This window comes from Paraplanobispora takensis (genome assembly GCF_016863195.1).
GTDB classification, from domain to species: Bacteria; Actinomycetota; Actinomycetes; order Streptosporangiales; family Streptosporangiaceae; genus Planobispora; species Planobispora takensis.
In genome coordinates this window covers 1-56,504 of sequence record NZ_BOOK01000007.1, presented here as the reverse complement: position 1 = coordinate 56,504, position 56,504 = coordinate 1, and the positions used below count along the sequence as shown (strand labels likewise).

Here is a 56,504-nt window from a genome sequence, read left to right as displayed (position 1 = left end):
CTCGGTGACCGCGGCCACGGCCCGGGCCCGGGCCGTCTCCAGCTCGGCCGCGGTGGACCTCTCCTCCCTGGTGGCCTCGAGGGCCTCCTTGAGCAGCTCGGCCTCGTCGGTCAGCCGTTCCAGCCGGGCGGCGAGCGTCGGATCCTCCCCCCGCGCCTCGTCCAGGCGCGCGGACAACCGGTCCGCGTCGGCGGTGAGGGCCTCCAGATTCGCCCGGCGCGCGGACAGCCCGACCGCGAGCGCCCGGGACCGCTCCTGCTCCCGCCCGAGCTCCGCCCTGACGCTCTCGGCCTCCGCCATGAGTGCGGCCACGGTCCCGGCCGACTCCCGCAGGATCTCCACGAGGCGCTCCGCCTCCCGGAGGTCCTGTACGGCGCGCCCGACGGTGAGCGGGCCGGGCTCCGTGTGACCGGCACCCCCCGCCTGCTCCACAGCGGCCAGGACGCCGTGGCCACCGGCCCCGCCGGACGCCATCGCATCGTCGGCGGCGAGGTGGCCACCGGCTCCGCCCTCAGCCTCATCGGGCGCCATCGCGCCCTCAGCCTCATCGGGCGCCATCGCGCCCTCGGCGGTGAGGTGGCCGCCGACCCTGCCCTCGGCGCCGTCGGGGTTGTCCGCGGCGGCGTGGCCGCCGGCCGGGCCGTCCTGCCGGATGCCGAAGGTGTCGCGGTCGATGCCGTGGCGGGTGGCGGCCTCCTGGTGCCGGGCGGCGATCTCCTCGGTGCGCAGGGCGGCGGCCAGGGCGGCCGCGAGGCCGCCGGCCTCGGCGGTGAGCCGGTCGCGGCGGGCCTGGACGGTGGCGTCGCCGTCCCGGGCCGCGTCGAGGCGGGCCGTCAGCCGGACCTGCTCGGCGTGGGCGCCGTTCCTGCGGGCGTGTCCCTCGGCCAGATCGCGGGCGATCTCTCCGGCGCGCGCCGTCACCGCCTCCAGTTCGGAGGTGAGGCGTTCCACCTCGGCGGCCAGCCCGGGCTCGGCCTCCGCGGCGGCGACCAGGGCGGCCAGGTCCCGGCCGGCTCCGGCGACCGCGTCCTCGGCCTCCGCGACGGTCAGCTCCCCCGCCACCCCCAGGGCCTCGTCGAGCTGCGAGGTGAGGGCGGCGACCTCGTTCTCCGCGGCCTGGCGGCGCTCCAGCGCCGCGTCGTAGGCGAGCTGCGCGGCGCCTTCGTCGTCGGCGGTGGGGGCCTGGGCGGCCGGTGCGGCCGGGGCGGGGTGGTCGGGCGAGCCGCAGACCGTACAGGGCTCGCCGGGGACGAGCTTGGCGGCGAGTTCGGCCGCCATCCCGTCGATGCGGGCCTGCCGCAGGCCCTGCAGCCGGTCGCGGAGCTCCTGGGCGTGGTCGACGGCCCCGGCCCGGGAGATCCGCGCCGTTTCGCAGGCGGTGCGCAGCGCGTCGCGGCGCCGGGCCGCCTCCAGCGTGGCGGCCGCGGCGTCGGCCGCCGCCCGGGCCTGCGGGATCCCGGCGGCCTCGGCCCTGGCGGCGGCCAGCCGCGCCGACGCGCCGGCGAGAACGGCGGGCAACTCGCTCCGGACCCCGGCGAGCTCCGCCTCCTGACCGGCCAGCTCCCGCAGGGCCTCGTCGAGGGCGGCGAGCTCGGCCTCCAGTTCCGCCAGCCGCGCCTCCTCGGCCCGCAGCCCCTCCAGCCCGGCGAGGGCGTCGCGGCGGTCGCGTTCCCAGGCGCCGAGCAGCTCCCGGAGGCCGGGTGTCTGCGGCGTGAGGCCCCGCGCCGGGTCGAGGCCGACGGCCCCTGCGGGCACCGGCAGGGCGGACAGCGCGGCCGCCAGCTCACGCCGGGCGGCCTCCAGGGCCGCGGCGAGCCGGTCGCGCTCCTCGACCGCCCGCAGGCGGGCGGCGGCGGCGTCCCTGGCCGCCTCGGCCGCGGGCAGCCGGGCGGCGTCCAGGCGGGCGGCGGTGAGGCGGGACTCCGCCTGCTCCCGCAGGCCCGGCAGCTCCTCCAGGCGGGCGTCGACCGCGGTCTGCTCATCGGCCAGCCGGACGATCTCCCGCTGCTCGTGCCCGCGATCGCGCAGGAGCACGGCCAGCCGCGCCTCCTCGGCCCGCAGCTCACCGAGCCGGGCGATCTCCTCCAGCCGGTCGCGCTCCAGCGACGCCAGGCGGGCGGCGTCGGCGACGTCCGCCAGGAGGATCGCGCCGTCGCCGTTCTCCCCCGGCGGGAAGGCCTCGACCAGGGAGAGCACACCGTCCCGCGGAGAGAGCCCGCCGGTCAGGGAACGGACGACGCCTCCGCCACCCTGCGACGGGAGTCCACCGGCCAGGAGACGGACGACCCCCTCGGCCTCCTCCGGGGAGAGCCCGGCGGTCAGGGAACGGACGACGCCCTCGGTGTGGGCCAGGGGGAGGGCGCGGGCGAGGGCGTCGGCGGCGAGGTTGCGGGCCTTGGCCGCCGCCTCGGCTCGCTGTTCGGCCTCCTGGACCAGGGGCAGCACCCGGTCGGCCCGGGCCGCCTCGGCGAGGATCGCCTCCAGGTCGGCCCGTTCCTCGGCCCTCTCGTCGAGGATCCGGCTCCGGGTCAGGGCCTCGGCGTACCGGCGCCGGCGGTCGGCCAGGGCGACGCCGTCCTCCAGACGCCTGCGGGCCTCCAGCGCGGCCGCCTCGCCCTCGGCCCCGCCCCGGGCCACCGCGTCGGCCTCCTCGGCGGCCAGCCGTACCAGCTCGTCCGCCCAGCCCAGCGGGTCGTCCTGCGGCGAGAGGGGGACCCCGGCCCGGCCGTCCCCGGACGGGGGAAGCACTCCCGGCCCGCCGTCTCCCGAAGAGGACGCCCCCGACGGCCCCGACGGCACAGCCGATCCGCCGTCCCCGGCCGGCGATGCCACCCCCGGGCCACCGTCCCCGGCCACGGACACCGCTCCCGGTCCGCCGTCCCCGGAGCGCGCCGCCGATCCCCCGTTCCCGGAGTCCTCGGCCGTGGGCGCCCTCCCCGGTCCGCCCGCGCCCGTTCCCGGCAGGGCGTCCTCCCACGGCGGGGTGTCCTGCTCAAGCGGGGGCGCCGGTTCGGCGGCGGGGACCAGGGCGTCCAGGAGATCGGGACCGGCGGCCTCCTCGATGCGGTTGAGGGCGGCGTCGACCTCGCGGCGCAGCGCCTGCTGGTCGCGGAAGGCCTCGGTGCGGCGCTCGGCGAGCCACGACTCGGCCGCGGCGTAGATCTTGACGGAGAACAGGCGCTCCAGGACCTTGCGGCGTTCCTCGCCGTCGGCGCGCAGGAAACGGGCGAAGTCGCCCTGGGGCAACATGGCGACCTGGCAGAACTGCGCGGCGTTCATGCCGAGCAGGCCGCTGATCAGATCGCCGGCCTCGTCGACGCGGGTGGTCAGCCCCATCCACTCGCCCGAGGACAGCAGCTCCTCGACGATGACCTTGGTCTGCTCCAGGGTGGTACCGGTGCCGCGCTGCTTGGGCCGCTGCCAGGCGGGTGAGCGGGTGATGCGGAAGCGCCGGCCCCGGATGGTCACCTCCAGGACCACGCGCGGGCCCCGTCCGGGCGGGGCGTGGTCGCAGCGCAGGTTCCTGGCGCTGTTGCGCTGGCCGGGCACCTGGCCGTACAGGGCGTAGCACAGGGCGTCCAGCACGGTCGTCTTGCCCGCGCCGGTGGGGCCGTGGATCAGGAACAGCCCCGCCTCGGACAGCGCCTCGAAGTCGACCTCCTCCTCGCCGGGGAACGAGCCGAACGCGGTGATCTGCAGCCGGTGCGGGCGCATCTACGCCATCGTCTCCTTCGTACGGCAGGCCTCCACGGCCTGCTGCAGCAGCAGGGTCTCCTCGGCGTCGGCCGCCTCTCCGCGGACCTCCCTGACGAAGTCGAGCGCCACCTCGATCTCGGGCCGCCCCGCCGTACGGGCGCGTGTCACCTGCTCCCGGACGCCGCCCTCGGGCTCGAAGGAGAGGGTGAGCGTGTGCGGGAAGCGGGTCCGCAGGCGCTCCATCGCCCCCTTGGGGCGCACCGGGTCGGTCAGCACCACCTGGAGCCAGCGGTCTTCGTGGTCGGCGTGCTCCTCGGCGGTCAGCAGGTCCTCCAGGCGGCCGGACAGCCGTCCCAGCCGCCGGGGCACGGGGGCCTCGACGAACTCGGCGCCGGCGAACCCGTCCGGCCCGAGGTCCACCAGCCAGGAGCCCTTCACCTGGCCGAGCTCGGAGAAGGAGTAGGCGATCGGGGAGCCGGAGTAGCGCACGCTCTCGGTCATCCGCTGGCGGCCGTGCAGGTGGCCCAGGGCGGCGTAGTCGGCGCCGTCGAAGACACCGACCGGGACGTGGGCGACGCCGCCGACGCTGATGTCGCGCTCGCTGTCGCTGGCCTGCCCGCCGGTGACGAACGCGTGGGCCAGCACCACCGAGCGCGTGCCGCGCGAGGCCGCGTCAGCCCGGATCAGCGACATGGCGTGCCCGATCGCGGCGGTGTGGGTGCGCTCGGGCAGCTCCCAGGGGCCGCGGACCAGCTCGGGCTCCAGGTAGGGGATGCCGTAGAAGGCCACCTGCCCGCCCCCCGCCGGGTCGTCGATCATCACGGGCTCGCCGACCCGGGCGGGGTCGGTGCGCAGGTGGACCCCGGAGGCGTCGATCAGGTCGGCCCCGAAGCCGAGCCTGCGGGCGGAGTCGTGGTTCCCGCTGATCAGGACGGTGCGCACCCCCTCGGCGACCAGCCGTCGCAGGGCCTGGTTGCACAGCTCCACCGCGTCGACCGACGGCAGCGCCCGGTCGTAGACGTCACCGGAGACGACGACCACGTCGACGCGCTCGGCCCTGACCGTCTCGATCAGGTGGTCGACGAAGGCCCCCTGCGCGGGCAGCAGGCTCTCCCGGTGGAAGGACCGGCCCAGATGCCAGTCCGATGTGTGCAGCAGGCGCATGTCGCCTGAAGCTAACAGTCCTCAGCGACATATGGCGCCACTCTCACCACACCGATCTCGCCGGACCGCCCCGGAACGCCGGAAAACCCCTGCGACGAGTAGTCTTGAAGATCTACAGCGAAATTTGGGAAAGACGGGTCGAAAAAGCGACCATCGCATGGTCGAGCGGTGATCGGAGAGCGGATCGGCATGCGGGTGGGCCGGGGCACGATGAGCGTGGCCGCTGCTTTGATCATGGTGGCTCTCGCGACGGTGGGTTACACCCTCCCCCCACCCTTCGACCCGTCGCCGATGGTGGCCGATCCGGCCTTCCAGACGCTGCCGGCCCAGCCCGCCGACGAGACCAGGTCCGTCATCAGGAACAACGGGATCAGCACGCAGAACATCACCGTCGAGGCCAGGGGCACCACCCTGGGGGCGACGATCCGCGCCCCGATCACCCCGGGCAGGCACCCCGCGCTGATATTCGTCCAGGGGGCGGGCCCCGGGGTGCGCGACGAGTTCACCACCCAGGCCGAATGGCTGGCCACGGCCGGGATCGTCACGCTCACCTACGACAAGCGGACCGTGGGCTACGACTTCCGCCACCGCGACTTCGGCCTGCTGGCCGACGACGCGCTGCGCGTGCTGGCCGCGCTCAAGAAGCGCCCGGACGTCGACCCGGAGCGCATCGGGCTGTGGGGGGTCAGCGAGGGCAGCTGGGTGGCGCCGATCGCGGCCGCCAAGAGTGAGGATGTCGGCTTCACCGTGCTGGTCTCCGCGCCGAACGTCTCCCCCATGCGGCAGGTCAGCTGGGCGCTGGGCGAGCAGCTGGACCGGCTGCACGCGCCCAGCGGGGTGCGCGAGCTGCTCATCCGGGCGATGGGCGCGGTGGACATGAACTTCCTGCGCCACGACGGCGTGCCCGCGCTGCGCGGGATGCGCCAGCCGGTCCTGGCCCTGTACGGCACGCGCGACCCGTCGATCCCGTTCGTGGAGAGCAGCCAGGTGCTCACCCGCGCTCTGGCCGAGGGCGGCAACCGGTCCTACACGATCCGCTATCTCGACGGGGCCGACCACGGCATGCGCCTGCACGGCGGGCCGTTCGCGCCCGGCTATCTGGAGACGCTGACCAACTGGGTCAAGGGCCTGCCGGACACGGCCGTGCCGTCGGTGCCCGTCGCCGGCGCCACCCCGGTCCAGCGCTTCGAGGCCAGCGACGTTCCCACCGCCCCGTGGTACGCCGGGGGCGCGATGCTGGGGCTCACACTCTGCCTGGCCGCCGTCGGCTACGTGGCCGGCCCGGTGGCCGCCATGGTGGTGCGGATACGCGGGCGCCACCTGCCCGCCGCGGCCAACGCCCGGCTGTGGCCGCCGATCCGGCGCCGCTTCCGCCGGATGGCCTGGACCGGGCTGGGGCTGCTGGTCTCGGTGCTGGCCTTCATCGTCCTGCTGGTGCTGTTCTCGGTGAACCAGGCGGGGGCCTGGCCCGCGGTGCTCGCCGGCTGGCTGGTCATCCGGATCCTGGCGGTGCTGATGCTCCTGCAGGAGGTCACGGCGACCGCGGCCGTCGTCTCCGGGCTGCGCGAGGGCTGGCGTCCCAGCCGCCCCCAGCACGTCGCGATCGCCGGGGTGCTCGGCGGCACCGGCCTGCTGCTGGTGGCGGCGGCCTACTACGGCCTGTTCGCCTTCCCCTGGTGATCCTCCGCCTCGCTCCCCGGTGAGCCGGTGAGCTCCCCGGGGATCGCCGTCCGGGCGTCACAGCCCCCCTTGTCACGGGCGGGCCGTCTCACAGATAGCAGGCCAGCCAGCGGTCCATCTCGGCGAAGACCTGCTTGCGCGCGGGCTCGGGCGACAGCACCAGGTCGTGCATGCCGCCGGGCACCCGCACGCAGGTGACGTGCCCGCCGACCTTGGTCGACCAGCGGGCGATGTGCTCGGGGTCGAGCACGGTGTCGGCGCTCTGGGCCTCGGGGGTGAAGTCGCGGATCTGCAGGCCCTTCTCCGCGCACAGCACCAGCACGGGCGCGTCCACCCGCAGTCCGCCCTGCAGGCGCCGGTGGGCCCGCCGTACGGCCGCCAGCCAGGCCGCGTGCACCGGGAAGCCGCCGATCGGCTTCCACTCCAGGTCGAAGTCCCACTCGCCGTGGTGCTCCCGGTGCAGGCTGGTGCCGTACGCCGTGGACAGCCCGAGGGGCAGTACGGCGCGCGTGGGCAGCCGGGACATCGGGCCGCGCAGGAGGTCGGCGGCGATCCTGAGCCCGGCGGGGACGTTGAGGTCGAAGAAGGGGCTGTTGAGCACCAGGCCCTGCACGAGCCCCCGGCCGCGGACCCGGTCGGCCCACAGGGCGGCGATGAGGCCGCCGGTGGAGTGGGCGTTGAGCACCACCGTGTCGTGCCCGTCGTCCTGCCGGATGATCCGGACCGCCTCGTCGATCTCCGGGAAGTACTCGGTCAGGCTGCGCACGAACCCGCGGGTCTGGTGCGGCAGCAGCGACCGGCCGTACTTGCGCAGGTCCAGGCCGTAGAAGTCGATCCCCTGGGCGGCGAAGTGCTCGGCCAGGTGGGTCTGGAAGAAGTAGTCGGTGAACCCGTGCAGGTAGAGCACGGCCCTGCCGGTGGGCGCGGAGGCGCGGCGCCGCACGAGGGAGGCGACGACCTCCCCCTCGTAGTCGTCGGACATGGGCAGGACCGTCAGCTCGTAGCCGGGACCCAGCACATCGGACACGGGAACGTCGGACATGAGATCAGCCTATTCGTACGGGTTGTCCGGCCAGAAGGGAAGGGCTTCCGGCAGGTCCTGGCTGACCTTCATCGGGAAGTTCGCCTGACGCTTCTCCAGGAAGGCCGTGACCCCCTCCGCGGCGTCCGGGGCGGAGCCGAGGGCGTGCATGAGCTTGGAGTCGGCGCCGTGGGCCTCCCAGGGGGAGGCGGCCGACAGGCCCGACCACATGAGCCTGCGGATGGCGGCGACCGAGACCGCCGAGGTGTTGCCGGCGATCTCCCCGGCCAGGGCGTAGGCGGCCGGCAGCAGTTCCCCGGCGGGCAGGACCCTGGAGACCAGCCGGCCCTCGAGCGCCTCGGCGGCGGGGAAGACCCGTCCGGTCGCGGCCCACTCCATGGCCTGGGAGATGCCGACGATGCGGGGCAGGAACCAGCTGGAGGCGGCCTCGGTCACGATGCCGCGCCGGGCGAAGACGAAGCCGAACTTCGCCGTGTCGGAGGCGAGCCTGACGTCCATCGGCAGCGTCATGGTCACCCCGACGCCGACGGCCGGGCCGTTGATCGCGCCGATGACCGGCTTGAGGGAGCGGGCGATGCGGAGCGCGACCGTGCCGCCGCCGTCGCGGGGCGAGCCGTCGACGGTCTCCTGGCCGCCGAACATCTCCTCCGACCTGCGGTGGTTGAAGGTGTCGCCGCCGCCTCCGAGATCGGCCCCGGCGCAGAAGGCGCGGCCCCGGCCGGTGACGACCACCGCGCGGACCGCGTCGTCGGCGTCCGCGAGGTCGAAGGCCTCGATCAGCTCGCTGCGCATCACGAAGGTGAAGGCGTTGAGGCGTTCCGGCCGGTTGAGAGTGATGGTGGCGACACCGTCGGCCACGCCGTACTCGATCTCGGTGAAAGACATGACCGAATCTTATTCCACTAGCGGGCGGCGGAACTGATCAGGATGCCTTTCCATGCTGTTCACGCGGGCGTCGTCTTCATTCCAAATGATCGACCTACCATCTCACTCTGCGTGCGCCCAAGTGGGTATTAAGACTCGCAAGCTGGAGGAAACGGGGAGCAGGTGGGGGACTCATCAAATCCGCCCGGGGTCGGCGCGGTCATCGGGTGGACGGTCCTGTCGGCCGTCGCGCCCGGAGCGGCCCACCTGCGCGCGGGATGGCGGCGTACCGGGCTGGCGCTGCTGTCGATCTATACCGCAGCCCTGCTGGCCCTGCTGTGGGTCGTGCTCACCTCCGACCTCGGCGACCTCGCCGGGCAGCTGGTGGCCTCCTCCTGGTTGACGATCATCACCGTCGTCTCCTTCACCCTCGGCGTCGCGTGGTTCGCGCTGGTCGTGCACTCCTTCGCGGTGCTGAAGCCCGGCATGCTCCCCGCGACCGGGCAGGCGGCGGCCGGGACCGTCGCGGGCATGCTCGCCGTGACCGTGCTGCTGCCGTTCGGGCTGGTGGGCCAGTACGCCACCGTCTCCCAGACCGCGCTGGACGACGTCTTCACCGCGCCGGTCGTCCCGCTGCCCACCGGGGAGGGCGGGCAGGAGCAGGACCCGTGGGCCGGCCGGACCCGGGTGAACATCCTGCTGCTCGGCGGCGACGCCGACGACCACCGGCCCGGCGTGCGGACCGACAGCATCAACGTGGCCAGCATCGACGTCAAGACGGGCAACACCGTCCTGTTCAGCCTCCCCCGCAACCTGGAGAACGTGCGCTTCGTCCCGGGCAGCCCGATGGCCCGGCGCTTCCCCGACGGCTTCCGGCTGCCGGTGGGCCCGGGCGGCGGGCGCGACGACCTGCTGTTCGGCGTGTGGGAGTACGCCGACGCCCACCCGGAGATCTTCGGCGGCAGGCGGAACCAGGGGGCGCGCACCCTGATCGACACCGTCGGCTACACCCTCGGACTGAAGATCGACTGGTACGCGCTGGTCAACATGTGGGGCTTCGCCCGCCTCATCGACGCCATCGGCGGCGTGACGGTGACCGTGCCCGAGGACGTGGTCTTCGGCAAGTACGACGAGGGCGTGGTCAAGGCCGGCACCCGCAGGCTCGGCGGCGCCGACGCGATGTGGTTCGCCCGCTCGCGCACCAACAGCGACGACTACACCCGGATGGGCCGCCAGCGCTGCGTGCTGGGCGCCTTGCTCTCCCAGGCCGACCCCGCGACCGTGCTCTCCCGGTTCAACCGGGTCGCCCTGGCGACCAAGGAGCTGCTCAAGACCGACATCCCGCGCCCGATGCTGGAGCACCTGGTCCCGCTGGCCCTGAAGGTCAAGAGCGCCAAGGTGACCAGCGTGCAGTTCGTGCCGCCGCTGATCAACACCGGCTACCCCGACTGGATCAAGATCCGGAGCGTCACCGCCAAGGCCATCCGCGCCTCGGTCGCCACGCCCCCGCTGGTGGCCGCGACCGTCTCCCCCTCCGCCGAGCCGAGCGCCGCCCCCTCCGCGACGGCGACGACCCGGGCCGTGGTGAAGAGCGTGCCCAAGCCGTCCAGCACCCCCGTGGTGAAGGACATCGCCGAGGGCTGCGGCTGACCGGGGCTCGGGCCGCAGGCCGCCGCGGCGCTCGGACCCGGCGGGCCCGGCGCTCGGGTCCGGCAGGTCTGACGCTCGAATCCGGCGAGCCCGGCGCTCAGACCCGGTAGGCCTCCTTGGCCAGGCGGCGGACCCGGTTCTCGTCGATGCCGTGGCCGAGTCCCGGCTGGGTCAGCGGGACGGCCACGACGCCGCCGGTGGCGCCGACCGGAGGCGCGACGATCTGGGCGCTGCGCGGCGGTTCGGCCACGTCACACGGGAGGGTGCAGCCGGGCAGGCTGGCCGCGGCCACGGTGGCCGCCCTGGCCAGGCCGGTGCCCTGGCCGCCGGCGCAGGCGATCTCCCAGCCCGCCGCCACGGCGGCGTCGTGCGCCCGCCGTACGTCACGCAGGGAGCCCAGCGCGGCGGGGCGCAGCAGCAGGGCGCGGCCCGCGCCCGCGCTGATCGCCTCCTCCAGCTCCGCCGTCGAGGCCACCTCCAGCAGGACGGGCGCGGCGACGCGCTCCTGCAGGTCGGCGTGGTCGGCCAGGTTGCCGGTGAACGGGCGCTCGATGGCCGAGGGGGCGTAGGAGTCCAGCGCCTCCAGGGCCTCGACGTCGGTGTAGGCGCCGCGGGCGTCCAGGCCGATGCCCAGCGCCGGATAGGCGTGGCGTACGGCCCGCAGCGGCTCGACGTCCCAGCCCGGGTGCACGTCCATCGTGATGTGCGCGTATCCGGCGCAGATGTGCCGGTTGACCCGCGCGATCAGACTGTCCAGGTTGCGCTCGGCGCCGATCCTGACGGTGGCCATCAGCGAGGTGCGGTTGCCGCCCAGGGCGTGGGCCAGCGGGACGCCGCGCATCCGCGCCCACAGGTCCCAGCAGGCCATGTCCGCGGCCGAGCCGCCGGGGATCTCGCCCAGCTCGTCGGGATGCTCCCAGTCGACGCCGACCAGCGCCGGGGCGAGCCGTTCCTGCAGAGCCGACCACGTCTCGGGATCCGGGTCGACGACCTCGCCCCAGCCGGTCATGCCCCCGTAGTCGGTGAGCCTGACGAGGATGCTCTCGGGGCGCCTGCCGTACGGCAGGACCAGCCGGAACACCTCGAGCGCGCAGACACGCGGCATGAACTCCCCTTGATCTCGTCCGCCCCTGGAAAACGCGAATCCCGCCTTGGGCGGGACTCCCCCTCAACGCGAAGAAGGGACGCGTTCTTCCCATGGTGCCACGGACGGTCAGGGTGCGGTTCTCCGCGCGACGAGTGTCCCGGCCAGCGCCACCAGCGCCGTCGCCGCGAAGCACGCCAGGTAGACCGGGCCGGTGGCGCCCAGCCTCGCGACGATCGCTCCCCCGGCGGCGACGGTCATCACCGTGAAGACCGACTCCCCCACGCCCATCGAGGCGCTGTTCTCCCCCTGCCTGCCGGGCTCCGACAACTCCAGCACGAGCACCGACAGCGTCGGGTACACGATCCCGATGCCGAACCCCGCGACGGCCTCGCCGGCGAAGGCCAAAGCGACCGGGACGCCGGGGAACACGGTCAGGGCCATCATCAGCAGCCCCGCGGCGATCAGCAGCGGGCCGGAGGTGAGGATCACGGTCCGGTCGTACGGCCTGCGCCCGACGATCCAGGAGGCCAGCGACCAGGCCAGCGCGCCGCCGGTGAGGACCGCCCCGGCCTGGGTGAGCGACAGGCCGCGCTCGGCGTGCAGCATCAGCGGCAGGTACACCTCCCCGCCGAAGAACGCCCCGGCCACGATCCCGCGCAGAGTGATCACCGCGGGCAGGCCGCGCCCGCCGCGCAGGATGCCGGCCGGGAGCAGCCGGGGCAGCGACAGGGCCAGCAGGACCAGGCCGGCCCCGAGCACGGCGATCCCGATGCCCGGCGCCGTCCCGCCGGGCCCGGTCTCACCCGGGTGCGTCCCGCCGGACTGCGCGCCGTACTGCGTGAGCGCGGCTCCGGCGGCCGTGAGCACCGCCCAGCCGAGCCGCCTGGCGATCGGCGTGCGAGCGGCCGGGCCGGCGTGGTCGTCGGTTGCGGTACGGCCGCCGGCCCCGGCACGGTCGTTCGCCCCGGCACGGTCGTTCGCCTCGGTACGGCCGGTCACGGCGGGGAGCTCCCCCGTCCCGGAGCGCTCATGCGCGTCGGGGTGCCCGCTCATGTCGCGGTGCTCGCTCGTCTCGGGGTGCCCGCTCGTCTCGGGGTGCCCGCTCGTCTCGGGGTGCCCGCTCGCGGGGACCGAGGCGAGCCCGCGCCACAGCAGCAGGGCGGCGGGCGCCACGAGCAGCGGCACGCCCAGGAAGACCCAGCGCCAGCCGAGGCTCTCCACCACCAGGCCCGCGATCACCGGCCCGACCATGGAGGGCACCACCCAGCCCGCGGCGAAGACCGCGAAGACCCGGGGATGCAGGTTCGCCGGGTACACCCGGGAGACCAACACGTACATCGCGACCTGGAACATCCCCGCGCCGAAGCCCTGCACGAACCGCCCCAGGACGAACACATCCATACCGGGCGCGAAACCGCTGACCGCGAGCCCGGCCACGAAGGCCGCCACACCCGCCCAGAGCGGAGCGACCGGCCCGCGCAGGTCGCCCCAGCGCCCGCCGAGCACCGTGGCGATCACACCCGCGGCCATCGCCCCGCTGAAGGCCAGGGCGTACAGCCCCAGCCCGTCCAGCTCGCGTCCCACGACCGGCATCGCGGTCGCGACCGCCAGCGCCTCGAAGGCCACCAGCACGATCAGGGCGACCACGCCCACCGTCAGCGTGCGGTGGCGTCGCCCGAATATCCCCGCGGAGGGTTGTTCAAGAACCGTCGTCGTCATGATCGGACCGTATGAGCCGGACCCCGGACCGCACATCGGTCCGGTCGATCAGTCCTTGGACGTAGGACCTGCGACCATGCGCCCCCCACCGGCACGGGGTGGGGAGAGGGCCGGACGAGCACGTCCCCGAGCAGCAGACGGGCTCACCCCGCCGAGCGCTCCAGGTACCGCTCGGCCCACCGGCCGATGTCGCGGCGCTCGATCGCGGCGGCCATCAGGTCGGGGAAGGCGTCGGGAGTGCAGGCGAAGGCGGGGACCCCCATCGCCGCGAGCGCGGCGGCGTTGTCGTGGTCGTAGTAGGGCGCGCCCTCGTCCGACAGCGCCAGCAGCACGATCACCTGCACCCCGGAGGCGGTCATCTGGGCGACCCGGCGCAGCATCTCCTCCCGGACCCCGCCCTCGTACAGGTCGCTGATCAGGATGAAGATGGAGTCGTTGGGCCGGGTGATGAGCCCCTGGCTGTAGGCGATGGCCCGGTTGATGTCGGTGCCGCCGCCGAGCTGGGTGCCGAACAGCAGCTCGACCGGGTCGTGCAACTGGTCGGTGAGGTCGACGACCGCGGTGTCGAAGACCACCAGCGACGTCTTCAGCGAGCGCATCGAGGCCAGCACCGCGCCGAAGACGCTGGAGTAGACGACCGAGGCCGCCATCGAGCCGCTCTGGTCGATGCAGAGCACCACCTCACGCTGGACCGCGCGCCGGCGTCTGCCGTACCCGACCAGCCGTGAGGGGATCACCGTGTTCTTCTCGGGGAGATAGTTCTTGAGGTTGGCGCGGATCGTCCGGTCCCAGTCGATGTCGGCGACCCGCTTGGGGCGGTGGGTCCTGGCCGCGCGGTCCAGCGCGCCGCTCACCGCGGCCTTGGTCTTCTGGACCAGCCGCCGCTCCAGCTCCGAGATGACCTTGCGGACCAGTGCGCGGGCCGACTCGCGTGCCTTGTCGGGCATGACCCGGTTGAGCGACAGGAGCGTGCCGACCATGTGGACGTCCGGCTCGACCGCCTCCAGCATCTCCGGCTCCAGCATCAGCCGGGTCAGGTTCAGCCGCTCGACGGCGTCCTTCTGCATCACCTGGACCACGGTCGAGGGGAAGTAGGACCTGATGTCGCCCAGCCAGCGCGCGACCCGCGGCGCGGACGCGCCGAGCCCGGCGCCGCGCTCGGCGGATCCGCCCGGCCCTCCGGAGCCGCCGCTGTTGTAGAGCGCGGCCAGAGCACCGTCCATCTGGGCGTCGGTGCCGCTCAGCGCGCATCCGGTGCCGTCGGCGTCCCCGCCGAGCACCAGCCGCCAGCGGCGCAGCCGCTCCTCGTCCATCACGCCCTCCCCAGGATGGCCAGCACGGTCCGCACGGCCGCCGCCGCGCGCTCCTCGTCGATCTCCTCCGCCTCGCCGGCTCCGGGTCCCTCCCCGGTGGCCAGCGAGCGGACCCGCTCGCCGATCGAGCGGCGCTCCGGCGCGGCGAAGGCTCCGAAGCTCCGCCGCAGCAGGGGCAGCACGTCCACGAAGGCCTCCGGGGACAGACCGGTCAGCCACCCGTCGACCAGCCCGAGCAGCCGGGCGTCGTGCACGAGCAGCAGCCCGCCTCCGGAGACGAACCCCTCGACCCAGGCAGCGACCCTGGCGGGCGGATGCCCCGCCGACATCGCCCGCGACATCCGCCGCCCGGCCTGTCCGGCGTCGAGGTCTCCGGCGTCCAGCAGGATCCTGACGAGCCGTCCCTCGATCAGCCCGTGCAGATCACGCCGCCCGGACACCGCGCGCAGCGCCCCCAGCCACCGCTCCCTGGGCCGATCCCGCACCGGATCGTCACCCCGCCCGGCCGGTGACCCGCCGGACGGCCCTGACGGCCCGTCACCGGCAGCGAGCCCCGCCGCACCCGGCTCAGCGGGTGACCCGCCGGAGGGTTCGGGCGGCCCGTCGCCGACGGTGGATCCCGGTCCGCCCGGCCGGGCGGCGGAACCCGGCGACCGCCGTACGTCCGCCTCGGCGCCGGCGTCGAGCAGGCCGACGGCGGTGTGCACCGCGTCGACGTGACCGAGCAGTTCGCGGGCGGCGTCGTCGTCCAGTGCGGTGACCGCCCCGCCCAGGCCGACGCAGATCCGGGTGAGCATGGCCTCGACGATCACGTCCAGGCCGGCGGCGGACGTCCCGCGCACGTCGCCGTAGCGCTGAGCGCGGACCATCGCCGGCAGCGCCGCCATCAGGTGCGTCACGTCGCCGTCCAGCGCCGCCCGTTCGGACAGGGCGTCCAGCACGTCCGGCAGCGCGTCCTGCAGGTCGGCGAGCAGGCATCTCTCCACCAGCCCGGTGAGGTCGGCGAGCGAGACCCCGCCGCCCGGAACACCCGACCGGCCCGGACCGCCGGGAGCGCCTGACCCGCCCGGAACACCCGGCCGGCCCGGGCCGCCTGACCCACCGGGAACGCCCGGACCACCGCTGCCGGAACCACCCGGGCCGCTCCCGCCGTGTCCCGTTCCCCCCTTGGCGAGGTCGCGGACGCGGGCGGTGGCCGCGGCGGGCACGGTGGTGCCCCAGGCGCTCGCCTCGATCAGGTCGAGGTCGAACTCGGGACGCCAGGCGATCATCCAGGACTCGCGGAAGGTGCCCTTGCCCCTGCTCTCCCTGGGGGTGCCCCAGCCCACGCCGAGCAGGCGCAGGCGGTGCAGCAGCCTGCTGCGGTCGAGGTCGAGGGGCTTGCGCAGGTCGAGGTCGATCTCCCGGTCGAGCGCCTCCGCCTTGAGCTTGAGCCTGCGCTGCTCCTCGCGCAGGTGGCGCTGGAGGGGGACCATCGGGGTCGTGTCGGGGACGTGGCCGAGCCGCTCGCCCACGACCATCCGCCGCTGGACCAGCTCCACCGGCAGGTCGTCGCCCTCGCACAGGACGGCCCTGACCGCCTCGGTGACCTCCGCCAGCCCGGCCAGCGGGCGTCCCCGCAGCACCGCCAGGGACCGCGCCAGCCGTACCGCCTCGATGACGTGCGCGGAGGAGACCGGCAGATCCTCCGCGCGCAGCAGCCCGGCGGCCTCGGTCAGCCACCGCTCCACCGGCCGGTCGGGGGAGGCGAACAGGTGGTGGTACCAGCCCGGGGAGGTCACGCCCGCGCCGTATCCGCTCCAGGCGGCCAGCCGCCCGTAGGTCCACGGCACCCAGGTCATCTCCACCTTGGCCTTCGGCAGGCCGCGCAGCAGCGCGTCGTCCGCCTTCGCCGTCGGCAACCCGGCGCCCCAGGCCCGCCCGCCGTCCCGGCCCGTCAGGGCGGGGACGTGCCAGGCTCCGCAGACCACGGCGACCCGCTCGAACCCGTCCTTGACCGCCTTGCGGATCGTGCGGCGCATGAAGGCCTCGCGGCGCGCCTCGTGCTCGTCGGGGACGTATCCCTCGCGGACCGCGGCCATCGCCTCGGCGATCACCTGGAACGGCGTGTCGCCGCGGTGCTCGACCGCGTCCTCCCACCACCGCTCGGGATCGTCGTATCCGGCGGCGCGGGCCAGCTCGCCGATCGGGTCGATCCGTACGGCCCGCTCCCGGTCGTCCGCCTCTCCTGCGGATTCCTCCCGCCCGCCCGCTCCCGGCTCCCCGGCCGGATCCGTCTCCGCGGCGGGATCCGGCGCCCCGGCCTCGTCAGGGGTCTGCCGCCCCCGCTCCGCAAGAGCGAGGCTGTGCACGGCGGGCAGGTCGCAGAAGCGCACCGGCACGCCCTCCCCCACCGCGTGGCGGATCGCCTGCCACTCGGGGGAGAAGACGGCGAACGGCCAGAACGCGGCCTTGGCCGGCTCGCCCGGCACGTGTGCCAGCAGCGCCACCGGCGGCTCCAGGTCGGGCTCCGCCGCCAGGCCGACGAGCCCGTCGGCCTCGGGCGGTCCCTCGATGAGCACGATGTCGGGCTTGAGGCGCTCCAGCTCCTCGCGCAGGGAACGCGCGGAGCCCGGCCCGTGGTGCCGGACGCCGAGAACGGATACGTTCACCGCCCGCCTCCTGTCATGTCTCCGTGAGCCCTCCACCGCCCGCCGCGTCGCCGATCTCCCGCGGCGGGCTCAGTCGGCGTCACGGCACGCCCGGTAGAAGTCGCGCCAGTCCCGGCGCTCGCGGACGACGGTCTCGAGGTATTCGCGCCACACGACGCGGTCGGAGACCGGGTCCTGGACCACGGCGCCGACGATCCCCGCGGCCACGTCGGAGGGGCGCAGCACGCCGTCGCCGAAGTGGGCCGCCAGGGCCACGCCGCTGGTGATGACCGAGATGGCCTCGGCGGTGCTGAGGGTGCCGCTGGGCGACTTGACCTTGGTACGGCCGTCCTCGGTGACGCCGGCCCGCAGCTCGCGGAAGACCGTCACGACCCGGCGGATCTCCTCCAGCGCGGTCGGGATCTCGGGCAGTTCCAGGGAGCGGCCGAGCTGCTCCACCCGGCGGGAGACGATGTCCATCTCCTCCTCGGCGGTGGCCGGGACCGGGAGCACGACGGTGTTGAACCTGCGGCGCAGCGCGCTGGACAGCTCGTTGACGCCCCGGTCGCGGTCGTTGGCGGTGGCGATGACGTTGAACCCGCGCGCCGCCTGGACCTCCTCGTTCAGCTCGGGGATCGGCAGCGTCTTCTCCGACAGCACGGTGATGAGGGCGTCCTGGACGTCGGAGGGCATGCGGGTCAGCTCCTCGACCCGGGCGATGCGGCCCTCGGCCATAGCGCGCATCACCGGGCTCGGGGTGAGCGCCTGCCGGGAGGGGCCTTCGGCCAGCAGCCTCGCGTAGTTCCAGCCGTAGCGCACGGCCTCCTCGGCGGTGCCGGCCGTACCCTGCACCAGCAGGGTGGAGTCGCCGCTGATGGCGGCGGCCAGGTGCTCCGAGAGCCAGGTCTTGGCGGTGCCGGGCACGCCGAGCAGCAGCAGCGCCCGGTCGGTGGCCAGGGTCGCCACGGCCACCTCGACGATGCGGCGGGGACCGATGTACTTGGGGGTGATCCGCTCTCCGTCGCCCAGGATGTAGGCGGTCACCGCCCACGGCGAGAGCTTCCAGCCCGGCGGCCTGGTCCGGTCGTCGTCCTTGGAGAGGATCTCCAGCTCTTCGGCGTACTGGTCCTCGGCGTGCGGGCGCAGCACCGTCGTCATCGAAGCTCCTTAAGCATGTCGTCACGGAAACGCAGGAGGGCGGCGACCTCCTGGACGGGCGGTTCGGGCGACAGCCGTTCCGCCAGGCCGTACAGGGCCGGGTCGACGCGTTCGCCGGCCAGCCGGCTCAGCTCGCCGAGGTTCCAGGGCTGGGTGCCGGACAGCTCGACGATCTTCTGGAGCACGGCCTTGGACAGCTCGGGCCCCCACGGGGCCGCGGCCCCGCCGAGGACCATGATGAGCTGGCCGTCCAAACCGTGGGAGCGGACGAACCGGGCGGCCACGGCGCCCTGCTCCTCGCGGGGCAGTACGGCCAGCAGGTCGGCCAGGGGGTCCCAGTCGAACAGCTCCCGCGCCCAGACGGGATCGCCCTGGAGCACGGCCGCCCGCACCCAGCCGGCCATGACCTCCCGGCCCCAGTCGACGACCTCCATGCGGACGAGCTCGCCGGGCGGGCGGCCCAGCAGGTCGCTCCAGACGCCGAGCGGCGTGCGGGCCACGAGCTGCTGCAGCCACCAGCTCCGCTCGCCGGTGCCGTGCGGCGGCTTGGCGCGCACGCCGTCGCGCTCCATCTCGGCGTCGCACTCGAAGGGCGGATCGACGTGGATCTTCCCGTCGGCGACGGCGAAGCGCCGGGAGACGCGCTCGGCCATGCGCCGGGCCAGCCGCGAGCCGGGCAGGCGGGTGAGCAGGTCGGCGGCCTGGTGCCTGACCTCGCGGCGGCGGTCGTCGAGCGCGGCCTCCAGGAACGGCTCGTCGCCGGGGGAGAGCCTCTCGGCGAGGAGCTCCAGGAACGCGGCCCGGTCACCGGGCGACTCCTGCTCCCAGGTGGCCGCGAGCAGCTCGCGGGCGGCCGCGGGGTCGGCGGCCCGCAGCGTGCTCAGGTGGACGCGGCGGTCGCCGGAGGTGCCCAGTTCCCACACCTCCGGGCTCGGACCGGCCGCGGTGGCCTCCTCCAGCAGGAAGCTCCACGCGGGGTTGAGCCCGGCCAGCCAGCGGCCCCGGTGTCCGGCCAGGACGCCCAGGTGGGGCCGGATCGAGCGGTCGCGGGCGGCGTGGTCGAGAAGCTCGGGCAGCAGGTGCGGCGCGAGCCGGTGCCCGCGACCGGCGGCGGTCTCCAGCCACTCGGCCAGCAGCCTCGGCCGTTCCCCGCCGAGGATGCGGGCCAGCCGGTCGGCGGCGGCCCGTGACACGGCCGGCCGGTCCTCCGCCGGGGCGGCCTCCAGCGCCTCGCCCGCGCGCAGCCGCTGCCCGGCCCGGGCCCGGACGGTGCGCACGGCGGCCCGCTCCAGCAGTTCGGTCGCGGGATCGGCCGCATGGCCGGCGACGTGGGAGGCCGCCGCGGGGCCGCCGGTGCGAGCGGCAGCCGTCCGGCCGGCGGTGCCGGGCGGGTCCGGCAGCGGCCTGCGGTCGGTGCCGACGAGCGCGGTGGACACCAGGTCCTCCCACGCGGTCATGGCCGCCGCGGCGGAGTTCGTCGGGGTGTTCACAGCACCACCACCCGGCCTTCCTCGTCCCAGGTCGACAGGGGCCGCAGGCCCCGGGGGGTCCATTCGGCGGCGACCGTCAGCGGGTGCCCGCCGGAGACGGCGGCCAGCCGCCAGGGGGTGCCCGCCGAGGGGTGCAGCGGGAGCCCCCCGGAGGAGTCGCCGAGCATCCACGAACCGTTCCTCATCGGGACCACCCCGTCGAGGACGATCGGCCAGGAGTCCGTCCACGGGTCTCCGGCCAGGGCGTCGGCCACCTCCCGCAGCGCCTGTTCCGGGGTGGAACCGGGCGGGACGGCCGTGTCCGGCCCGGGCGCCCGCTCCGCGGCGTCGTCGTGCCGGGCCGGATCGGAGGCGGCGTCCGGGGAGGCCGCGGACGGGACGGCGCCGTGGCGGGCCGCCACGACGGCGCGCAGCGGGGAGGAGCCGGGGCGGGCCGCCACGACGGCGCGCAGCGGGGAGGAGCCGGGGTAGAAGGCGAGGTCGGCCTCGACGACGGTGCCGGTGACGAGCGAGGCGTCGAGGGCGTGGCCGACGGGGGCGAAGGACAGCACCAGGGCGGCCCGGCCGGTCTTCCTGCCGCGCAGCCACACCCGCCGCGTGATCAGCCGGTCCTGCTCGTGGTCCCGCCGGCCCAGCACGTGCCACAGGTCGCGGACCTTCTCCCCCGCCAGCACCTCCTCCTTGGTGACCGGGAACCCGACGCGGGAGCGCACGGTCTGCCGGAGTCCCGCCCCGGCCGGGCCCTCGGTGGCGGGGGCGCCCTCGGGCAGGCGGCGGTAGGCGACGAGCAGCAGGTGCAGGAGGGAGTATTCGGCCAGCAGGCGGGCGGGCCAGTCCTCGGTGGACAGGACCGAGCCGAGCCGGGAGACGGTGCCCGCGACGCCGGGCGCCTGGGCGTCGACCAGGCGTTTGACCAGCTCGTCCCAGTGGTCGTGGCGCCGCGATCCGGCGATGCCCTGCCGTATCTGGTCGGCCAGCCAGCGCTCCAGCTCCGACAGGCCGGCCGCGACCCGCTGCTCGCGCCGCCCGGCGCGCCGGGGGTCGGAGCTCTGACCGGGACCCGCGCCCGGCGCGCCGGACGCCTGGCCGGGATCGGCGCCGGATGCGCCGGGGTCCCGGCCCGCGCCGGCGCCGCCGGCCGGCGTCGTGCCGGGCTCGGCCGTACGGGCGGAGGAGGCGGCCTTCTCGGCGCGGGCGCGGCGCTGGGCGAGCCACTCGCCCACCCAGTCGGCCGGCTCGTCGGCCGGCGGCACGCCGTCGGCCGACCACAGCAGCAACAGGCCCAGGGCGTGCTTGCAGGGGAACTTCCGGCTCGGGCAGGTGCACCGGTAGGCGGGCTCCGACAGGTCCACGCACGCCCGGTACGGCGTGGAGCCGCTGCCCTTGCACTCACCCCACACCGCCTCCGCGGTGACGCCGGTGCCCGACCACTTGGCGGGCGAGGACACCCCGTGGGCCGCTTTCTGGGAGGAGGCGTCGGGCGCGAGCGCCAGCACCTGGTCCCGGTTCCACCGTTCGATCACGCCCGAACGCTAGCCAACCTCGCCGACAAATTCGGCCGGCCTCCATACGATGTCCGCCATCGCCGGTAAAAAGCACGTATGGGTGTCCCGCCCTCTCGCCTCCGGCCGCGACATGATCCGGCGTCGCCTCCGGGGAACCCGCTCGCCGGGCGCGAAGCCTAGGATCGGTGCGGTGACGACTTCTCCGCGCCCGCCGCTCGCCGAGCTCCTGGACCTGCAGCCGCACCCCGAGGGGGGCTGGTTCCGGGAGACCTGGCGGACCTCCCACTCCCTCACCCCGGACGGGTACGGCGGGGCGCGCGCGAGCGCCACCGGCATCTACTTCCTGCTGGGGCCGGGCGAGGAGTCCCGCCCGCACGTGGTCCGCTCAGACGAGGTGTGGCTCTGGCACCGGGGCGGCCCGCTGACCCTGATCCTCGGCGGCCACGAGGGCCGGCCGGCCGTCACGCTCACCCTCGGCCCGCTGGTGGAGGAGGGCCAGGTCCCCCAGGCCCTCGTCCCGGCCGGCACCTGGCAGGCGGCCCGCCCCGCCGGGACCGAGGCGGTGCTGGTGAGCTGCGTCGTCTCCCCCGGCTTCGACTTCGCCGACTTCCGCATGATCTGAGGGGGGAGCCTCCGACCCCCGACCCGTCCGGTTCGCCGGCGCGGCCACGGCGTGGACGGTTCGGGGGGACGCCCTCCGGGCGGCCCGGGACCGGTACCGCTCTCCGGTGCGGTCCCGCAGAGTCCCCGATCATGACGGGAACCGCGTGTCTCACCGCGGCCGGCAGGCCGGCCTTCGTGGTCGACGTGGTGTTCCGGGGGCCGGTGCCGCCCGATGCCCGGCCCTTCGCCGCCTCGCCGCAGGAGGTGGCCGGGCCGGTCCGGCTCACCGTCGCCGAAGCGGAGACGGACCCGCGCTGCCCGCCGTGGGTGCCGGACAGCCTCCGGCGCGCGGCGTCGATCTGAACGCCGGTCCGTACGTCAGTCCGCATACCGATCCGAACGCCGGTCCGCACGCCGATCCGGGCACGGCCCGGCCGGAGCGGATGCGGGAGTCCCGGAGCGGCGGATGTGACGGCTCGCCGACGCACGGAGACAATGCGGTTACACGCCCTATCCAAGGAGGTCAAAGGTGACCCTCGACATCGTCTCCCTCATCGGCGGGAAGGAAGCGTCCGGCGGCGCGGTCTACGACTCGATCAACCCCTCCAGCGTGGACGAGGTCGTCGCGCGCGTGCGGCTCGCCGACGCGGAGACCTTCTCCTCCGCCTGCCGTACGGCCGCCGCCGCGCAACGGGACTGGGCGCAGGTCCCCGCCCCGGTGCGGGGCCGGGTGATCGCCTCGATCGGGCGGCTGGTGGAGGCCAACGCCGAGGCGCTGGCCCGCCTGGTCACCCGGGAGATCGGCAAGCCGTACGCCGAGGCCCTGGGCGAGGTCCGCGAGATCGTCGACACGTGCGACTTCTTCCTCGGCGAGGGACGCAGGCTGTACGGGCAGACGGTACCCAGTGAGATGCCGGACAAGAGCCTGTTCACCTTCCGGGTGCCGGTCGGGGTCGCGGCGGTGATCACCGCGGGGAACTTCCCGGTCGCGGTGCCGTCGTGGTACCTCGTCCCGGCGCTGCTGTGCGGCAACGCGGTGGTGTGGAAGCCCGCCGAGTACGCCGCCGCCTCCGCGCACGCGCTCTACCGGCTGTTCGCGGCGGCCGGGCTGCCCGAGGGCGTGCTCAGCCTGGTGCTCGCCGACGGCGAGGCGACCCATGCCGGGCTGGAGGCGGCGCTGGGCGAGGGCACGGTGCACAAGGTCGGCTTCACCGGCTCCAGCGCGGTCGGCAGGAAGATCGGCGAGCTGTGCGGGCGGCACCTGCAGTCCCCCTGCCTGGAGCTCGGCGGCAAGAACCCGATGGTGGTCATGCCGGACGCCGATCTGGACCTGGCGGTGGAGGGCGCGCTGTTCGCCGGGTTCGGCACGGCCGGTCAGCGCTGCACCTCGCTCGGCACGGTGATCGTGCACGAGAGCGTCCACGACGAGTTCGTCGCCCGCTACACGCGCGCGGTGGCCGGTGCGACGATCGGCGACCCGGCCGGCGAGGTGCTGTGCGGGCCGCTGCTGGACCACAAGTTCGCCGAGCGCTACGAGGAGTACCTCGGCTGGATCGAGCCGCACCACACGGTCGTGTCCGGGCCCACCGGGCGGATCACGGCGGACAACCCCCGCAGCGGGTTCGACGGCGCGGGCGGCCTGTACTACCACCCGGTGGTCGTGGACGGCGTGCGCGCGGGCGACCGGCTGTTCATGGAGGAGACCTTCGGGCCGATCGTGGGCGTGACCGCGTTCGGCACGCTGGAGGAGGCGATCGAGCTGGCCGACCTGCCCGGGTACGGCCTGTCGTCCTCGATCTACACCACCGACCCCAAGGCCGCCTTCCGCTTCCGGGCGGGCGTCGGCGCGGGCATGGTCAGCGTCAACAACTCCACCTCGGGGGCCGAGGCGCACCTGCCCTTCGGCGGGAACGGCAAGTCGGGCAACGGCAGCCGCCAGTCGGGGATGTGGGTGCTCGACCAGTTCACCCGCTGGCAGGCGATGAACTGGGACTACTCCGGCCGCCTGCAGAAGGCCCAGATGGACGTGGCCGAGATCGTCCCCGACCTGGCGTACCGAATCTGATCTTTGCCGTTCGCCGGGGTTGCCCTCACCATGATCGCGGCATTTCCATGAGGGGGCGACCCCGCCCGCGAGGGGCCGCGTGCTGCGGCGCGACCCCTCGCGGACCCGCGCAGGCGCGCCTCCCGGGCCGGTGCCCGCCGATCGATGCCCCCGGGCCGGTGCCCGCAGGTCGGTGCCCGCCGATCAGTGGGAGATGAAGGGCAGCCGGGGAGGGACGGGTGTGTACAGCGCCTCCACCGGCGGCCGCTCGAAATCCGCCGGCACGGCCGGCGGCGCCTCCCGGCCCGGCCTGCCCGTCTGCGGGAAGGCGTTCACCCTGTCCACGCCGCATCCGGGGCAGTTCACCCCCGCCCACGGCGGCTGGACGGGGACCTCGGACTGCAGCCAGACCACCACGTCGTGACCGCGTCCGTCGGTCAGGTGGCGGACGGTGTACTCCTGTTCCCACACATGCCGGCACTGCAGGCACTCCAGCGACCACGCCTCAAGGGCCCTGAACTCCTCCTGCACGTCAACCACCTCCACAGGTGACGTCGACGACCTGGTTCAAGTCTGCGGGCCGCCGTCGGGGACAACAAGCACGGGGATCCCCATATTCAGTAATTCTCACATAACGAGACGATCTTTCTCATTGAATGAGACCACTGCTACGGTTGGCCCACCCGACCGAAGGAGTGGTCCTGTGGCGACGAAAGACGCCGTGTACACGCACGGCCATCACGAGTCCGTACTGCGCTCTCACCGCTGGCGCACGGTGGAGAACTCGGCGGCCCACCTCCTGCCGCACCTGGAGCCCGGGATGTCGTTGCTGGACGTGGGCTGCGGGCCCGGCACCATCACCGCCGACCTGGCCGCCCGGGTCGCCCCGGGGACGGTCACCGCCTCCGAGGTCACCGAGGAGGCCCTGGGGCTGGCCCGCGCCGAGGTCGCGCGGCGCGGCCTGACCGGCGTCGAGTTCGCCGTGGCCGACGTGCACGCGCTGGACTTCCCCGACGACTCCTTCGACGTGGTCCACGCCCACCAGGTGCTGCAGCACGTGGGCGACCCGGTACAGGCCCTGCGCGAGATGCGGCGGGTCTGCAGGCCGGGCGGGATCGTCGCGGTGCGCGACAGCGACTACGCCGCCTTCACCTGGTTCCCGGAGCAGCCCGAGCTACAGGAGTGGATGGCCCTCTACCAGAAGGTCGCCCGGGCCAACGGCGGCGAGCCCGACGCGGGGCGGCGGCTGCTGTCCTGGGCCCGGGCCGCCGGCTTCGCCGACGTCTCGGCGACCTCCTCGACCTGGTGCTTCGCCACGCCCGAGGACCGGCAGTGGTGGGGCGGCATGTGGGCCGAGCGGATCCTGAAGTCCGACATGGCCCGCCAAGCCCTGGACTCGGGCGCCGCCACCGAGGACGACCTGCGCCGCATCTCCGAGGGCTGGAGGGCCTGGGCCGCCGAACCGGACGGCTGGCTGTCCCTGCTCCACGGCGAGCTGATCTGCCGGGCCTGAGGCCGCACCGGCCCGCCGGCCGCGGCCCGGCCGGCGGCAGGGCTCCGGCGTGACACGGCCCGGCCGGCGGTACGGCTCCGGCGCGGCGCGGCGCGGCTTCCGCGGTCGGGTACGGCCGCCGCCGGGCGACGGCCGTACCGTTCAGCCGCTCACTGCTGCTGCGTGATCCTGACGTCGTCGACCCCGGCCTCGACCAGCGAGGCACCGGAGGCGTCGGCCGCGTCGATCACGATCCTGACGCTCTGCCCGGCGAAGGCGGTCAGGTTCGCCGTGGCGGTCGCCCAGGAGCCGTTGCGGTTGGTCGCCGCGCCCGCCTGGTTGAAGACCGTCGAGGTGGTGCTGCCGACGACCCTCACCCGCAGGTAGTCGGCGCTGGAGGAGTTGGACCCGTGCGCCAGATACCACGACAGCGACAGGCTCAGCGTCCCGCTCGCCGGCAGGGTGATCGCCGGTGACTGGATGCTGGTGACGCCGCCGTCGATGTCGTTGGCGCCCGCCGAGGCTCCCGCCAGGCGGCCGGTGACCAGGTCGTTGGTCCCGCTGACCGTGGTGCCCAGCTGCTTGGCGCCGCTGGAGGTGGTGGCCTCCGGGTCACCGCGCTCCCACGCGCCGCTGACGGCGGTGTCGGTGCCCGACGCGTTGGTGGTCCAGCCGGCCGCCGTCTCGAAGGTGTCGGAGTAGACCGTCGTCGGCGGCGTGCCGGTCCCGCAGTACTGCGACTCCTTGCCGATGATCCGGTAGACGCAGTCGGAGTATTCGAGGAAGCGCAGCACGGCCTCCCTGTTGCGGGTGGTCTGCGGGACGATCTGCTCGTCGGGCGGGTAGAAACCGGGGTTGGAGCCGACCGGGTACATCTCGAAGGTGAAGCTGAAGATCTTGTAGACGCCCCACATCCAGTCGTCGATGGTCCCGTCGGTGATGTACAGGTCGCTGGCCTGCTCCGGGGTGTAGCCGTTGGTGGAGGCCATGTTCTGGCCCAGGGTGGCGTGCGCGTCCCGGTCGTCCTGGGTAAGGCCCGGCGCGGTGTCGTTGAAGGTGTAGCCGTAGGGCCACAGGATCAGCTCGCTGTAGGTGTGCCAGTCGATGTGCGACTTGATCTGCTGCACGCCGCCGATCACCCGGCTGCGCACCCAGTCGGCCGTCGCCCGCACCTCGGGGGCCGACTCGGCCGCCGCGCCGCGGTAGGTCTCACTGGAGGTGGAACCGGAGGAGCCGTTGCAGCAGCCCCAGTTGTAGGCCCAGTTGCGGTTCATGTCGGTGCCCACGGCGGACGAACCCGAGTTGGGCTGGCGGTTCTTGCGCCAGGAGCGGTAGGAGCCGGTCGCGATGTCGTACTCGCCGCCGTCCGGGTTCAGGTCCGGCATGATCCAGATCTCGCGGCTGTTCACCAGGTTGGTGATGCGGCTGTCGCTGCCGTAGTTGTCGGTCAGCAGGTGCATGATGTAGAGCGCCATCTCGACCGTCAGGTGCTCGCGGGCGTGCTGGTGGTGGGTGAACAGCACCTCGGGCTCGTTCTCGTCCGTGCCCACGTTGTCACTGATCTTGATCAGGCGGAGCGACCTGTTCTCGTGCGACCTGCCGTATTCCCTCTGGCTCATGATGTTGGGATGGGCCGCGACCAGGGCGTTGATCTCGGCGTTCATCTCGGCGTAGTTGTGATAGCCGGAGTCGGCCGGCGGGAAGTCGAGCGCGCGCGCGTCAGGGGATAACGATCTGTTGATCTTCGTGACCTTGTAGCCCAGCTTCTTGATGGCGGCGACCTCGGCCTCCGTGGCGGTGACCACGATCGAGGCGGGGTCCACCTGGTCGATCGCGGCACCCGTGGCCGCGACCGCGCTGCGCTGCCGGGAGTCGCTGGGACCCTCGACGGTGTACTGGCTGTTGGGCGGCGGCTCGGCCGCGGCCTCCACTCCGGTCATGCCGAGGCACAACAGCGCCAGGGCGGCGATTCCGACGATCAGACGGTTTCTCACCGGGTCCTCCTCAGGCGCGCGCTCGGGGGGTTGTCGCACGCCTGCACCGAGAGTCAAGCACGGCGGTCGATCCGGAAAGACCCAATTCCAGCGTGGCCGGATCCGGCCTCCCGCTCGCCTTCCCCGTGCCCCCTTCCCCGCCTTCGCGTCTCCCCGAGCTCTCCCTACCCCCTCCCGCGCTCCCCGAAGAGCCCGGCCCTTCCGAAAGGAGTCACCGCTTCTTTCGGAAGAGCGCCACGAGCCTCAGAAGGCGACCTCGAACCAGAGCGTCCTGCTCCCCCGCGGATCCTCCTGCCGCACCCCCCACCGGGAGGCGATCAGATCCACCAGGAACAACCCCCGGCCGCCCTCGGCGTCCGGCTCGTTGCGGACGTACGGCGCCGACCTCGTCGAACCGGCGTCGCACACCTCGACCGTGACGGCCCCCGAATCCACCGCCACGGTCATGACCACCCGGCCCCCGTCGGCCGATCCGGAGTGCACCACCGAGTTCGTGACGACCTCGCTGACGAGCAGCACCACGTCATCGGAGGCCGGGTGCCCCTCCCCCAGGAGCTCGGCCACCTGCCGCCGGGCCACCGTCACCGCCTCCGGCACCCCTCGCAGGATGACGGTGGATCGGGGTGCGACGGTCTGTTGCCCGGTCCTCATGGTCGGCCTCGCTCCCCGCGGGCGCGTTCTTCTGCAGATCGCGCTCTGAGATGGCACACTCACTCACAGTGAACTGTTCTATCAAAGACAGCGACATCCCAAAGTGAAATTCCTCAGTTTCGTGCCGGAAGATGGAGGTCTCCCGTCATGACCCGGTGCAGTCCCACAGCCAGGCACCGCCGGCTGATGGCCGAACTGAACCGCCTCCGGTGCGACAGCGGGCTCTCGCGTGCCGAGGTCGCCGCCCTGATCGGATCCACCGACACCACCCTCTGGAGGTACGAGACGGGCCTGACCCGCCCCAAGCCCTCCGATGTGGCGGCGCTCACCAGCGTGTACGGCGTCGGCGGGGAGGAGCGCGAGTCCCTGCTCCAGATGGCCAAGGAGGCCCGGCGGCGGGGCTGGTGGCACCGGCACCGCCGGGCGCTCAAGCCCGGCTTCGACTCCTACATCGGGCTGGAGGCCGAGGCGTCGGCGGTGCGGGTCTACGAGCCGCTGGTGGTGCCCGGCCTGACGCAGACCGAGGCGTACGCCCGCGCGGTCATCGAGGCCGTCGCCCCCGCCTGCTCCCCCGCCGAGCTCGACGAGAAGGTCGCGGTGCGCGCCTCACGCCAGCGGCTGCTGCACGGCCCGGGCGACCCGATCCACCTGGTCGCCGTGCTCGACGAGGCGGTCCTGTGGCGCCGGGTCGGCGGCCGGGAGGTGATGCGCGAGCAGCTGGAGCATCTGGTCCGGCTCGGCGCGCTGCCCAACGTGGAGCTGCGGGTCATCCCGTTCTCCGCGGGGGCGCACGCGGCGATGGACGGCAAGTTCTGCCTGCTCAGGCTCCCCGAGGCCGCCGACCCCGACCTGGTCTACCTGGAGCGGGCCACCAGGGGCCTGGTCTCGGACGACCCGGAGGAGGCGCGGCGCTACACCCGGATGTTCGACGATCTGACGGCGCTGGCCCTCGACGAGCGGGCCTCGGCCGCCCGCATTGCCCGGGCGGCCGAAGAGGTGACATAACGAAAGAAGTCGAAGAAGGCGGGTGACCCTGATGGACCCCTCTCGCGTCACGTGGCGCAAGAGCAGCCGCAGCACCGACGGAGGCGACTGCGTGGAAGTGGCGGTCGTCCCCGGCGGTCCGGCCGCGTCCGAGCCGGGATCCGCATCCGGCGGGCTCTATCTGGTGCGTGACTCCAAAGACCCCGACGGACCGGCGCTGACGTTCACCTCCGATGAGTGGGACGCCTTCGTCACCGGGGTCAAGCGCGGCGAATTCGGCTGAGAGGCCCCGGCGGGAGCCATCGCCCCGGTTCCCCCCAGGGCCTCTCAGCCTTCATCCGATCACCTGGCCGGGCGCTCGCCGTCCGGGCCGTTGTATCCCAGCAGCCGCATGGCGATCTCCGGATCCATCGCGGCGGCCAGGAGCTGGGCCCGCTCCACCGCGCGGTCCCGTTGCGCCTCCGCCCTGGCCCGGGCGGACTGCACGCCCCGGATCACCGCGAAGGCGATGCCCGTCCCCACCACGACGGCCACCACCGCGACGAAGACCACCAGGAGCGTGCCGCGTTCCGCGCCGAGTCCCACCCCGGCCATCGCCGACGGGTCCCCGGTGAACACGTACACCCCGAGCAGGGTGAACAGGGCCAGGGCCACGAGACTGGCCACGACCACCGCGAAGGCCCTGAACCTGCGCCACCCGGCCCGGGGCGCGGCGGGCCGCGCCTCGTCCACGACCTCCGGCAGCGGGGTCTCGACCGCGACGTGCTCCTTCCTGTCCTCCCACGGCACGAACTCCGGCCCGTGCTCCTCCAGCGGCTCCAGCGACGCCGAGGAGCCGTGCCCGTTGCCCGTCACCACGGAGCCCTGGATGACCGCGACGGAGGGTTCGAGCCGCGGCACGGTCAACGGCACGGGCAGTTCGCGCTCCACCCGGCTGTGCTCGCGGTGCGCCCTGGCCGCCTCCTGGTGGTACTCCTCGATCTCGGCGTAGAAGTCGTCCGAGCGGTAGATCGAGCCGTCGACCAGCGGCCCCTGCCGCTGTTCCAGGATCGCCACCACGTCGTCGCCGTTCAGCGTCTTGTGGGTCTCCAGGGCGTGGGCCAGGCAGAGCACCTCCCGCCGGTGCTCCCGCAGCAGCTCCTCCGTCTTGTCCAGCAGGCGCACCAGGTTGTACTCGATGCGCTCGCCGAGCACGTCGGGAGCGCTCTTCTGCCCGCCGCCGGGCGGCTTGGTGAAGCCGATGCCCCCGGCGCCGCCACCGGGCCTGGGCATGGACTTGCCGCCCATGATCTCCAGCTCCTGCAGCGCGGGCAGTGAGGTCACCCCGCGCCCCATCCCCCAGTGCGCCTCCATCAGCGCGGTGAGGAAGGTGGCCGAGAACAGGTCCCCGGAGACGCCGGAGGAGTTGTCCTCGGCGAAGAACATCCGCTCTCCGGCCAGCGAGGCGAGCGAGACCATGATGTCGGCCTCGTGCTCGGACTTCCACCGGGTGAACTGGTCCTCCGGCTTGATGCTCGCCACCATGCCGAGATAGTCGGCGCCCTTCTCGATCGTGGCGATGTCGATCTCCAGGTGGTAGCGCGTGCGGTAGGCGGCCACGGCGTGGCACGCCTCGTGCACGGCGACCGCGTGACGCTCGCGCTCGATGTACTCCACGTCCTCGGGCGGGCCCAGCTGCTTGAGCCGCTTGGCCCGGGTCACGTCGGACCAGGTGATGACCTCGCGGCCGTCGCGGATCGCGGTGATCAGCGACTCGTTCACCAGGTCCTTGATCGTGGCGCCGGTGGCGTAGGGGGTGATCGTGGCCAGCTTGTCGAGCTGCTCCTCGGTCAGCTCGTGCTCGACCTTGTCGAAGTAGCCCCGGTAGGTGCGCACCCGGCCCGCCTTGGAGGGGTAGCCCACCTTGTAGATGCGGTCGATGCGGCCCGGCCGCAGCAGCGCCTCGTCCAGCGAGTTGGGCATGTTGGTGGCCATCATGACCAGGATCCGGTACTTGGGCGGCGGCTTGGGCCGCATGCCGAACAACCGGCGCACGTAGCGGTTGACCAGGCCGCGCGGCTTCTTCAGGCCCGACAGCTCGGTGAGCAGCGCCTGCAGGGTGCCGGGGTCGCCGCCGCCGCCCATGTTGCCGCCCATGAAGAAGCGGTTGCGCCCGGTCTCGGGCTCCTGCCGCCCGCCGGTGTCGCGGGCCAGCAGCCATCGCGTGTCCTCCGACAGATAGCCGAACCCGTGACAGCCGCCGGAGTGCGGGGAGAAGCCGGGCCCGCCCCTGGGACCCTGCTGGGCCAGCGAGCCGCGGCGGCCGAGGGAGTCGGCCTCGTCGAAGAAGACGATGACGCCGCCGTACCGCAGGGCGAGCTTGCGCAGCTTCCTGAACAGCGACTTCACCTTCAGGATGCCGATGCCCATGAACATGTTGACGAACGCGCCGGGGTCGACGAAGACGTACGGCTTGCCGGTCTCACCCGCCACCGCCTCGGCCATCAGGGTCTTGCCGGTGCCGGGCGGCCCCCACAGCAGCAGGCCGCTGGGCACGTAGCCGCCGCGTTCCTCGATGGCGTCCGGCTTCTCCAGGAAGACGATGTTCTCCTTGACCCGCTCGACCACGTGGTCCTGGCCCCACACGTCGGAGAAGCGCGTCTTGATGTCGTCGGGGAAGTAGGTCTCGACCCCACCGCGCGACAGCAGCCAGAACAGGCCGATGAACTGGAAGGCGATGAAGAAGAAGGCGAAGGCCAGCTGCGCGACGTACGGCAGCGCCTGCCAGATCAGGGCCGGCGCCTGGAACAGCGCGAGGGCGGGTGAGGTGCCGAGCACCTCGCCGAGGATCAGCGCCAGGACCCCGATCCAGAACAGCCACTTGATGGCCCGGGCGAGGCGGAAGCGGTTCCAGTCGGAGAAGCGGCGATGGGTCCAGCGTTCGAAGCCGCCGAACACCGAGCGCGTCCAGAACCCGTGGTAGCCGGCCGAGTGCTCGCTGATGCCGAAGTGGATCTGACGCAGGATCTCGGCGCCCAGCAGCCAGAAGATCCACGGTGCGTCCCGGGCGGTGAGGATCAGCGCGTCCTGGAAGCTCATGACGCCCTCGAAGGAGGCCATCTTGTTCCAGACCAGCACGAAGTAGATGATCGTCAGGATGAGGACGAACTTGATCCTGTCCCAGAACGGCATGCGCTTCCTGGTCTGGGACTCGGGGTCGGTCGGGCCGCTGCCCGGCGGGCGGAGGCCTTCGACGTGAGGGGGCGGTGCGGGTGACTTCATCTATTGGCCTCTCCTCACCCGATGGGGCGTTTGATGACCTTGAAGGACTGGGCGATCACATCGAGTTCCGCGGCGCGATCGCGGTAGCACGACGCCGAGCAGCGGATCAGCATCGTGGACAACCGCTGGCCGTCGGCGGCGAGGTAGGCGGTGAGGTCGAAGGTGTGGGTCCCGGCGCCCTGGATCGCGTAGTTGAAGCGCACGTGCACGCCCTGCAGCCCGTCGCCGGGCTCGATCACCTCGTCGGCCAGGAGCTCGAAGTCGGTGGCCGGATAGCCGGGGATCGCCGAGGCCTGCTGGCGGGCGCTCTCCGTGACGGGGAGGAGGGCGTCGCGCATGACGTTCAGCGACATCATGTCGCGCTGCTCGCGCAGGAGCGTCGTGACCCGGACGAAGACGAACGGCTCGTCGGTGCTGCCCAGGCCGTACAGGTGCCCGACGGCGGGCTCGGCGTCGGCGTCGTAGGCGGCCAGCCAGATGAGCTCCTTGCGCACCTGGGCCGTGGCCGAGTCGGGGTCGCCCTGGGTGAAGAACCGCGACAGCGTCTCCTGGTCGACCGCGTGCCAGCTGGCGGGGACCTTGAAGTAGGTCTCTCCGCTGTCGTGGCGGACGTAGGTGAACTCCGGGCCGGCGCACCCGGTGAGTCCGAAGGTCAGAGCGGTGATGAGCATTACCGAGAGGGTGAAGACGGCCCTTGATCTTTTCACCAGGGCTATACCTCCGCCTTGGAAGTCAACGGGGGACTTATGCCCGTTTTTCGAGTATCCCTCTCCTTCGGACGTCCGGCTATCTTGGAAATCTTGACCAAATCTTGGCGCTATGTGGGCTTCACTTGTTACACATCGCCTGGGTGATTCCACCGGCTCAGTTGAATTCTCAACATCGCTTCTGTAAAAGGGCTCCGCCCTCCGCAGGCGGCCGGATCCGGCAACGTGGGCGCAACCCGAGCTGTGTGATCTTTTACTGCGCGGGGACGAACGGGGGCCGCCGACCGGCGCCCCTCCAGCAGACGGCGATATGTACACGCATGCCGGGACTCCTACTGTGTAAGGAGCTATCCCTCATGCCGGAACCGGCCAAGGATGGGAGAGTCGCGACGTCCTCGCCGCGCTCGTTCTCGACCGCCGGTTGACGGACTCGGAGTGACTCATGAACGGAAACTCGGGCGACACCCCTTCTGACCGCCGAGCTCGCGGATTGGAGATCATGAGACGGGTCAGCGGCCGGGACGACTCCGGCGACGACTCCGGTGACTTCTTCGGCATGACGGTCGAGCACCTGTTCGCCGAGGTCTGGTCCCGCGAAGGGCTGAGCATGCGGGACCGCAGGCTGCTCCTGGTGGGCCTGCTCATCGGCCAGGGCATGGACGACGCGCTCGGGACGCAGCTCGACGCCGGGCTGCGGACCGGGCAGTTCACCCCGGAGGAGCTGCGCGAGATCGTCATCTTCCTCGCCCACTACGCGGGATGGCCGCGCGGGACCAGGCTCGACGCCCAGGTCGAGGACCTGATCTCCCGGTTCATGAAGGACTGGGGCGACTAGGGCGCGGCCTCCAGGCGGTACAGGGGGCCCTCAAGGCTGAGCGCGTAGAGCTCCCCGTCGTTGTCCTCGCCGAAGGACGACAGCTGCCGGATGTCGCCGATCTTCTCTCCCCCGCCCGGCCGGTCGGCGGGGGCCGACCTGATCCAGCCCGCGCAGAAGTCGCCGTAGAGGAAGCGTCCCGACAGGCCGGGGACCGCGGCGCCCCGGTAGACGTATCCGGCGATCACCGAGCAGTTGCCGCCCTCACCGAGCGGATATTCGATGACCGGGTCGGTCGTCCCGCCCTCGGCGGCGTTCCCCTGGAACGGGTGGCGGCCCTCCCGGAGGTTCCAGCCGTAGTTGCGCCCGCCCTCGCCGGCGGGCTCGAAGTCGACCTCCTCCCAGGCGTTCTGGCCGACGTCGCCGATCCACATGTCACCGGTCCGGCGGTCGAAGGTGAAGCGCCAGGGGTTGCGCAGGCCGTACGACCATATTTCGGGTTTCGCGCCCTTCCGGTCCACGAACGGGTTGTCCTCTGGCACGGTGTACGGCCTGCCGCGCGGGTCGATCCTGAGGATCTTCCCCAGCCAGGTGCCCAGGTTCTGCCCGTTGCCCTGCGGGTCTCCCCCGCTGCCCCCGTCGCCCAGCGCGATGTAGAGGTATCCGTCCGGCCCGAAGGCCAGCTGCCCGCCGTTGTGGTTGGCGTACGGCTGGCGCTGGGTCAGCACGTCCCGGCGGCCGCTCGCCCGGCGGCCGTCGAAGGCCCACTCCGTGATGTGGGTGTGCCCGTCGCGGTCGGTCCAGTTCAGGTAGAGGAAGTCGCCGCCGGGATGGAACGCCACGCCCAGGAGTCCCTGCTCGTTGCCCTCGCTCACCTCCTGCGACAGGTCCACCACGGACCCGCCCGCGACCTCGCCGCCCGCGACGGCCCGCAGCCGGCCGCCCTGCTCGGCGACGTAGAGCGTGGAGTCGCCCGGGCGCACGGCCATCGCCACGGGCCGGTCCAGCTGCGCGATCTCGGTGAAACGCGGCCGGGCGGCCGGGGACGCCGAGGGCGACCCCTCGGACCCGGAAGTGGAGGGCCCGGGCGTGGACCCGGTGGCGGAGGGCTCGCTCACGGATCCGGCGGCGGAGGGCGGGGCCGCCGGCCCGCCCGCCGAGCAGGCGGCCAGCACCGCGCACAGCAGAGCCGTCCCCGCGCCCATCCGGTACGAGAAGATCCTCACAGTTCTCACCCTCCAGCCTCCGGGTTCTCCACCCTCGATGATCCCTCTACCCGGCGGGGAGGGGGGAGGTTCCGGGGAGACTGCGGCACCGGCGGGTCGCGATCCCGCCGGGCGGGGGCGGAGGTCCGGTGCCTAGACTGCCGTCATGCCTTCCGCACTGATCACTGGCGCGACCGCCGGCATCGGCGCCGCGTTCGCGCGCCGCCTGGCCGCCGACGGGTTCTCCCTCGTCCTGGTCGCCCGCGACGACAAGCGCCTGGCCGTCTCCGCCGAGGAACTGCGCCTGCGCTACGGGGTGCGGGTCGAGGTGCTCCCCGCCGACCTGACCGCCGAGGACGGCCTCGCGGCGGTCGAGCGGCGGCTCCGCGAAGGGGTCGACCTGCTGGTCAACAACGCGGGCTTCGGCCACCGCGGCACCTTCCTCGACGTCCCCGTCTCCGACGAGCTGCGGATGCTGAAGCTGCACTGCGAGGCGGTGCTGCGCCTGACGATGGCCGCGCTGCCGGGGATGCGGGAGCGCGACCGGGGAGCGGTCGTCAACGTGGCCTCGGTGGCGGCGTTCTTCACCCGGGGGACCTACAGCGCGTCCAAGGCGTGGGTGGTCAACTTCAGCCGGTCGACGGCCGCCGAGCTGGCCGGCGAGCGGGTGCGGGTCATGGCCCTGTGCCCCGGCTTCGTCCGCACCGAGTTCCACGACCGCGCCTCGATGGACGTCTCCGGCATCCCCGGCGTGCTGTGGCTGTCGGCTGACAAGGTGGTCGCCGAGGCCATGCGCGACCTGGCGCGCGGCGCCTGGGTGAGCGTGCCGGACCTGCGCTACAAGGCCATCGTCGCGGTCGGCAGGCTGGTCCCGGGCAAGCTGACCGGCCAGGTCTCGCGCCGCCTCGGCCGCAGGTAGCCGGCCCGGCCGCCGCCCGGCGCGCCGTACGGCCCGCGGAACGGGACCGTACGGCTCCCGCGGGCGGGAGTCGATCCGCGGACAGGAACGGGCCCGCGCCACGGGAGGGGGTCGTGGCGCGGGCCCGTTCGCCCTGCGGGGATGGTCAGACGCGGATGCCCGCGGTGTGGCCGATCGACAGGCCGGAGGCCGGGTCGAAGAAGTGCAGGTTGTGGGTGTCCACGACCAGCTCGATGTTCTGGCCGGGGCGGACGTGGCTGCGGGAGTTCACGCGGGCGGTCCACAGCGACTTGTCGCCGACCAGCGGGAGGGTGGCGTCCTCCTCGTCACCGGCGTCGGCCGCGGCCACGGTGTCCTGGTGCTGGACCGGCGGGGCGTCGATCAGGAACAGGACGTTGATCTCGGAGCCCAGCTCCTCGGTGACCTCGGCGCGGACCGGCAGGCGGACCCAGCCGCCGGCGTGGCCGTTGGCCGCCACCGAGTCCTCGAAGTCGGAGGGGCGGATGCCCAGGATGAGCTGCTTGCCGAGGTACTGCTCCAGGCCGGGCTTCTCGGCGAAGGTCGACTGCGGAACCGGCAGCCTGTAGCCGGCGAACGCGACGGCGGCGCCGCCCTCGCCGCGGACCAGCTCGGCGTTGACGAAGTTCATCGACGGCGAGCCCATGAAGCCGGCGACGAACAGGTTGACCGGGTTGTCGAAGAGGTTCTGCGGGGTGTCGACCTGCTGGAGCAGACCGTCGCGCAGGACGCAGACGCGGTCGCCCAGGGTCATGGCCTCGACCTGGTCGTGCGTGACGTAGACGGTGGTGACGCCGAGGCGCTCGTGCATCGTGTTGAGCGAGGCGCGCATGGAGACGCGGAGCTTGGCGTCGAGGTTGGACAGCGGCTCGTCCATGAGGAAGGCCTGCGGCTCACGCACGATGGCGCGGCCCATCGCGACACGCTGGCGCTGACCACCGGACAGGGCGGCCGGCTTGCGCTTGAGGTACTGCTCCAGGCCGAGCATCTTGGCGGCCTCGCCGACCCGCTTGGAGATCTCCGCCTTGGGCATCTTGCGGAGCTTGAGACCGAAGGCGAGGTTCTCCTCGACGGTCATGTGCGGGTAGAGCGCGTAGTTCTGGAAGACCATGGCGATGTCACGGTCCTTGGGCGGCAGGTGGTTGACCACCTTCTCGCCGATGAGGATCTCGCCGCCGCTGATGTCCTCAAGGCCGGCGATCATCCGCAGGGCGGTGGACTTACCGCAACCGGACGGACCGACCAGCACCATGAACTCGCCGTCCCTGATCTCAAGGTTGAGGCCGTTCACGGCTTTCACGCCGCCCGCGTAGATCTTGTCGACGCTGTTGAGAACGATGGATGCCATGGACAGTCCTTAGCGCTTCGGGCCAACCCCGCGTTCACCCGATGTGGATACGTTTTCATGAATCTCACCTGAACCGGACATCGCTGTCAAGAGTCCGGAGAGTTTTGGCTTGTCACCTGCTGCCCCGTTATCTCTCCGTGCTGTCGTCACCACGGAAACCATGATGGAATCGTTTCCATGAACATGCGCCGGACCACCATCAAGGACGTCGCGGAGGCGGCGGGTGTCGGAGTGGCCACGGTCTCCCGGGTGCTGTCCGGTGGCTCGGCCAGCCCGGAGACGCGGGAGCGGGTGCTGACCGTGGCCGCCCAGCTCGACTACCGGCCCAGCGCGCTCGGGCGCAACCTGCGCCAGCGGCGCTCGGGCGGGATCGGGCTGCTCGTGCCCGACATCACCGACAGCTTCTACGGCCGCCTGGCCGACGGCGTGCTGGCCTGCGCGCGCTCGGCCGGCGAGCCGGTCATCCTGGGCACCACCGGCGACGACGCCGAGCGCGAGGCCGAGGAGATCGCCGTGCTGCTGGAGCAGGGGGTCGACCGGGTGGTGGCGGTGCCCGCCGGCAGCGGGGAGATCTGGGAGCCGACCCTGCGGACCGGGCTGACCACCGTGTTCGCCCACCGGCTCGCCGCGGGCCGCCACGACGTGCCGGCCGTACTCGCCGACGACCGGGCGGGGGTGCGCACCGCGGTGGACTATCTGACGGGGCTGGGCCACCGCCGCATCGCCTATCTGGGCGGCCCCGGGCAGGACAGCCGGGTCTCGGTCTTCCGGCAGACTCTGGGCGCGCTGGTGGACGAGGAGCTCATCGTCTTCGCGCGGGGCAGCCGCGACTCCGCCTACGCGGCGGCGGCCGGGCTCTTCCAGCACCGGCCCGACCTGACCGCCGTGCTCGCCGGGGGGAACCAGCTGGGCGAGGCCGCCGTGCTCGCCGCCAGGGAGCTCGACCTGCGGGTGCCCAAGGACCTCTCGCTGATCATGTTCGACGACGTGCCCTGGGCGGAGCTGTGCTCCCCTCCGCTGACCGTGATCGCCGAGCCCGCGCAGGACATCGGCTACCGCGCGGCCGAGCTGGTGCTGCGCGCCGGCGGGCGGCGCCCGCGCGGGGCGCTGCTGCCCACCGAGCTGATCGTCAGGGGCAGCTGCGGCCCGCGCCGCACCGTGTGAACCGGGCGGGGCCCGGCGGGGCCGCGTGGCCCCCGACGGGGCTCAGCGGGACTCCGTGATCCCGGCGGGGCTCAGAGGGACTTCTCGATCGCCTCGACGAGGGCGGGGTCCTCGGGCACGACGCCGGGCCGGAACCGGCCCAGGATCCGCCCGTCGCGCGCGACCAGGAACTTCTCGAAGTTCCACTGCACGTCCCCCGCCTGGCCCTCGGCGTCGGCCACCTCGGTCAGCTCGGCGTAAAGCGGGTGCCTGCCCTCACCGTTGACCTCGCTCTTGGCCAGCAGCGGGAAGTCGACACCGTAGTTCACCGCGCAGAACTCCTGGATCTCCTCGGCGCTGCCCGGTTCCTGCCCCATGAACTGGTTGCACGGCACGCCGACGACGGTGAACCCGCGCTCGCCGTAGGTCCGCTGGAGGTCGACCAGGCCCGCGTACTGCGGAGTGAGACCGCACTTGGAGGCCACGTTCACGATGAGCAGGGACTTGTCGCCGACGAGGTCGGCGATCGTGGTGGGGGTACCGGAGAGGGTTTCTACCGAGATATCACGAATGTTCATGACCAGAGGGTAATCGGCGGCGTTTCACCCCCATCGACGGGGCGTCCCCCGCCCCGCGGCGCGCCGTTCCCCGCCCGCGCCGAGTCCCGGCCGGACGGGGCACCGCGCTTCAAACCCCATGACGGGTCGATTTTTTCCACCGGCCCGCCTCCCCGGTCCACGGACCGTGTTCAGCCGGCCCCCTCCGAACCGCCCGGAGGTCTCGAAGATCCGGTAAACAGCTCTCTTTCCCGTGTCGCAGCCGCCCTCCGGTGCCGCCCCGGCGTACTAGAAACCGCCTAGAGACACCGCCGCGGCGTCGTGCCGGAAACATGCCGGCCGGCCACGCGGGCGTCCCTCGTGCGAGCCACGGGCGGGGGAGCGCCGAGCGGGAGAGGGCCTTCACACCCTCGCCCGCCTCCCCGCACGCGGCCCGGAGGAAGGATGATGATGAACGGAAACCGCGTTCTCCGTACCACGGTCGTGACCGTGCTCACCGCGTCCACCGTGATCGGATCGACGATGACCGGGCACGCCGAGGAGAACGCCGAACCGTCCGGGGAAGGGGCGGCTCAGGCGGTTCACCAGAGTGTGCGGTCGACGGAGAACGTCCACCGGGGCGTGTGGTCGACCCGGGCGCAGCCCCGGGCCAGGTCACGGGCCAGGACCGCCAAGGGCAGGAACAAGGCGATCGCTTTCCGCCTCGTCTCCCGCCGGGCGTGGTCCCAGAACCAGTTCCGCTGCCTGGACAGTCTCTGGACCAGGGAGAGCAACTGGAACCACCGGGCACAGAACCGCTCCTCGGGTGCCTACGGCATCCCCCAGGCGCTGCCGGGCTCGAAGATGGGCGGCAGCGGCGGGGACTGGCGGTCGAACCCGGCCACGCAGATCCACTGGGGCCTGCGCTACATCAAGAGCCGCTACGGGTCACCGTGCGGCGCGTGGGGTCACTTCCGGTCGAGGAACTGGTATTGACCCACGCGGGGAGTTGCCAGGGGAAGGGCACACTCCTCGCCGACGCCCGGGGCTTCGGGAGCCCCGGGCGTCACCTTTTCCCCGGCCGGGATCTCTTGCGCCGGGCGGGCCGAGCCCGGGACCTCACCTCTTGCGCCGGGCGGGCCGAGCCCGGGACCTCACCTCTTGCGCCGGGCGAGACGGCCGGCGATGGCCTGGATGAGGAGCTCCGTGCCGAACTCGAACTCGGCCTCGTGGTCGCACGCGCCCAGCTCCGCCGCCAGGGACCTGGTCTCGGGGAACAGCACCGGGTCCACCTTCTCGATGTCCACCTGGGAGTGGTGGACCGGGGCGAAGGTGGGGGTGACGCCGACCTCCCGCAGCAGCGACCCCACGATGTAGGCGATGAACATCCGCAGGATGCGCACCGCCTCCTCGCCGTCGAAGCCCACGCTGCGCAGTGTGGCGAGCGCCCGCTCGACCGGCAGCAGCCCGGCGGGCGACTGGAGCTGGCGGCTGACCACCACCATCGTGCACCGGGGATAGTGGTGGGCGATCTGCCGGAACGCCCGTGCCTGCATGCGCACGCGCTCGGTCCAGTCGGCGTCGGGGTCGTCGGTGAACTCGATCCCCGACAGCACCGTCTCGGCCACCGCGTCCAGCAGCGCCGCCTTGTTGGGCACGTGGTTGTAGAGCGACATGACGCCCACGCCCAGATCGGCTGCGATCCTGCGCATGGATATCGCGTCGGCCCCCTCGCGTTCGATCAGGTCGATGGCGGCGGCGACGATGCGCGGGCGGGACAGCGGCTCGACAGGCATGGCCCCATTCTCCTCCCGCCCATTGACGGACGTACACCGTACGTGCCACGCTCCAGGCATACGTACGGTGTACGTCCCTGGAGGTCGCATTGTCGACGCACGACCTGTACACGATCCCGGCCGATCTCTCCACGTGGGACGTGGAGGCCGCGGGTGCCGCCCGCTTCACCTGGGAATACGACGACGGCAGAGACCGCATGCTCGCCCTGTACCAGAAGGGCAAGGACAAGCAGTGGGACTCCGTCAAGCGCATCGACTGGGACCTCGAGGTCGATCCGTACAACGTGCTCGGCATCCCCGACACCACCATCGCCATCTACGGCACCCCGCTGTGGGACAAGATGGACGACAAGCAGCGCCAGGACGTGCGCCTGCACAACGTGGCCTGGCAGTTCTCCCAGTTCCTGCACGGCGAGCAGGGCGCGATGATCTGCTCGGCCCGGATCGTCGAGTCGGTCCCCGACCTCGACTCCAAGTTCTACGCCGCCACCCAGACCATGGACGAGGCCCGGCACGCCGAGACCTACGCCCGCTTCCTGCAGGAGAAGGTCGGCCTGGCCTACCCCATCAACGAGCACCTCAAGGCGCTGCTGGACAGCACCCTGAGCGACTCCCGCTGGGACATGCCCTACCTGGGCATGCAGGTGCTCATCGAGGGCCTGGCCCTGGCCGCCTTCGGCGTGATGCGCGACATCACCACCAAGCCGCTGCCCAAGCAGATCCTCGCCTACGTGATGCAGGACGAGGCCCGCCACGTCGCCTTCGGCCGCATGGCGCTGCGCGACTACTACCGCGACCTCAGCGAGAGCGAGCTGCGCGAGCGCGAGGACTTCGTCATCGAGGGCTGTTACCTGATGCGCGACCGCCTGCGCGGCCGGGAGACGTGGGAGAACCTCGGCCTGAGCAAGGCCGAGGTCGCCCAGGCCATGGAGGCCGTGGACCAGTCGGAGTACCTGCGGCTGTTCCGCTCCCTGCTGTTCAGCCGCATCGTCCCGTGCGTCAAGGACATCGGCCTGTGGAGCCCCCGCCTGCAGCAGGCCTACGCCGACATGGGCGTACTGGAGATGGCCGGCCAGAGCCTGGACGCGCTGATGAAGCAGGACGAGGACATCGCCGACAAGCTCGACGCCGAGCGCTTCGCCGCCGAGGAGGCCGAGCGCCACACCGAGGTCGCCGAGACCATCGCCCTGGGCGCCGAGTCCTGACCGTCCCCCGCTTCCGGCCCGTTCTCTCCATCCACCCGCTCGGCCCGTCCGCTCAGTCCGCCACCAGAGTGTCGAGGTGGCGGCGGAGCACGCCGAGCATGTCGGCGGGGACGAGCCGGCCGGGATGCAGGACCCCCTGCGTCGCGAGCCCGTCGAGGAGGGCGCAGAGCCGGCGGGCCTCCAGCGGGACGTCGGCCCCCTCGGCGAGCCGCCCGGCCTGCCGGGCTCCGTCCAGCACCCGGGTGACCAGGGCGAGCGTGCCGTCGTACAGCTCGCTCACGTGCCGCTGAAGCTCCGGCCTGGTGCGGGCGGCCGTGACGAACGCCAGCCAGACCACCGTCTCCCGGCGGCGTTCCTCGTCGAGCGGCAGCAGTTCGGCGAGCATCCGCTCGACGGCGGCCCGCCGCTCGGCGGGCGCGGCCACGCCGGCCGCCGGGTCGAGCAGCCGGTCGGCGTGCGCGACCAGCCGCCGCGTCAGCCGTTCGCGCATCGCCTGCATGGCGAAGACCATCAGCTCGGCGTGGTCGGTGAAGTAGTGCCGCACCGAGCCGACGGCGAGCCCCGCCTCCGCGGCCACGTTCCGCAGTGAGACCTTCTCCAGCCCTTCACGGTCGATCAGGCGGAACACCGCCTCGGTGACGGCCCGCCGGCGCTCCCCGGGATCCACGATCTTCGGCACCCCACTTTTATAGCACGGTCGTGCTAAATTTTATTTAGCATGGTAGTGCTATAAACGGAGGGGCACATGAGCACGTGGTGGATCGTCATCGTCGCCGTCCTGGTGGTCGGCGTGATCGTCAAGAGGTTCCTGGGCGAGCCGCTCAACGCCCGCGACCTGTTCGTGCCGCCGGTCGTGCTCGTCGGGATCGGCGTCTACGGCCTGGTCGAAGGGGGCCCGCTCACCGGAGCCGACATCACCTGGATCGCCGCCGGATCGGCGGCGGGACTGGCGCTGGGCGCGTTGCGCGGCCTCACCCCCCGATTGTCCGTCCGGGACGGGGTGCTGTGGCAGCGCTACACCGGCTGGACCGTCGGTGCCTGGGTGCTCTCCGTGGCGGTCAACGCGGGCGTGGGCGCGCTCGCGGCGCTGGCGGGCGCGCATCCGCAGGCGCGGCCGATGACGCTGTCCATCGGCGTCAGCCTGCTCGGCGAGGTGATCACTCTCGGCCGGCGGGCACTGGCCACCGGGACGCCGTTCGCGCCCGAGCGCGCCTCCTTCCCGCGCCGACTCCCACGCTGACCCCCGCCGGCCCCGGCCGGCCCCGGCCGGCCCCGGCCGCCCGCCGGGCAGGAGGCCGTCCCGCGCCTCCTCAGAGCAGGACGCGCAGGCCCTCCAGGAGGGTCTCCCGCTCCGGGGCGGTCAGGGTCTCGTACGGCGGGGCCGCGCGGCGGTTGGTCTCGGCCTCGATCGCGTCGCGGGCGGGGCCCGGCGGCATGGCGACGATCTGCCGGGCGGTGAGACCGGCCGCGCTCCAGGCGGCGGCGTGGGCGTCGGCGCGGTGCAGGCGCAGCGCCGCCAGGCGGTTGAACAGCAGCACGCCCGCCGGGGTCCCCTCCGGCTCGTAGGGCGGGCAGACCTGGGCGAAGGCCGGGCCGCCGCTGCGCCCGCCGGCCGCCAGGAGACGGCCGGCGAGGTCGGCCAGGACCGGCACCCGGGCGGCGTGCGGCGCCCACAGCGCGGCCGTCGCCGCGGCGTGCACGCCGTACAGCTCCACGATGAACTCCAGCGCCCGGCCCGTGGCGCGCAGCGCGCCGTCCTCGTCGGTCAGGACGCCCCGCCCGACCTGTTCCGCGATCTCCTCCTCCCCCACGGGGTCGTACCGGTAGACGGCGGCGAGCCCCTCGCGGGTCAGCGGGCGGGCCGGGAGCACGTACCGCAGGTCGATCAGGAGACCGGGGTCGCCGTCCCATCGCGCGACGAGCTCCCGGCCCGGCGACCGGCTCGCGGCGTGGACGCCGACGTGGACGACGTCGATCACGGGCGCGATCTCCGCCGCGTACCGGGCCAGATCATCAAATCGCGACATAGGGCGATATCTTGCTCCACTCCCGTCCCCACACAAAGCCGGATGGCACAACGGCTCTCGCCCGGCTCGCGGGACGGCGGGAACGCCCTTGCCGCAGGGGTGGATCGGGAATACCGTCCAGCCATGGGCGTCCTTCACCAACCCCGTGTGGCCCTGGACGGCGCGAGGGTCTTCGTCGCCGCGGCCAACGCCGAGGTCTACTGGTGGCTCACCGACATGATCGGCCGGTACTTCGGCGAGATGTACCAGCTGAAGCTGGCCGAGACGCGCCTGCGGCTCCAGCACGAGGACGCCACCTACGCCGAGGCCGGGGCCTGGCGGGTCCGGCTGCAGGAGATGCTCCGCGAGCGCCCGGAGCTCACGCCGGTCCTGTGGCAGATGGTCGCCGAGACCACCGAGCGCATGCCCCGCTGAGACGGCCGCGCCGCCGCCTCAGCCTCCCGGACCACCGCCGCCGCCCGGGCCCTCCGGCCCGCCGGCTCCGTCGTGGCGGGCCGGCGGCGCCAGCCGTACGGCGACGCCGTCCAGGACCAGTTCGAGTTTCCTGGTGAACCACACGTGTGACGGATCGGCCAGGGCCTCCCGCAGCAGCGGCGCGATGCCCGGTCCCGCGACGTCGGCCAGGTCCCCGGCGGTGTCGGCGCGCACGGTGCTCTCCCCCGCCGGGGCGTCCAGCTGCCCGGCCAGCGCGGACTGGCTCACGGCGAGGTCGTAGACGGTGTCGGCGGCCAGGAAGGCGGCCTCCAGGGTGAAGCCGTGGCCGACCAGCCCCTGGACGGCGGCGCCGAAGCGGGCCATCAGGCCCCGGGGGATCCGGGTGAGGGCCAGCAGTTCGCGATCCAGTCCCGGGTGGGCCTCCAGCAGCCGCCAGACCGTCCATCCCTGCGCCGACAGATAGGCACGCCAGTCGTCGCCGGGCTCGGGCCACTCGGCCAGCTGGATGACCCGGTCGACGGCCGCGGCGACGAGGTCCTCACGGTCGGCGACATGGCGGTAGAGCGCCGAATGGCTGGCCGACAGCCTCTCGGCGACGGTGGTCAGTGTCAGGTTGCCGAAGCCGACGGCCAGGGCGGCGTCGGCGATCACCTGCCGCGTCAGGCGCGGCGGCCGGCCTCGGGGGCGGCCGGGCGCGGGCCGCCGTCGCTGATCATCCACTCGCCCATTGTTCCGCAGAACCTCTGGATAATTAGTGACAGCTTGTCTTTAATGAGTGAGGCTTACCTTGGAAGGAGGTCCGCGTGGAACGCACGGAAGCTGTCCGTTACCGCCCAGGATGGGCATTGGGCCTGGTCACCGCCGCCTGCATGGTGATGACGCTGGACATCACGATCGTCAACGTCGCTCTGCCCGAGATCCGCGACGATCTGGGGGCGAGCCTGGCCGACCTGCAGTGGGTCATCACCGCCTACACCCTCGCCTTCGCCTCGGTTCTGCTGGCCGCCGGGTCGCTGGCCGACCAGGTGGGCCGGCGGCGCGTGTTCGTCGGCGGCCTGTCGGTGTTCACGCTGGCCTCGCTCGGCTGCGGCCTGGCCCCGGGAGTGGTCGCGCTGGACGTCCTGCGCGCGCTCCAGGGGCTGGGCGGCGCCTTCGCCTTCGCCCCGGCGATGGCGATCATCGCGGCCAACTACACGGGCGCGGCCAGGACGAAGGCGATCGCGGTCTTCGGCGCGACCGCCATGGCCGCCGGCGCCGTCGGCCCGCTGGTCGGCGGCCTGCTGGTGGAGAGCGTCGGCTGGCGCAGCCTGTTCCTGGTCAACGTCCCGCTCGGCGCCGCGGTGGCCGGGCTGGCGCTGCGCCGTATGGCCCCCGACCGCCGGGGCCGTTCCGCGCACGTCGACGTCGCCGGTGTGCTCACCCTCACCGTCGGGGTGTCGGCGATCACCCTCGCCCTGCTGCGCGGCCAGATCCAGGGATGGGACAGCGCCGCCACCCTGGGCCAGGCGGGGATCGGCCTGACCGGGCTGGCCGTGTTCGTGCTCACCCAGCGGTACGGCTCCCGCCCGCTGCTGGACCTGTCGCTGTTCGCCATCCCGTCCTTCACCGGCGCCGCGCTCATCGCCCTGCTCGCCCGCACCGTCAGCTTCGGCCTGCTCGCCTACCTGGTGCTCTTCCTGGAGGGCGCCTACGCCTACAGCGCCTTCGAGGTCGGCCTGCGGCTGCTCGGGCTGAGCGTCATGCTGGTGGCCGGCGGGCTGCTGTCGGCGCGGCTGGCCGCCCGCGTACCGCTGGGCCGGCTGGCCTCGGCCGGGTTCGCCGTCAGCGCCGCGGGACTGGCCGCGCTGCGGCTGGCCGACGCCGGCGGCTCCTGGATCCGGCTGCTGCCCGGGCTGATCCTGCTGGGCCTGGGGATGGGGATGGTCGCCACCCCCAACATCACCCTCGCCATGAACGTCGTGCCGCCCGAGCGCACCGGGGTCGCCTCCGGGCTGATCAACTCGTTCCTGCCGCTGGGCACCGCGCTCGGGACGGCCGCATTCGGCGTCCTGTTCAGCGCGCGCATCCACGCGGCGCTGCCCGGCGCCGTCGCCGACGCGGTCGCGACGGGCCGGACGGAGGCCGTGCCGCCCGCCCTGGCCGCGCCCGGCCGCGAGGCCCTGGCCGGCGCGGTCGGCATGGTCGGCACCGTCGGCGCGGCCGTCGCGGTGGCCGCGGCCGTGCTCGCCCTGGTCCTGATCCGCCCCGGCGACCTGCGCCACGCCGAACCCGCCGCCCCCGCGCCGCAGGCGGCGGACGCCGGCTGAACGGCAGAGGGGGGGCCGCCTCAGCGCACGAGGACGAAGACGGCCGAACCGGCCACCGCGGCGAGGGCGCCGAACCAGGCGAGGAGGGCGTCGGCGCGCTCGTCGAGCGGGCGGCCCCGGTGCAGGGCCTCCTGGACGCGCCGATAGCGCACCCCGGTGCGGGCCAGCAGGACCGCACCGCACAGGGCCGCCACCGCGAAGGGCACCGCCACCAGCGGGGGGACGCCGGTGCGCAGCGCGGCACCTGCGGCGCCCAGGCCGCTGGCGGCCAGCATCGTGGCGGTGCGGACCCAGGCCAGCCGGGTGCGCTCGCTCTGCAGCCCCTCGTCCCAGGGAGCCCCGCTCATCGTCCGGCGCTCATCGTCCGGCGCTCATCGTCCGGCGCTCATCGTCCGGCGCTCATCGTCCGGTCACGATGAGGACGAGCGCCAGCAGGGCCACGGCGGCCACGCCGTAGCCGAACAGGGGCGCCAGCGCGGGCGGGGGGATGGGGGCCTGGCTGCGCAGGGCGTTCTGGACGTGCCGCCAGCGGGGATAGGCCATCCCCGCGCACAGCGCGGACAGCGAGACCAGCACGACCGCGAGCGTGGTCCGCATCCACGGCACGAAGGCCTCCGGCGAGACCGCCGCCATGGCCACGCCGCCCGCGCTCAGCGCGAGCGACGTGCTCAGCCAGGTCAGGAAGGTCCGCTCGTTGGCCAGCGTGAACCGGGGGTCCGGCTCCTTTCCGCCGAGGTCGGCCGGCTCTTTCGAGGTGCCCATGACATCGACGCTAATTCAACGACATTTCCCCTAGAGAAGGCGGGATTGGGGAACGGGACGGCGGAGACTCAGCCGCCGCCACCGCCGCCGCAGGCGTTGGTGAGCTCCTCCACCCACTGCACGCCGTCGGAGGCGACCTTCTGCGCCGCGTCGACGGCCTCGTTGGCGTTGTTCACGTTGAGGGAGTCCAGGCTGCTGGAGACGTTGTCGGCGGCCTCCTTCAGCGAGGTGTTGGCGGCCTTGTCGGCCAGGTCTCCGAGCTTGGCGGCGCCGTCGTTGAGCGCCTGCTCCATCGCGGCGGGGTCGTTGATCAGGCCCGCGACCTTCGACATGGTCTCGGTCACGATCCCGGCGGCCTGGATGCACTGCTGGGCTTTGTCGACGCCCTCGCTCACCTGCTGGAGCTCGGAGCATCCGGTGGTCAGGAGGGCCGCGGCCAGTGCGGAGGCGGCGAAAGCGAGTGTTCGTCGCTGAAGAGGTCGCATGACCCGACACTACCCAACGGGCCGGTACGGCGTGCGCCGCCGTACCGGCCCGCCATGACCTCCCGGGCGGATCAGAGTTTGTCGAAGCAGGGACCGTCCATCGTGTAGGACTGCGCGGTCGGGCCGGTGTAGAAGTCCTTGACGATCGTGACGCCGGTGGGCGCCGCCCTGTCCGGCTTGGAGATCAGCGTCTGCCGGAACGTCGCGGTGTTGGGGTCGCCGGCGTAGTTTCCGGCCTCGGGGGGCAGCATGCCCTCGTAGTCGACCGTGGACAGCGACTTGACCGCGGCGAGCAGGCCCTTGCGGCTGACGTCCCCGCCGGCGACCATCTTGTCCAGCGCGGCCTTGAGCGGGTAGGACCAGGACCAGCCGGAGGTGTAGCCGTCGTTGGGCGTGACGTTGCCCAGCGCCTCGCGCATCGCCTTGTGGCCGGGGGTGTCGGCGCCCCACGGCTTGCCGGGCGCCGACTGCTCGTACAGGGCCAGGATCGCGGGCGCGGCCGGGCTCTGCAGCAGCGCCGGGTTCCAGGTGGGTCCGGTGCCGATGAAGCGGCCCTTGAACCCGGCGGCGGCCGACTGGCCGATGATCGCGGCGGCGTCGGCCGGGCCGGTGGTCAGGATGACCAGGTCGGGCTTGTTCTTGGTGATCTCGGTGATGGCCCGGCCCTGCTCGGTCGCCCCGGCGGGGGTCTCCACCGCGGTGAACTCCAGGCCGTTCCCCTCCGCCGCGATCTTCGCCCCGGCCGCGGCGTCGGCGCCGTAGTCACCGGCGTAGTGCACGGCCATCACGGTCTTGGGCTCGTAGGTCTCCATCGCGTAGTCGACGGCGTTCATCGACTCGATGCAGTAGTTGGAGCCGCTCTCCACGATGACGTCCTCGAACTCCCAGGCCGAGGTCCACGACGCGGGGGCCGAGACCACGTTGTTGGCCTTCAGGTCGGCGAGGATGGCCGCGGTGGTCGGCGAGCCGAGCGTCTGGGCCAGGCCGAGCACGTTGTTCTTGATCTCCTGGTAGACCTGGTTGTGCGTCTCGGGGTTGTACTTGTTGTCGCGGACGTAGGCCTGCACGTCCACCTCGTACTTGCCGCCGATGCCGCCCGCCTTGTTGACCCGGTTCCAGAACGCCTTCTGCGCCTGGGTGATCGGTACGGCGAGCGCGGCGAACGGCCCGGATGTCAGGTCGGAGATGGTGCCGAGATAGATGCACCCCTTGTTCCTGTCCACCGCCAAGGGGCAGGGCTCGTTGGTGACTCCCGTGGTCACGGCGGCCTTCTGGTCCTCGTCGTCCCCCCGGATGACGCCGCACGCGGACAGAAGGGCCACCACGGAGACCGCTATCACCAGGTGGCGCTTCGACATGGACTCACTCCTTTGGCGTGATGAGGGCTTGGTGGGAGATCAGTAGGAGAAGGGCCAGCTCTTCCAGTAGGCGCGCACGCGGACCCACAGGCCGAACAGCCCTCGCGGCTCGAAGACCAGGAACAACACGATCAGCAGGCCGTACAGGGCGACCTGGATCTGGAAGACGTTGGGCGTCTGGGTGGTGTCGCCGCTGACGAAGGGCAGCAGGGCGGGCAGTTCCTGGGTCAGCCGGGGCAGCAGGGTGATGAACAGCGCGCCGGCGACGGCGCCGGAGACCGTGGCCACGCCGCCGATCAGGATCATCGCGATGAACTGCACCGACATCAGCAGGTTGAACGAGCCCGGGTCGAAGAACCCGGTGATCGTGTACATCAGCGCGCCCGCGCAGCCCGCGTAGAACGAGGAGATCGCGAAGGCGAGCGTCTTGTACCGGGTCAGCGGCACGCCGATCACCTCGGCGGCGATGTCCCGGTCGCGGATCGCGGAGAAGGCCCGGCCGATCCTGGAGCGGGCGAGGTTGCGCGCGGCCACCGCGAAGACCACGAGCAGGACCAGCATCAGCATGTAGAGCGACTGCGCCCGGGTGCCGAGCGCGCTGTCGACGTCGAAGCGGAACCCGAACAGCTCGGGCACCGCGGCCGGGCGGCCCACCCCCGGTCCCCCGGTCAGGTCGTCCCACTCCTTGAAGACGTGCTCGCCGAGGAAGACCAGCCCGAGCGTGACGACCGCCAGATAGAGGCCGCGCAGCCGGGCGGCCAGCGGCGCCACGAGCACCCCGGCCAGCGCCGCGACCAGTCCGGCGGCGGGCAGCCAGACGATCATGTTGGTGATCCCGAAGCCGATGACCCGGCCCTCGGGGTCCCCCGACAGCGCCGCCGCGGCGTAGGCGCCGACGGCGACGAAGAAGGCGTGGCCGAGCGAGACCTGGCCGGCGTAGCCGGTGACGATGTTGAGCCCGATGGCGCCGATCGCCGCGACGTACCCGCCGGCCAGCAGGATCAGCAGGTCGTCGGGCAGGCCGCTGGACAGGATCGCGACGCCGAGCAGCAGCGCCAGCCAGACCTTCTTGGCCCGGGTGTCCAGCAGCGCCATGTCCTGGGAGTAGGAGGTGTACAGCAGCGGCCGTCCCCTGGGCCTGCGCGCCCGCGGGGCCGCCGGGTCCGCCCGCGGGGGCTCCGCGACCGCCTCCAGGTCGCCGGTCCGTCCGGTCATCCGCGTCATACGCGCTCCACCTCCGGGGTGCCGAACAGGCCGTACGGCCTGACCAGCAGGACCAGGAGCATCACCACGTACGGCGTGACGACCGCGAAGTTCTGTCCCAGCCAGGGCGCCAGATCCCCCTGGTAGGACTGGACGAGCGACTCCACGACCCCGATCACCAGCCCGCCGATCACCGCGCCGCCGAGTGAGTCGAGCCCGCCGACGATGATCGCGGGCAGCGCCTTGAGCGCGATGATCCAGGTGAGCTGGTCCACCCCCTGCCCGGTGCCGACGAAGGTCCCGGCGACGGCGGCCAGCCCTCCGGCCAGGCCCCAGGACAGGGCGAAGACCATGCCCACCGAGACGCCCTGGGCCAGCGCGGTCTCCTGGTCGAAGGCCGCCGCCCGCATGGCCAGGCCGTAGCGGGTGTAGCGGAAGAAGGCGAACAGCAGCCCCACCAGCACGGCCGTGGTCAGGAACATCGCGATCCACCGCTGCTGCACGGCCAGGCCGCCGATGTCGGCCAGCCGCAGCCCCCACGGGTCGCCGACCTGTCGCACGTCGAGCCCGATGAAGCCGTTGACCACCACCCGGATGACCACGTCGACGCCGAGCGTGATGATCGCCACGACGAAGACGGGCCGGCCCACCATCGGCCGGATCGCGACCCGCTCGACGACCAGCGCGACCCCGGCGATCAGCAGGGTGGACAGCAGGACCGCGACGTAGAAGCCGGTCACCTGGACCAGATAGCTGACCGCCACCGCACCGGCGATCATGAGGGCGGGCTGGGCGAAGCTGATCACCCGCGTCGCCTTGTAGATGATCACGAATCCGAGGGCCAGCAGCGCGTAGACCGACCCGGTGCCCAGCCCTCTGATCAGCGATTCGAGCACGCCCTTCATCGCTCCCGGTACATCCCTTCGACGAGGTCGGCGAAGAGCCTGGTGATCGCGCTCCGCTTGACCTTCTGGGTGGCGGTCAGCTCGCCGTCCTCGTGGTCGAGCTCCTTGGGCAGCATGGCGAACCGCTTGACCTGCTCGGCCCGGGCGAATTCCCCGTTGACGCCGTCCACCACGCCCTGGACCAGCTCCCGCACCTGCGGCCTGTCCGACAGGTCGCGGTAGGTGGTGTACGGCAGGCCGCGCCGGCGCGCCCACTCCCCCACGGTGTCGAGCTCGATGCCGATCAGCGCGGTCAGGTACTTGCGCCGGTCGCCGATGACGACGGCCTCCTTGATGTACGGCGAGGCCTTGAGCGCGTTCTCGATCTCGCTCGGCGCGATGTTCTTGCCGCCGGCCGTGATGATGATGTCCTTCATCCGGTCGGTGATCCTGATGTGGGTGCCCTCCACCCACTCGCCGACGTCGCCGGTGTGCAGCCAGCCGTCGGCGTCGATCACCTCGGCGGTGGCGTGGGGGTCGCGCCAGTACCCGGCGAAGGTGCCCGGGTGCCGGGTGAGGATCTCCCCGGTCATCTCGTCGATCCTCAGCTCCACGCCCTCGTGCGGCTCGCCGACGGTGCCGAGCTTGATCCGCCCGGGGCGGTTGCCGGTGGCCACGGCGGTGTTCTCGCTCATGCCGTACAGCTCGTGCATGGCCACGCCGATGCCCATGAAGAACTTGAGCACGGCGGGCGCGATCGGCGCGGCGCCGGAGGCGGCGTAGCGGACCCGGCGCATGCCCAGCCGCTCGCGCAGGGCGCGGTAGCAGAACACCCAGCCGATGGCGTACAGCGTCCTGGTCAGCGGGGTGTGCGCGCCGCCGGTGCGCACCAGCTCGTCACCGATCCGGTCGGCCACCCGCAGCCAGAACCGGGCGGTCGCGCGCTTGAGCGGCGAGGCCGACTCCAGCCGGATCTCGACCCCGGCCAGCACCTTCTCCCAGATGCGCGGCACCCCGAACAGGATCGTCGGCTGCACCTCGCGCAGGTTGGCCTGGACGGTCTCGATGGACTCGGCGAAGTTCACCTGCACCCCGGCGGCGGCGTTGAACCAGACGGTGAAGGCCCGCTCGGCCACGTGGCACAGCGGCAGGTACGACAGCGCGAGGTCCTCCTGCGAGGGCGGCGGTGAGGCGAAGCCGCCACCCTCGACGAGCACCCGGACGGCGTACTCGATGTTGCCGACGGTCAGCATCACGCCCTTGGGCGGGCCGGTGGTGCCGGAGGTGTAGATCAGCGTGGCCACGTCGCCGGAGCGGGTCGCGGCCATCCGCCGCTCGACGGCGTCCGGCTGCTCCTCGCGGTGGGCGGCCCCGATCTGCAGCAGTTCGTCCCAGTGCATGAGCCGGGGGTCGCGGTAGTGCCCGCGGATGCCGCGCGGCTCCACGTAGACGATCCGCTCCAGGTCCGGGCAGCGCCCGGCGACCTCCAGGGCCTTGTCCACCTGCTCCTGGTCCTCGGCGATGAGGATCCTCGCCCCGGAGTGGGAGAGCAGGTAGGCCACCTCGGCGGGCGGGTTGGTGGGGTACAGGCCGACCGTGACGCCGCGCACCGCGACGATCCCGAGGTCGGAGTAGAGCCACTCGCGCCGGTTCTCCGAGTGCACGGCCACCCGGTCGCCGGGCTCGACGCCGAGCGCGAGCAGGGCGTGCGCGACGAGCTGGACGTTCTCCCAGTAGTCGGCCCAGGTGACCTCCTGCCAGATGCCGAGGTCCTTCTCCCGCATGGCGACCCGGGCGGGCGCGGCCCGGGCCCGGTCGCGGACCCGGGTGACGACGGTCGCGGTGCGCGTGTGCTCCTGCTCGCGTGTGAGCGTCATGGCGCTCCTCCCAGGTAGGCCTCGATGACCTCGGGGTCGCTCTGCACCTCGGCCGGGGTGCCGAGCGCGACCGGGCGGCCGAAGTCGAGGACGAGCACCCGGTCGGCCAGGTCCATGACCAGGCCCATGTCGTGGTCGACGAGCACGATGGGCACCCCGAGCTCGTCGCGGGCGTCGAGCACGAAGCGCGCCATGTCCTCGGTCTCCTCCAGGTTCATCCCGGCCACGGGTTCGTCCAGCAGCAGCAGCCGCGGCTCCATGGCCAGCGCCCGGCCCAGCTCGACGCGTTTCTGCACGCCGTACGGCAGGAGCCGGACGGGATGGCGGCGCCAGGCCGCCAGGTCGAGGAAGTCGATGATGTCCTCCACCCGGGCGCGGGCGGCCAGCTCCTGCCGGCGCGCCCGGCCGAGCCAGAGCAGCGCCGACAGCGGGCCGTAGCCGAAGTGGTGGTGGCGGCCCAGCATGAGGTTGTCCAGCACGGTCAGGTTGTGGAACAGCTCCACGTTCTGGAAGGTGCGGGCCAGGCCCATCTCCGCGATCCGGTGCGGGGGCAGGCCGAGGATGTCCTCGCCGAGGAAGGTCACCCTGCCGCGCTGGGGCCGGTAGACCCCGGACAGCACGTTGAAGACCGACGTCTTGCCGGCGCCGTTCGGCCCGATCACGGCGAACAGCTCGGCCGGGGCGACCTCGAAGGAGACTCCGTCGATCGCCGTGACCCCGGCGAAGGAGAGCCCGACGTCCTCGAACGTCAGCACCGGCGGCGCGGCCCCCGGCTCCTCTTCCCCGCCGGTCACGACAGCCACCTCTTCCTGCGCCGGTAGTGCTTGACCTCGCGGAAGGACTTGACCGCCCCCTCGGCGCCGAGGCCGAGGTAGAACTCCTTGATGTCCTCATCGGCCAGCAGCTCGGCCGCGGGCCGGTCCATGACGATCTTCCCGGTCTCCATCACGTAGCCGTGGGTCGAGATCGACAGGGCCATCGCGGCGTTCTGCTCGACGAGCAGGATCGTGGTCCCCTGCTTGTTGATCTCGACGACGAGGTCGCGGATCTGCCCCACCAGGGCGGGGGCGAGGCCGAGGCTGGGCTCGTCCAGCAGCAGGTAGCGGGGCCCGGACATGAGCGCGCGGCCCACCGCCAGCATCTGCTGCTCGCCGCCCGACAGATAGCCGGACACCCCCTTGCGCCGCTCCTTGAGCAGCGGGAACAGCCCGTAGACCCGTTCCAGGTTCGCGGCCGCCCGCCGGGGCGCGGTGTGCGCGCCGACCTTCAGGTTCTCCTCGACGGTGAGCTCGGCGAAGATCCGCCGGCCCTCCATCACCTGGCTGATCCCGCGCCGCACGAGCTGCGCGGGCAGCAGGCCGTGGACGGGCTCGCCGTCCAGGAGGACCGATCCCTTGGTGATCTCGCCGTCGTGCACGTCCAGCAGGCCCGACAGGGCGCGGAGCAGGGTGGTCTTGCCCGCGCCGTTCGCGCCGAGCAGGGCCACGACCGAGCCGGCCGGCACCCGCAGGCTGACACCGCGCAGCACCAGCATCACGTCGTCGTAGACGGCCTCGAGGTTGCGCACTTCGAGCATCGGGCTCCCTGAGGTGTGTCCTAGGTCACCCCCGATGAAGCACAGAGTGAGTCACACCGAACCTCTGATCAATAGGTCCGGCGAGAGGTGTCCAAATTGGAACACTGCTCTGGCCGTACGATCGGCGGTGAGCCGACAGCGTGAGGGAGAACATGTCCGCCTGCGAACACATCGTCACCGCCCAGGATCCGGCCGCGCGCACCCCCGGCGGGTGCGAGGAGTGCCTGGCCGTCGGCAGTGGCTGGGTCCACCTGCGCCGATGCCTGTCATGCGGCCACATCGGGTGCTGTGACTCCTCGCCGAACAAGCACGCCACCGCCCACTTCAAGGAGAGCGGCCACCCGGTCATCGTCTCCTTCGAGCCGGGCGAGAACTGGCGCTGGTGCTACCTCGACGAGGTCGTCGGCTGACCCCCCGGTCCCATCCGCGCCCTGCCGCCTACCCCTGCGGAAGCATCGTCTCCTCCCCCGGGACTAGACGGGCTTTCGCCCTTGCGGCCGATGGAGGGGCACCCCGGGGGCGGGAAGTCTGGAAGGCAGGGCGCGGCGGGGTCTTCCCCGCCGCGCGTGCCGGCAGCGGACAGACAGGGGGCGATCATGGAACGCACGATCCGGAGACCGGGACGGCGGACACGGAGACTGGGCGCGGTGACCGCGGCGCTCGCCGCCGTCGTCCTCGCCGCGGCGTGTTCCGGGCAGGCGGGCACCGCCGCCTCCCCGGCCGCGGGCGCGACCGGCGGCCAGAGCGGTTCCGGCGGCCAGAGCGGTTCCGGCGAGGCCCGTGACGGGCGGGCCCACGGCGGTCACGGGAGCTCCGCCACGCCCCCGCCCGCGGCGCCGCTGCGCGACTCCGAGCGGTTCGTCAGCCTCACCCTGCCCGAGCCGTACACCCCGAAGGCCCCCTCCGGGGGGACCGACGAGTACCGCTGCTTCCTGCTCGACCCCGGGCTGAAGGAGAAGGCGTACCTCACCGGCAGCCAGTTCCTGCCGCAGAACACCGACCTCGTCCACCACGCGATCATCTTCCGCGTCGACGCCGAGCAGGCCGAGAAGGCCGTCGCGCTCGACAAGCGCACCCCGGACGAGGGATGGACCTGCTTCGGCGACGCCGGGGTCGGCGACGGCGCCTGGGTCGCCCACTGGGCGCCCGGGGCCGACGAGACCCTGCTGAACGAGAAGCTCGGCTACGCGATGCCGCCCGGCAGCAAGCTGATCATGCAGGTGCACTACAACCTGCTCGCCACCCAGGGCAGGGCCGGCGGGAGCGACCGCTCGGCGATCCGGCTCCGCCTGGCCGACGGCGGGACCGACCGCACGCCGCTGGAGACCGCGACCCTCGCGGCCCCGGTCGAGCTGCCCTGCGCGCCCGGGGAGTCGGGCCCGCTGTGCGAGCGCGGCGCCGCCGTCCGCGACGTCGTCGAACGCTTCGGCGAACAGTCCCGCGGCGCCGTCGACGGCCTCGGCCAGTTCTGCGGCGGGGGCGCGCCCCCGAAGGCCGGCTCCACCCAGCACTGCGACCAGAAGCTCGAGGCGCCGGGGACGGTGTACGCCACCGCCGGGCACATGCACCTGCTCGGCCGCGCCATCAAGGTCGAGCTCAACCCCGGCACGCCGGGGGCGAGGACGTTGCTGGACATCCCGAACTACAACTTCGACGAGCAGGCCATCCGCCCGCTGGAGCAGCCGGTCGAGGTCGAGGCCAGCGACACCCTGCGGGTGACCTGCACCCACGACGCGGGCCTGCGCAGGCAGCTGCCCGCCCTGCGCGACCAGCCGGCGCGCTATGTGGTCTGGGGCGAGGGCACCAGCGACGAGATGTGCCTCGGCCTGCTCGTCTGGTCACCCCGCGCCTGACCCCTGCCCGGCCCCGGCCC

50 protein-coding genes (1 of these 50 running past the window's edge) are annotated in these 56,504 nt (G+C 72.8%); 18 read left to right on the top strand and 32 right to left on the bottom strand.

The genetic code is table 11. The features are described 5' to 3' along the window. Together Pta02_RS41840 and Pta02_RS06300 are read right to left on the bottom strand one after the other, a co-directional pair. Positions 1-3,714, bottom strand: the 5' portion of a protein-coding gene (locus Pta02_RS41840; RefSeq protein WP_275423559.1) for an AAA family ATPase. 873 nt of this gene lie to the left of the window's left edge; only the first 3,714 of its 4,587 coding nucleotides appear in the window; its start codon is at positions 3,712-3,714; the stop codon falls past the left edge of the window. Further along, positions 3,715-4,860: an exonuclease SbcCD subunit D gene (locus tag Pta02_RS06300; protein WP_203873730.1), complete on the bottom strand. Its 1,146-nt coding sequence runs from the start codon at positions 4,858-4,860 to the stop codon at positions 3,715-3,717. A 168-nt stretch (positions 4,861-5,028) separates the two neighbouring features. Here Pta02_RS06300 and Pta02_RS06295 point away from each other — a divergent pair, with 168 nt between their 5' ends. Beyond that, positions 5,029-6,540, top strand: coding sequence for an alpha/beta hydrolase family protein (locus Pta02_RS06295; RefSeq protein WP_239129735.1), 1,512 nt, complete (start codon positions 5,029-5,031; stop codon positions 6,538-6,540). 88 nt (positions 6,541-6,628) lie between these two features. Here the strand turns inward: Pta02_RS06295 and Pta02_RS06290 are convergent, their stop codons facing one another. Then, entirely contained in the window at positions 6,629-7,582 is a 954-nt protein-coding gene (locus tag Pta02_RS06290; RefSeq protein WP_239129733.1) for an alpha/beta hydrolase, read from the bottom strand. 9 nt (positions 7,583-7,591) lie between these two features. Beyond that, positions 7,592-8,467, bottom strand: a complete 876-nt coding sequence (locus Pta02_RS06285; protein ID WP_203873729.1) for an enoyl-CoA hydratase-related protein — start codon at positions 8,465-8,467, stop codon at positions 7,592-7,594. A 162-nt stretch (positions 8,468-8,629) separates the two neighbouring features. Here Pta02_RS06285 and Pta02_RS06280 point away from each other — a divergent pair, with 162 nt between their 5' ends. After that, on the top strand, positions 8,630-10,096 hold the full coding sequence (locus Pta02_RS06280) for an LCP family protein (protein WP_203873728.1): 1,467 nt from the start codon (positions 8,630-8,632) through the stop codon (positions 10,094-10,096). Between the two features lie 97 nt (positions 10,097-10,193). On the opposite strand, the gene Pta02_RS06275 is transcribed toward Pta02_RS06280, so the two are convergent. From Pta02_RS06275 to Pta02_RS06245, 7 genes are all read right to left on the bottom strand, one after another. Beyond that, positions 10,194-11,201 (bottom strand): enolase C-terminal domain-like protein, encoded by a 1,008-nt coding sequence (locus Pta02_RS06275; protein WP_203873727.1) that lies wholly within the window; start codon positions 11,199-11,201, stop codon positions 10,194-10,196. A 108-nt stretch (positions 11,202-11,309) separates the two neighbouring features. Then, positions 11,310-12,902, bottom strand: a complete 1,593-nt coding sequence (locus tag Pta02_RS06270) for an MFS transporter (RefSeq protein ID WP_239129731.1) — start codon at positions 12,900-12,902, stop codon at positions 11,310-11,312. 143 nt (positions 12,903-13,045) lie between these two features. Beyond that, positions 13,046-14,215, bottom strand: a complete 1,170-nt coding sequence (locus Pta02_RS06265; protein ID WP_203873725.1) for a VWA domain-containing protein — start codon at positions 14,213-14,215, stop codon at positions 13,046-13,048. Further along, positions 14,215-16,866 carry a DUF5682 family protein gene (locus Pta02_RS06260; protein ID WP_203873724.1) on the bottom strand — a complete coding sequence of 884 codons (2,652 nt, stop codon included), beginning with the start codon at positions 16,864-16,866 and terminating at the stop codon, positions 14,215-14,217. The genes Pta02_RS06265 and Pta02_RS06260 overlap by 1 nt, the downstream gene beginning before the upstream one ends. A 69-nt stretch (positions 16,867-16,935) precedes the next feature. Then, positions 16,936-18,003: an ATP-binding protein gene (locus Pta02_RS06255; RefSeq protein ID WP_203873723.1), complete on the bottom strand. Its 1,068-nt coding sequence runs from the start codon at positions 18,001-18,003 to the stop codon at positions 16,936-16,938. Next, entirely contained in the window at positions 18,000-19,493 is a 1,494-nt protein-coding gene (locus Pta02_RS06250) for a DUF5691 domain-containing protein (protein ID WP_239129725.1), read from the bottom strand. The genes Pta02_RS06255 and Pta02_RS06250 overlap by 4 nt, the downstream gene beginning before the upstream one ends. Further along, positions 19,490-21,016, bottom strand: coding sequence for an SWIM zinc finger family protein (locus Pta02_RS06245; protein WP_203873722.1), 1,527 nt, complete (start codon positions 21,014-21,016; stop codon positions 19,490-19,492). The genes Pta02_RS06250 and Pta02_RS06245 overlap by 4 nt, the downstream gene beginning before the upstream one ends. Positions 21,017-21,188: 172 nt before the next feature. On the opposite strand from Pta02_RS06245, the gene Pta02_RS06240 reads away from it, so the two are divergent. The 3 genes from Pta02_RS06240 to Pta02_RS06230 all read left to right on the top strand — a co-directional run bounded on the left by Pta02_RS06240 (position 21,189) and on the right by Pta02_RS06230 (position 23,666). Further along, positions 21,189-21,620, top strand: a complete 432-nt coding sequence (locus Pta02_RS06240) for a cupin domain-containing protein (RefSeq protein WP_203873721.1) — start codon at positions 21,189-21,191, stop codon at positions 21,618-21,620. 131 nt (positions 21,621-21,751) lie between these two features. Then, positions 21,752-21,964: a hypothetical protein gene (locus Pta02_RS06235; RefSeq protein WP_203873720.1), complete on the top strand. Its 213-nt coding sequence runs from the start codon at positions 21,752-21,754 to the stop codon at positions 21,962-21,964. A gap of 166 nt (positions 21,965-22,130) precedes the next feature. Then, positions 22,131-23,666 (top strand): aldehyde dehydrogenase family protein, encoded by a 1,536-nt coding sequence (locus Pta02_RS06230; protein ID WP_203873719.1) that lies wholly within the window; start codon positions 22,131-22,133, stop codon positions 23,664-23,666. A gap of 183 nt (positions 23,667-23,849) precedes the next feature. Here Pta02_RS06230 and Pta02_RS06225 read toward each other — a convergent pair whose 3' ends face one another. Next, the gene (locus tag Pta02_RS06225) at positions 23,850-24,185 is read right to left on the bottom strand and encodes a hypothetical protein (RefSeq protein ID WP_203873718.1); all 336 of its coding nucleotides are present in this window, start codon (positions 24,183-24,185) and stop codon (positions 23,850-23,852) included. Between the two features lie 163 nt (positions 24,186-24,348). Between Pta02_RS06225 and Pta02_RS06220 the strand changes: the two genes are divergently transcribed. Further along, positions 24,349-25,158, top strand: a complete 810-nt coding sequence (locus Pta02_RS06220) for a class I SAM-dependent methyltransferase (protein WP_203873717.1) — start codon at positions 24,349-24,351, stop codon at positions 25,156-25,158. Positions 25,159-25,307: 149 nt separating this feature from the next. Here Pta02_RS06220 and Pta02_RS06215 read toward each other — a convergent pair whose 3' ends face one another. Then, on the bottom strand, positions 25,308-27,131 hold the full coding sequence (locus Pta02_RS06215) for a M14 family metallopeptidase (protein ID WP_203873716.1): 1,824 nt from the start codon (positions 27,129-27,131) through the stop codon (positions 25,308-25,310). 243 nt (positions 27,132-27,374) lie between these two features. Further along, a complete protein-coding gene (locus Pta02_RS06210) occupies positions 27,375-27,782 on the bottom strand; it encodes an ATP-binding protein (RefSeq protein ID WP_203873715.1) in 408 nt (135 codons plus the stop codon). A 186-nt stretch (positions 27,783-27,968) separates the two neighbouring features. Here Pta02_RS06210 and Pta02_RS06205 point away from each other — a divergent pair, with 186 nt between their 5' ends. Together Pta02_RS06205 and Pta02_RS06200 are read left to right on the top strand one after the other, a co-directional pair. Next, positions 27,969-28,787 carry a helix-turn-helix domain-containing protein gene (locus Pta02_RS06205; protein WP_203873714.1) on the top strand — a complete coding sequence of 273 codons (819 nt, stop codon included), beginning with the start codon at positions 27,969-27,971 and terminating at the stop codon, positions 28,785-28,787. Positions 28,788-28,818: 31 nt separating this feature from the next. Then, entirely contained in the window at positions 28,819-29,049 is a 231-nt protein-coding gene (locus tag Pta02_RS06200) for a DUF397 domain-containing protein (protein ID WP_203873713.1), read from the top strand. A 59-nt stretch (positions 29,050-29,108) separates the two neighbouring features. Here the strand turns inward: Pta02_RS06200 and Pta02_RS06195 are convergent, their stop codons facing one another. Both Pta02_RS06195 and Pta02_RS06190 read right to left on the bottom strand, forming a co-directional pair. Beyond that, positions 29,109-32,027 carry an AAA family ATPase gene (locus tag Pta02_RS06195; RefSeq protein WP_203873712.1) on the bottom strand — a complete coding sequence of 973 codons (2,919 nt, stop codon included), beginning with the start codon at positions 32,025-32,027 and terminating at the stop codon, positions 29,109-29,111. Positions 32,028-32,041: 14 nt separating this feature from the next. Further along, positions 32,042-32,698 carry a hypothetical protein gene (locus Pta02_RS06190; RefSeq protein WP_203873711.1) on the bottom strand — a complete coding sequence of 219 codons (657 nt, stop codon included), beginning with the start codon at positions 32,696-32,698 and terminating at the stop codon, positions 32,042-32,044. Positions 32,699-33,233: 535 nt separating this feature from the next. Between Pta02_RS06190 and Pta02_RS06185 the strand changes: the two genes are divergently transcribed. Beyond that, the gene (locus Pta02_RS06185) at positions 33,234-33,569 is read left to right on the top strand and encodes a carboxymuconolactone decarboxylase family protein (protein WP_239129723.1); all 336 of its coding nucleotides are present in this window, start codon (positions 33,234-33,236) and stop codon (positions 33,567-33,569) included. Here Pta02_RS06185 and Pta02_RS06180 read toward each other — a convergent pair. Continuing rightward, positions 33,566-34,774, bottom strand: a complete 1,209-nt coding sequence (locus Pta02_RS06180) for a PQQ-dependent sugar dehydrogenase (RefSeq protein WP_239129708.1) — start codon at positions 34,772-34,774, stop codon at positions 33,566-33,568. The genes Pta02_RS06185 and Pta02_RS06180 overlap by 4 nt on opposite strands. Before the next feature lie 145 nt (positions 34,775-34,919). On the opposite strand from Pta02_RS06180, the gene Pta02_RS06175 reads away from it, so the two are divergent. Then, positions 34,920-35,672, top strand: coding sequence for an SDR family NAD(P)-dependent oxidoreductase (locus Pta02_RS06175; protein ID WP_203873709.1), 753 nt, complete (start codon positions 34,920-34,922; stop codon positions 35,670-35,672). Between the two features lie 145 nt (positions 35,673-35,817). Here the strand turns inward: Pta02_RS06175 and Pta02_RS06170 are convergent, their stop codons facing one another. Then, complete coding sequence (locus Pta02_RS06170; protein WP_203873708.1) at positions 35,818-37,038, bottom strand: ABC transporter ATP-binding protein; 1,221 nt, start codon at positions 37,036-37,038, stop codon at positions 35,818-35,820. A gap of 177 nt (positions 37,039-37,215) precedes the next feature. Between Pta02_RS06170 and Pta02_RS06165 the strand changes: the two genes are divergently transcribed. Then, entirely contained in the window at positions 37,216-38,202 is a 987-nt protein-coding gene (locus Pta02_RS06165; RefSeq protein ID WP_203873707.1) for a LacI family DNA-binding transcriptional regulator, read from the top strand. A 71-nt stretch (positions 38,203-38,273) separates the two neighbouring features. Here Pta02_RS06165 and Pta02_RS06160 read toward each other — a convergent pair whose 3' ends face one another. Beyond that, positions 38,274-38,759, bottom strand: a complete 486-nt coding sequence (locus Pta02_RS06160) for a glutathione peroxidase (protein WP_203873706.1) — start codon at positions 38,757-38,759, stop codon at positions 38,274-38,276. A 429-nt stretch (positions 38,760-39,188) separates the two neighbouring features. Here Pta02_RS06160 and Pta02_RS06155 point away from each other — a divergent pair, with 429 nt between their 5' ends. Beyond that, complete coding sequence (locus Pta02_RS06155) at positions 39,189-39,713, top strand: aggregation-promoting factor C-terminal-like domain-containing protein (RefSeq protein ID WP_203873705.1); 525 nt, start codon at positions 39,189-39,191, stop codon at positions 39,711-39,713. A gap of 158 nt (positions 39,714-39,871) precedes the next feature. On the opposite strand, the gene Pta02_RS06150 is transcribed toward Pta02_RS06155, so the two are convergent. Next, positions 39,872-40,513, bottom strand: coding sequence for a TetR/AcrR family transcriptional regulator (locus Pta02_RS06150; protein ID WP_203873704.1), 642 nt, complete (start codon positions 40,511-40,513; stop codon positions 39,872-39,874). An 89-nt stretch (positions 40,514-40,602) separates the two neighbouring features. Here Pta02_RS06150 and Pta02_RS06145 point away from each other — a divergent pair, with 89 nt between their 5' ends. Continuing rightward, positions 40,603-41,718 carry a ferritin-like domain-containing protein gene (locus tag Pta02_RS06145; RefSeq protein ID WP_203873703.1) on the top strand — a complete coding sequence of 372 codons (1,116 nt, stop codon included), beginning with the start codon at positions 40,603-40,605 and terminating at the stop codon, positions 41,716-41,718. A gap of 52 nt (positions 41,719-41,770) precedes the next feature. Here Pta02_RS06145 and Pta02_RS06140 read toward each other — a convergent pair whose 3' ends face one another. Beyond that, positions 41,771-42,397: a TetR/AcrR family transcriptional regulator gene (locus Pta02_RS06140; RefSeq protein ID WP_203873702.1), complete on the bottom strand. Its 627-nt coding sequence runs from the start codon at positions 42,395-42,397 to the stop codon at positions 41,771-41,773. Positions 42,398-42,463: 66 nt separating this feature from the next. Here Pta02_RS06140 and Pta02_RS06135 point away from each other — a divergent pair, with 66 nt between their 5' ends. Beyond that, positions 42,464-42,958 (top strand): hypothetical protein, encoded by a 495-nt coding sequence (locus Pta02_RS06135; RefSeq protein WP_203873701.1) that lies wholly within the window; start codon positions 42,464-42,466, stop codon positions 42,956-42,958. Between the two features lie 70 nt (positions 42,959-43,028). Here Pta02_RS06135 and Pta02_RS06130 read toward each other — a convergent pair whose 3' ends face one another. Next, a complete protein-coding gene (locus tag Pta02_RS06130) occupies positions 43,029-43,745 on the bottom strand; it encodes a hypothetical protein (protein ID WP_203873700.1) in 717 nt (238 codons plus the stop codon). 123 nt (positions 43,746-43,868) lie between these two features. Here Pta02_RS06130 and Pta02_RS06125 point away from each other — a divergent pair, with 123 nt between their 5' ends. Then, a complete protein-coding gene (locus tag Pta02_RS06125; RefSeq protein ID WP_203873699.1) occupies positions 43,869-44,159 on the top strand; it encodes a hypothetical protein in 291 nt (96 codons plus the stop codon). An 18-nt stretch (positions 44,160-44,177) separates the two neighbouring features. Here the strand turns inward: Pta02_RS06125 and Pta02_RS06120 are convergent, their stop codons facing one another. Further along, positions 44,178-44,900 carry a TetR/AcrR family transcriptional regulator gene (locus tag Pta02_RS06120; protein WP_203873698.1) on the bottom strand — a complete coding sequence of 241 codons (723 nt, stop codon included), beginning with the start codon at positions 44,898-44,900 and terminating at the stop codon, positions 44,178-44,180. Positions 44,901-44,983: 83 nt separating this feature from the next. On the opposite strand from Pta02_RS06120, the gene Pta02_RS06115 reads away from it, so the two are divergent. After that, complete coding sequence (locus Pta02_RS06115; RefSeq protein ID WP_203873697.1) at positions 44,984-46,486, top strand: MFS transporter; 1,503 nt, start codon at positions 44,984-44,986, stop codon at positions 46,484-46,486. A 20-nt stretch (positions 46,487-46,506) separates the two neighbouring features. On the opposite strand, the gene Pta02_RS06110 is transcribed toward Pta02_RS06115, so the two are convergent. The 9 genes from Pta02_RS06110 to Pta02_RS06070 form a co-directional block, all read right to left on the bottom strand. Further along, complete coding sequence (locus tag Pta02_RS06110; RefSeq protein ID WP_203873696.1) at positions 46,507-46,833, bottom strand: DUF202 domain-containing protein; 327 nt, start codon at positions 46,831-46,833, stop codon at positions 46,507-46,509. Between the two features lie 52 nt (positions 46,834-46,885). Next, entirely contained in the window at positions 46,886-47,248 is a 363-nt protein-coding gene (locus tag Pta02_RS06105; protein WP_203873695.1) for a YidH family protein, read from the bottom strand. 68 nt (positions 47,249-47,316) lie between these two features. After that, a complete protein-coding gene (locus Pta02_RS06100; RefSeq protein WP_203873694.1) occupies positions 47,317-47,733 on the bottom strand; it encodes a DUF8711 family protein in 417 nt (138 codons plus the stop codon). Positions 47,734-47,804: 71 nt separating this feature from the next. Next, complete coding sequence (locus Pta02_RS06095; RefSeq protein WP_203873693.1) at positions 47,805-49,091, bottom strand: ABC transporter substrate-binding protein; 1,287 nt, start codon at positions 49,089-49,091, stop codon at positions 47,805-47,807. Between the two features lie 39 nt (positions 49,092-49,130). Continuing rightward, on the bottom strand, positions 49,131-50,315 hold the full coding sequence (locus tag Pta02_RS06090; protein ID WP_203873692.1) for a branched-chain amino acid ABC transporter permease: 1,185 nt from the start codon (positions 50,313-50,315) through the stop codon (positions 49,131-49,133). Further along, positions 50,312-51,190, bottom strand: coding sequence for a branched-chain amino acid ABC transporter permease (locus Pta02_RS06085; protein WP_203873691.1), 879 nt, complete (start codon positions 51,188-51,190; stop codon positions 50,312-50,314). The genes Pta02_RS06090 and Pta02_RS06085 overlap by 4 nt, the downstream gene beginning before the upstream one ends. 5 nt (positions 51,191-51,195) lie before the next feature. Continuing rightward, positions 51,196-53,055 (bottom strand): AMP-dependent synthetase/ligase, encoded by a 1,860-nt coding sequence (locus Pta02_RS06080; protein WP_203873690.1) that lies wholly within the window; start codon positions 53,053-53,055, stop codon positions 51,196-51,198. After that, positions 53,052-53,849 carry an ABC transporter ATP-binding protein gene (locus tag Pta02_RS06075; RefSeq protein WP_203873689.1) on the bottom strand — a complete coding sequence of 266 codons (798 nt, stop codon included), beginning with the start codon at positions 53,847-53,849 and terminating at the stop codon, positions 53,052-53,054. The genes Pta02_RS06080 and Pta02_RS06075 overlap by 4 nt, the downstream gene beginning before the upstream one ends. Beyond that, a complete protein-coding gene (locus Pta02_RS06070) occupies positions 53,846-54,631 on the bottom strand; it encodes an ABC transporter ATP-binding protein (protein ID WP_203873688.1) in 786 nt (261 codons plus the stop codon). Before Pta02_RS06070 ends, Pta02_RS06075 begins: the two co-directional genes overlap by 4 nt. Before the next feature lie 152 nt (positions 54,632-54,783). Here Pta02_RS06070 and Pta02_RS06065 point away from each other — a divergent pair, with 152 nt between their 5' ends. Beyond that, a complete protein-coding gene (locus Pta02_RS06065; protein WP_203873687.1) occupies positions 54,784-55,041 on the top strand; it encodes a ubiquitin carboxyl-terminal hydrolase 14 in 258 nt (85 codons plus the stop codon). Between the two features lie 186 nt (positions 55,042-55,227). Continuing rightward, positions 55,228-56,484, top strand: coding sequence for a monooxygenase (locus Pta02_RS06060; RefSeq protein WP_239129706.1), 1,257 nt, complete (start codon positions 55,228-55,230; stop codon positions 56,482-56,484). Positions 56,485-56,504: the final 20 nt, after the last annotated feature.

Excerpts from the sequence above, each read along its gene's own strand:
- Pta02_RS06300 (WP_203873730.1), bottom strand. The coding sequence starts at position 4,860 with ATGCGCCTGCTGCACACATCGGACTGGCATCTGGGCCGGTCCTTCCAC.
- Pta02_RS06290 (WP_239129733.1), bottom strand. The coding sequence starts at position 7,582 with ATGTCCGACGTTCCCGTGTCCGATGTGCTGGGTCCCGGCTACGAGCTG.
- Pta02_RS06285 (WP_203873729.1), bottom strand. The coding sequence starts at position 8,467 with ATGTCTTTCACCGAGATCGAGTACGGCGTGGCCGACGGTGTCGCCACC.
- Pta02_RS06275 (WP_203873727.1), bottom strand. The coding sequence starts at position 11,201 with ATGCCGCGTGTCTGCGCGCTCGAGGTGTTCCGGCTGGTCCTGCCGTAC.
- Pta02_RS06270 (WP_239129731.1), bottom strand. The coding sequence starts at position 12,902 with ATGACGACGACGGTTCTTGAACAACCCTCCGCGGGGATATTCGGGCGA.
- Pta02_RS06265 (WP_203873725.1), bottom strand. The coding sequence starts at position 14,215 with ATGGACGAGGAGCGGCTGCGCCGCTGGCGGCTGGTGCTCGGCGGGGAC.
- Pta02_RS06255 (WP_203873723.1), bottom strand. The coding sequence starts at position 18,003 with ATGACGACGGTGCTGCGCCCGCACGCCGAGGACCAGTACGCCGAAGAG.
- Pta02_RS06235 (WP_203873720.1), top strand. The coding sequence starts at position 21,752 with ATGACGGGAACCGCGTGTCTCACCGCGGCCGGCAGGCCGGCCTTCGTG.
- Pta02_RS06210 (WP_203873715.1), bottom strand. The coding sequence starts at position 27,782 with ATGAGGACCGGGCAACAGACCGTCGCACCCCGATCCACCGTCATCCTG.
- Pta02_RS06205 (WP_203873714.1), top strand. The coding sequence starts at position 27,969 with ATGGCCGAACTGAACCGCCTCCGGTGCGACAGCGGGCTCTCGCGTGCC.
- Pta02_RS06200 (WP_203873713.1), top strand. The coding sequence starts at position 28,819 with ATGGACCCCTCTCGCGTCACGTGGCGCAAGAGCAGCCGCAGCACCGAC.
- Pta02_RS06195 (WP_203873712.1), bottom strand. The coding sequence starts at position 32,027 with ATGAAGTCACCCGCACCGCCCCCTCACGTCGAAGGCCTCCGCCCGCCG.
- Pta02_RS06190 (WP_203873711.1), bottom strand. The coding sequence starts at position 32,698 with ATGCTCATCACCGCTCTGACCTTCGGACTCACCGGGTGCGCCGGCCCG.
- Pta02_RS06185 (WP_239129723.1), top strand. The coding sequence starts at position 33,234 with ATGAGACGGGTCAGCGGCCGGGACGACTCCGGCGACGACTCCGGTGAC.
- Pta02_RS06175 (WP_203873709.1), top strand. The coding sequence starts at position 34,920 with ATGCCTTCCGCACTGATCACTGGCGCGACCGCCGGCATCGGCGCCGCG.
- Pta02_RS06170 (WP_203873708.1), bottom strand. The coding sequence starts at position 37,038 with ATGGCATCCATCGTTCTCAACAGCGTCGACAAGATCTACGCGGGCGGC.
- Pta02_RS06165 (WP_203873707.1), top strand. The coding sequence starts at position 37,216 with ATGAACATGCGCCGGACCACCATCAAGGACGTCGCGGAGGCGGCGGGT.
- Pta02_RS06160 (WP_203873706.1), bottom strand. The coding sequence starts at position 38,759 with ATGAACATTCGTGATATCTCGGTAGAAACCCTCTCCGGTACCCCCACC.
- Pta02_RS06155 (WP_203873705.1), top strand. The coding sequence starts at position 39,189 with ATGAACGGAAACCGCGTTCTCCGTACCACGGTCGTGACCGTGCTCACC.
- Pta02_RS06150 (WP_203873704.1), bottom strand. The coding sequence starts at position 40,513 with ATGCCTGTCGAGCCGCTGTCCCGCCCGCGCATCGTCGCCGCCGCCATC.
- Pta02_RS06135 (WP_203873701.1), top strand. The coding sequence starts at position 42,464 with ATGAGCACGTGGTGGATCGTCATCGTCGCCGTCCTGGTGGTCGGCGTG.
- Pta02_RS06130 (WP_203873700.1), bottom strand. The coding sequence starts at position 43,745 with ATGTCGCGATTTGATGATCTGGCCCGGTACGCGGCGGAGATCGCGCCC.
- Pta02_RS06125 (WP_203873699.1), top strand. The coding sequence starts at position 43,869 with ATGGGCGTCCTTCACCAACCCCGTGTGGCCCTGGACGGCGCGAGGGTC.
- Pta02_RS06110 (WP_203873696.1), bottom strand. The coding sequence starts at position 46,833 with ATGAGCGGGGCTCCCTGGGACGAGGGGCTGCAGAGCGAGCGCACCCGG.
- Pta02_RS06105 (WP_203873695.1), bottom strand. The coding sequence starts at position 47,248 with ATGGGCACCTCGAAAGAGCCGGCCGACCTCGGCGGAAAGGAGCCGGAC.
- Pta02_RS06100 (WP_203873694.1), bottom strand. The coding sequence starts at position 47,733 with ATGCGACCTCTTCAGCGACGAACACTCGCTTTCGCCGCCTCCGCACTG.
- Pta02_RS06095 (WP_203873693.1), bottom strand. The coding sequence starts at position 49,091 with ATGTCGAAGCGCCACCTGGTGATAGCGGTCTCCGTGGTGGCCCTTCTG.
- Pta02_RS06090 (WP_203873692.1), bottom strand. The coding sequence starts at position 50,315 with ATGACGCGGATGACCGGACGGACCGGCGACCTGGAGGCGGTCGCGGAG.
- Pta02_RS06080 (WP_203873690.1), bottom strand. The coding sequence starts at position 53,055 with ATGACGCTCACACGCGAGCAGGAGCACACGCGCACCGCGACCGTCGTC.
- Pta02_RS06070 (WP_203873688.1), bottom strand. The coding sequence starts at position 54,631 with ATGCTCGAAGTGCGCAACCTCGAGGCCGTCTACGACGACGTGATGCTG.
- Pta02_RS06065 (WP_203873687.1), top strand. The coding sequence starts at position 54,784 with ATGTCCGCCTGCGAACACATCGTCACCGCCCAGGATCCGGCCGCGCGC.
- Pta02_RS06060 (WP_239129706.1), top strand. The coding sequence starts at position 55,228 with ATGGAACGCACGATCCGGAGACCGGGACGGCGGACACGGAGACTGGGC.